This window comes from Streptomyces sp. OZ13, from assembly GCF_052068155.1.
GTDB lineage: Bacteria > Actinomycetota > Actinomycetes > Streptomycetales > Streptomycetaceae > Streptomyces.
Genome location: NZ_JBQHCZ010000002.1, coordinates 673,643 through 729,486 on the forward strand (window position 1 = coordinate 673,643; position 55,844 = coordinate 729,486).

Annotated in this window: 48 protein-coding genes and 1 pseudogene (1 of these 49 cut by a window edge); 26 read left to right on the forward strand and 23 right to left on the reverse strand. The window is 70.5% G+C overall.

Annotated features, from left to right (window positions below):
- On the forward strand, window positions 1–267 hold the 3' portion of the coding sequence (locus tag ACTMTU_RS06730) for a glycerol-3-phosphate dehydrogenase/oxidase (protein WP_441262526.1). It extends 1,359 nt beyond the left edge of the window; the window shows 267 of its 1,626 coding nt (coding positions 1,360–1,626); the start codon falls outside the window, past its left edge; its stop codon occupies window positions 265–267.
- A 276-nt stretch (window positions 268–543) separates the two neighbouring features.
- Here ACTMTU_RS06730 and ACTMTU_RS06735 read toward each other — a convergent pair whose 3' ends face one another.
- Window positions 544–957, reverse strand: coding sequence for an SRPBCC family protein (locus ACTMTU_RS06735; RefSeq protein ID WP_441262527.1), 414 nt, complete (start codon window positions 955–957; stop codon window positions 544–546).
- A 399-nt stretch (window positions 958–1,356) separates the two neighbouring features.
- On the opposite strand from ACTMTU_RS06735, the gene tgmA reads away from it, so the two are divergent.
- Window positions 1,357–1,548, forward strand: a complete 192-nt coding sequence (gene tgmA, locus ACTMTU_RS06740; RefSeq protein WP_441262528.1) for a putative ATP-grasp-modified RiPP — start codon at window positions 1,357–1,359, stop codon at window positions 1,546–1,548.
- A gap of 12 nt (window positions 1,549–1,560) precedes the next feature.
- Window positions 1,561–2,490 carry an ATP-grasp ribosomal peptide maturase gene (tgmB, locus tag ACTMTU_RS06745; protein ID WP_441262529.1) on the forward strand — a complete coding sequence of 310 codons (930 nt, stop codon included), beginning with the start codon at window positions 1,561–1,563 and terminating at the stop codon, window positions 2,488–2,490.
- 96 nt (window positions 2,491–2,586) lie between these two features.
- On the opposite strand, the gene ACTMTU_RS06750 is transcribed toward tgmB, so the two are convergent.
- Window positions 2,587–2,985 (reverse strand): DUF1992 domain-containing protein, encoded by a 399-nt coding sequence (locus tag ACTMTU_RS06750; RefSeq protein WP_441262530.1) that lies wholly within the window; start codon window positions 2,983–2,985, stop codon window positions 2,587–2,589.
- Between the two features lie 697 nt (window positions 2,986–3,682).
- Here ACTMTU_RS06750 and ACTMTU_RS06755 point away from each other — a divergent pair.
- Window positions 3,683–4,489, forward strand: coding sequence for a CAP domain-containing protein (locus tag ACTMTU_RS06755; protein WP_441262531.1), 807 nt, complete (start codon window positions 3,683–3,685; stop codon window positions 4,487–4,489).
- Between the two features lie 120 nt (window positions 4,490–4,609).
- Here the strand turns inward: ACTMTU_RS06755 and ACTMTU_RS06760 are convergent, their stop codons facing one another.
- Entirely contained in the window at window positions 4,610–5,440 is an 831-nt protein-coding gene (locus tag ACTMTU_RS06760) for a DUF427 domain-containing protein (RefSeq protein ID WP_441262532.1), read from the reverse strand.
- Between the two features lie 386 nt (window positions 5,441–5,826).
- Here ACTMTU_RS06760 and ACTMTU_RS06765 point away from each other — a divergent pair, with 386 nt between their 5' ends.
- Both ACTMTU_RS06765 and ACTMTU_RS06770 read left to right on the forward strand, forming a co-directional pair.
- Window positions 5,827–6,816, forward strand: coding sequence for an aldo/keto reductase (locus ACTMTU_RS06765; protein ID WP_441262533.1), 990 nt, complete (start codon window positions 5,827–5,829; stop codon window positions 6,814–6,816).
- 179 nt (window positions 6,817–6,995) lie between these two features.
- Window positions 6,996–8,426 carry an amino acid permease gene (locus ACTMTU_RS06770; protein ID WP_441262534.1) on the forward strand — a complete coding sequence of 477 codons (1,431 nt, stop codon included), beginning with the start codon at window positions 6,996–6,998 and terminating at the stop codon, window positions 8,424–8,426.
- 60 nt (window positions 8,427–8,486) lie between these two features.
- Here the strand turns inward: ACTMTU_RS06770 and ACTMTU_RS06775 are convergent, their stop codons facing one another.
- Window positions 8,487–8,933: an SRPBCC family protein gene (locus ACTMTU_RS06775; protein WP_441262535.1), complete on the reverse strand. Its 447-nt coding sequence runs from the start codon at window positions 8,931–8,933 to the stop codon at window positions 8,487–8,489.
- 48 nt (window positions 8,934–8,981) lie between these two features.
- Window positions 8,982–9,179: a hypothetical protein gene (locus ACTMTU_RS06780; protein WP_441262536.1), complete on the reverse strand. Its 198-nt coding sequence runs from the start codon at window positions 9,177–9,179 to the stop codon at window positions 8,982–8,984.
- Window positions 9,180–9,583: 404 nt separating this feature from the next.
- Here ACTMTU_RS06780 and ACTMTU_RS06785 point away from each other — a divergent pair, with 404 nt between their 5' ends.
- The 3 genes from ACTMTU_RS06785 to ACTMTU_RS06795 all read left to right on the forward strand — a co-directional run bounded on the left by ACTMTU_RS06785 (window position 9,584) and on the right by ACTMTU_RS06795 (window position 12,605).
- On the forward strand, window positions 9,584–11,269 hold the full coding sequence (locus ACTMTU_RS06785; RefSeq protein WP_441262537.1) for a ribonuclease J: 1,686 nt from the start codon (window positions 9,584–9,586) through the stop codon (window positions 11,267–11,269).
- 116 nt (window positions 11,270–11,385) lie between these two features.
- Window positions 11,386–12,114: a spermidine synthase gene (locus ACTMTU_RS06790; RefSeq protein ID WP_441262538.1), complete on the forward strand. Its 729-nt coding sequence runs from the start codon at window positions 11,386–11,388 to the stop codon at window positions 12,112–12,114.
- A 131-nt stretch (window positions 12,115–12,245) separates the two neighbouring features.
- On the forward strand, window positions 12,246–12,605 hold the full coding sequence (locus ACTMTU_RS06795; protein WP_441262539.1) for a DUF6422 family protein: 360 nt from the start codon (window positions 12,246–12,248) through the stop codon (window positions 12,603–12,605).
- A 141-nt stretch (window positions 12,606–12,746) separates the two neighbouring features.
- Here the strand turns inward: ACTMTU_RS06795 and ACTMTU_RS06800 are convergent, their stop codons facing one another.
- Window positions 12,747–14,246, reverse strand: coding sequence for an FAD-dependent monooxygenase (locus ACTMTU_RS06800; protein WP_441262540.1), 1,500 nt, complete (start codon window positions 14,244–14,246; stop codon window positions 12,747–12,749).
- A gap of 80 nt (window positions 14,247–14,326) precedes the next feature.
- On the opposite strand from ACTMTU_RS06800, the gene ACTMTU_RS06805 reads away from it, so the two are divergent.
- Entirely contained in the window at window positions 14,327–14,959 is a 633-nt protein-coding gene (locus tag ACTMTU_RS06805) for a TetR/AcrR family transcriptional regulator (protein ID WP_441262541.1), read from the forward strand.
- A 390-nt stretch (window positions 14,960–15,349) separates the two neighbouring features.
- Here the strand turns inward: ACTMTU_RS06805 and ACTMTU_RS06810 are convergent, their stop codons facing one another.
- Complete coding sequence (locus ACTMTU_RS06810) at window positions 15,350–16,348, reverse strand: ArsR/SmtB family transcription factor (RefSeq protein WP_441262542.1); 999 nt, start codon at window positions 16,346–16,348, stop codon at window positions 15,350–15,352.
- A gap of 67 nt (window positions 16,349–16,415) precedes the next feature.
- Between ACTMTU_RS06810 and ACTMTU_RS06815 the strand changes: the two genes are divergently transcribed.
- Window positions 16,416–17,324, forward strand: coding sequence for an aldo/keto reductase (locus ACTMTU_RS06815; RefSeq protein ID WP_441262543.1), 909 nt, complete (start codon window positions 16,416–16,418; stop codon window positions 17,322–17,324).
- 447 nt (window positions 17,325–17,771) lie between these two features.
- Here the strand turns inward: ACTMTU_RS06815 and ACTMTU_RS06820 are convergent, their stop codons facing one another.
- Together ACTMTU_RS06820 and ACTMTU_RS06825 are read right to left on the reverse strand one after the other, a co-directional pair.
- The gene (locus ACTMTU_RS06820) at window positions 17,772–18,212 is read right to left on the reverse strand and encodes a hypothetical protein (protein WP_441262544.1); all 441 of its coding nucleotides are present in this window, start codon (window positions 18,210–18,212) and stop codon (window positions 17,772–17,774) included.
- Window positions 18,213–18,341: 129 nt separating this feature from the next.
- A complete protein-coding gene (locus ACTMTU_RS06825) occupies window positions 18,342–18,974 on the reverse strand; it encodes an SMI1/KNR4 family protein (RefSeq protein WP_441262545.1) in 633 nt (210 codons plus the stop codon).
- A gap of 698 nt (window positions 18,975–19,672) precedes the next feature.
- Between ACTMTU_RS06825 and ACTMTU_RS06830 the strand changes: the two genes are divergently transcribed.
- A complete protein-coding gene (locus tag ACTMTU_RS06830) occupies window positions 19,673–20,332 on the forward strand; it encodes an alpha/beta hydrolase (protein WP_441262546.1) in 660 nt (219 codons plus the stop codon).
- A gap of 65 nt (window positions 20,333–20,397) precedes the next feature.
- On the opposite strand, the gene ACTMTU_RS06835 is transcribed toward ACTMTU_RS06830, so the two are convergent.
- Both ACTMTU_RS06835 and ACTMTU_RS06840 read right to left on the reverse strand, forming a co-directional pair.
- A complete protein-coding gene (locus ACTMTU_RS06835) occupies window positions 20,398–20,829 on the reverse strand; it encodes a DUF4386 domain-containing protein (RefSeq protein WP_441262547.1) in 432 nt (143 codons plus the stop codon).
- 4 nt (window positions 20,830–20,833) lie between these two features.
- The gene (locus tag ACTMTU_RS06840; protein WP_441262548.1) at window positions 20,834–21,085 is read right to left on the reverse strand and encodes a DUF4386 family protein; all 252 of its coding nucleotides are present in this window, start codon (window positions 21,083–21,085) and stop codon (window positions 20,834–20,836) included.
- Between the two features lie 132 nt (window positions 21,086–21,217).
- Between ACTMTU_RS06840 and ACTMTU_RS06845 the strand changes: the two genes are divergently transcribed.
- The 3 genes from ACTMTU_RS06845 to ACTMTU_RS06855 all read left to right on the forward strand — a co-directional run bounded on the left by ACTMTU_RS06845 (window position 21,218) and on the right by ACTMTU_RS06855 (window position 25,340).
- A complete protein-coding gene (locus ACTMTU_RS06845) occupies window positions 21,218–21,928 on the forward strand; it encodes a TetR/AcrR family transcriptional regulator (protein ID WP_441262549.1) in 711 nt (236 codons plus the stop codon).
- Window positions 21,929–22,408: 480 nt separating this feature from the next.
- Window positions 22,409–23,656: a choice-of-anchor Q domain-containing protein gene (locus ACTMTU_RS06850; RefSeq protein WP_441262550.1), complete on the forward strand. Its 1,248-nt coding sequence runs from the start codon at window positions 22,409–22,411 to the stop codon at window positions 23,654–23,656.
- 316 nt (window positions 23,657–23,972) lie between these two features.
- Window positions 23,973–25,340: a phenylacetate--CoA ligase family protein gene (locus ACTMTU_RS06855; protein WP_441262551.1), complete on the forward strand. Its 1,368-nt coding sequence runs from the start codon at window positions 23,973–23,975 to the stop codon at window positions 25,338–25,340.
- On the opposite strand, the gene ACTMTU_RS06860 is transcribed toward ACTMTU_RS06855, so the two are convergent.
- The 4 genes and pseudogenes from ACTMTU_RS06860 to ACTMTU_RS06875 all read right to left on the reverse strand — a co-directional run bounded on the left by ACTMTU_RS06860 (window position 25,324) and on the right by ACTMTU_RS06875 (window position 28,743).
- Window positions 25,324–25,980, reverse strand: coding sequence for a TetR/AcrR family transcriptional regulator (locus tag ACTMTU_RS06860; RefSeq protein WP_441262552.1), 657 nt, complete (start codon window positions 25,978–25,980; stop codon window positions 25,324–25,326). The genes ACTMTU_RS06855 and ACTMTU_RS06860 overlap by 17 nt on opposite strands.
- Before the next feature lie 220 nt (window positions 25,981–26,200).
- Window positions 26,201–26,347 (reverse strand): annotated as a pseudogene (locus ACTMTU_RS06865) (voltage-gated potassium channel); the annotation flags it as partial.
- A 24-nt stretch (window positions 26,348–26,371) separates the two neighbouring features.
- Window positions 26,372–27,325 (reverse strand): YihY/virulence factor BrkB family protein, encoded by a 954-nt coding sequence (locus tag ACTMTU_RS06870; protein ID WP_441262553.1) that lies wholly within the window; start codon window positions 27,323–27,325, stop codon window positions 26,372–26,374.
- Between the two features lie 206 nt (window positions 27,326–27,531).
- Complete coding sequence (locus ACTMTU_RS06875) at window positions 27,532–28,743, reverse strand: phospholipase D-like domain-containing protein (RefSeq protein ID WP_441262554.1); 1,212 nt, start codon at window positions 28,741–28,743, stop codon at window positions 27,532–27,534.
- Between the two features lie 303 nt (window positions 28,744–29,046).
- On the opposite strand from ACTMTU_RS06875, the gene ACTMTU_RS06880 reads away from it, so the two are divergent.
- From ACTMTU_RS06880 to ACTMTU_RS06890, 3 genes are all read left to right on the forward strand, one after another.
- On the forward strand, window positions 29,047–30,231 hold the full coding sequence (locus tag ACTMTU_RS06880) for a PP2C family protein-serine/threonine phosphatase (protein WP_441262555.1): 1,185 nt from the start codon (window positions 29,047–29,049) through the stop codon (window positions 30,229–30,231).
- Between the two features lie 200 nt (window positions 30,232–30,431).
- The gene (locus ACTMTU_RS06885) at window positions 30,432–30,602 is read left to right on the forward strand and encodes a hypothetical protein (protein WP_037775539.1); all 171 of its coding nucleotides are present in this window, start codon (window positions 30,432–30,434) and stop codon (window positions 30,600–30,602) included.
- A gap of 334 nt (window positions 30,603–30,936) precedes the next feature.
- Window positions 30,937–31,815 carry a SigB/SigF/SigG family RNA polymerase sigma factor gene (locus tag ACTMTU_RS06890; RefSeq protein ID WP_441262556.1) on the forward strand — a complete coding sequence of 293 codons (879 nt, stop codon included), beginning with the start codon at window positions 30,937–30,939 and terminating at the stop codon, window positions 31,813–31,815.
- Window positions 31,816–31,864: 49 nt separating this feature from the next.
- Here the strand turns inward: ACTMTU_RS06890 and ACTMTU_RS06895 are convergent, their stop codons facing one another.
- The gene (locus tag ACTMTU_RS06895; protein WP_441262557.1) at window positions 31,865–32,380 is read right to left on the reverse strand and encodes a MarR family transcriptional regulator; all 516 of its coding nucleotides are present in this window, start codon (window positions 32,378–32,380) and stop codon (window positions 31,865–31,867) included.
- 397 nt (window positions 32,381–32,777) lie between these two features.
- Between ACTMTU_RS06895 and ACTMTU_RS06900 the strand changes: the two genes are divergently transcribed.
- Window positions 32,778–33,152, forward strand: coding sequence for an ATP-binding protein (locus ACTMTU_RS06900; RefSeq protein ID WP_441262610.1), 375 nt, complete (start codon window positions 32,778–32,780; stop codon window positions 33,150–33,152).
- On the opposite strand, the gene ACTMTU_RS06905 is transcribed toward ACTMTU_RS06900, so the two are convergent.
- A complete protein-coding gene (locus tag ACTMTU_RS06905) occupies window positions 33,149–33,616 on the reverse strand; it encodes a MarR family transcriptional regulator (protein ID WP_441262558.1) in 468 nt (155 codons plus the stop codon). The two genes, ACTMTU_RS06900 and ACTMTU_RS06905, sit on opposite strands and share 4 nt — an antisense overlap.
- A 269-nt stretch (window positions 33,617–33,885) precedes the next feature.
- On the opposite strand from ACTMTU_RS06905, the gene ACTMTU_RS06910 reads away from it, so the two are divergent.
- Together ACTMTU_RS06910 and ACTMTU_RS06915 are read left to right on the forward strand one after the other, a co-directional pair.
- Window positions 33,886–37,380 (forward strand): HAMP domain-containing protein, encoded by a 3,495-nt coding sequence (locus ACTMTU_RS06910; protein ID WP_441262559.1) that lies wholly within the window; start codon window positions 33,886–33,888, stop codon window positions 37,378–37,380.
- Window positions 37,377–39,866, forward strand: coding sequence for a SpoIIE family protein phosphatase (locus ACTMTU_RS06915; protein ID WP_441262560.1), 2,490 nt, complete (start codon window positions 37,377–37,379; stop codon window positions 39,864–39,866). The genes ACTMTU_RS06910 and ACTMTU_RS06915 overlap by 4 nt, the downstream gene beginning before the upstream one ends.
- An 85-nt stretch (window positions 39,867–39,951) precedes the next feature.
- On the opposite strand, the gene ACTMTU_RS06920 is transcribed toward ACTMTU_RS06915, so the two are convergent.
- The 4 genes from ACTMTU_RS06920 to ACTMTU_RS06935 form a co-directional block, all read right to left on the reverse strand.
- Window positions 39,952–40,551, reverse strand: a complete 600-nt coding sequence (locus ACTMTU_RS06920; protein WP_441262561.1) for a DUF488 domain-containing protein — start codon at window positions 40,549–40,551, stop codon at window positions 39,952–39,954.
- 556 nt (window positions 40,552–41,107) lie between these two features.
- Window positions 41,108–42,250: a mechanosensitive ion channel family protein gene (locus tag ACTMTU_RS06925; RefSeq protein ID WP_441262562.1), complete on the reverse strand. Its 1,143-nt coding sequence runs from the start codon at window positions 42,248–42,250 to the stop codon at window positions 41,108–41,110.
- Window positions 42,251–42,768: 518 nt separating this feature from the next.
- A complete protein-coding gene (gene glpK, locus ACTMTU_RS06930; protein WP_441262563.1) occupies window positions 42,769–44,283 on the reverse strand; it encodes a glycerol kinase GlpK in 1,515 nt (504 codons plus the stop codon).
- Between the two features lie 41 nt (window positions 44,284–44,324).
- Window positions 44,325–45,092, reverse strand: a complete 768-nt coding sequence (locus tag ACTMTU_RS06935; protein WP_441262564.1) for an IclR family transcriptional regulator — start codon at window positions 45,090–45,092, stop codon at window positions 44,325–44,327.
- A 140-nt stretch (window positions 45,093–45,232) separates the two neighbouring features.
- On the opposite strand from ACTMTU_RS06935, the gene ACTMTU_RS06940 reads away from it, so the two are divergent.
- Window positions 45,233–45,661, forward strand: coding sequence for an ATP-binding protein (locus tag ACTMTU_RS06940; RefSeq protein ID WP_441262565.1), 429 nt, complete (start codon window positions 45,233–45,235; stop codon window positions 45,659–45,661).
- Window positions 45,662–46,601: 940 nt separating this feature from the next.
- On the opposite strand, the gene ACTMTU_RS06945 is transcribed toward ACTMTU_RS06940, so the two are convergent.
- Window positions 46,602–48,884 (reverse strand): acyl-CoA dehydrogenase family protein, encoded by a 2,283-nt coding sequence (locus ACTMTU_RS06945; RefSeq protein WP_441262566.1) that lies wholly within the window; start codon window positions 48,882–48,884, stop codon window positions 46,602–46,604.
- A 366-nt stretch (window positions 48,885–49,250) separates the two neighbouring features.
- Here ACTMTU_RS06945 and ACTMTU_RS06950 point away from each other — a divergent pair, with 366 nt between their 5' ends.
- The 4 genes from ACTMTU_RS06950 (at window position 49,251) to ACTMTU_RS06965 (ending at window position 55,554) form a co-directional block, all read left to right on the forward strand.
- The gene (locus tag ACTMTU_RS06950) at window positions 49,251–49,937 is read left to right on the forward strand and encodes a ScbR family autoregulator-binding transcription factor (protein ID WP_441262611.1); all 687 of its coding nucleotides are present in this window, start codon (window positions 49,251–49,253) and stop codon (window positions 49,935–49,937) included.
- A 1,776-nt stretch (window positions 49,938–51,713) separates the two neighbouring features.
- Entirely contained in the window at window positions 51,714–53,048 is a 1,335-nt protein-coding gene (locus ACTMTU_RS06955; protein WP_441262567.1) for a cytochrome P450 family protein, read from the forward strand.
- Between the two features lie 702 nt (window positions 53,049–53,750).
- Window positions 53,751–54,407 carry a ScbR family autoregulator-binding transcription factor gene (locus ACTMTU_RS06960; protein WP_441262568.1) on the forward strand — a complete coding sequence of 219 codons (657 nt, stop codon included), beginning with the start codon at window positions 53,751–53,753 and terminating at the stop codon, window positions 54,405–54,407.
- A 271-nt stretch (window positions 54,408–54,678) separates the two neighbouring features.
- Window positions 54,679–55,554 (forward strand): AfsR/SARP family transcriptional regulator, encoded by an 876-nt coding sequence (locus tag ACTMTU_RS06965; protein ID WP_441262569.1) that lies wholly within the window; start codon window positions 54,679–54,681, stop codon window positions 55,552–55,554.
- On the opposite strand, the gene ACTMTU_RS06970 is transcribed toward ACTMTU_RS06965, so the two are convergent.
- Complete coding sequence (locus ACTMTU_RS06970) at window positions 55,538–55,762, reverse strand: hypothetical protein (protein WP_441262570.1); 225 nt, start codon at window positions 55,760–55,762, stop codon at window positions 55,538–55,540. The genes ACTMTU_RS06965 and ACTMTU_RS06970 overlap by 17 nt on opposite strands.
- Window positions 55,763–55,844: the final 82 nt, after the last annotated feature.

Here is a 55,844-nt window from a genome sequence, read left to right on the forward strand (position 1 = left end):
CTGGAAGCGCCCCGGCGCCTGGTCCGCCGCTACGGAGTGGAGGCACCCGCCGTCCACGCCCTCGGCCTCGCGGACCCGGTCCTGGCCGCGCCCGTCGTCCCGGGCCACCCCGTCACCAGGGCCGAACTCGTCTGGGCGGTACGGCACGAGGGCGCCCTCGACGCATCGGACGTGCTGGACCGGCGGACCCGCATCGGTCTCGTCGACGAGGACCGCCGGGCGGCGCAGGACGCGGCCCGCGAGGCGCTGGAACGCTGCTCGCTCTGACCTGCCCCGGCCGGCGGTGGACCTCGGCCGGGGGGGGGCGGTTCCCGGCGGCGGCGGATCTCTGCCGGGCCCGGCACTTCAGGTGCCGACGCCGCACAAAGCACGGCATGGGAGTGCTGTCCGTCCTCGCGGACGCCGCCGTCACCCTGTCGCGCTGACGCGTCCGGCGGCGCGGGCAGGGCACGGTCACGGCGCGCCACGGGGACGGCTGCGCGCCTTCGGCCCGCGCGGCCACCGGTGGCTCGCCCGGCGGCATCCTCCGCTCCCAGCGGTGGTTCAGCCGGCGGCGCCTTCGATCCTGATCCGCACCTGCTCCTCGAGCCGCCTCAGGCTCTGGTCGAGGGCGTCGTTCACGGCCTTCTCACCGGGGTCGTGCGACTCGTCGAAGAACGACAGGTGGACGGTGACCTCGCTGGCGCCGGAGCCGATTCCGGCGACCTGGAGCCATCCGGCGTAGGCGCCCCCGTTCCGCGTGCCCCACTCGACCCGCATCTGGTCCTTCTCGGCCTTCAGGAGCGCGGGGGTGTCCTCGTCCGTGCGGTCCTCGTGCACGGTGACCGCGGGCAGTTCCTCGGCCCTGACGTGCAGGGCCTCGGGCAGCCAGCTGTCGAGCTGGTCCACGCGGGCCGCCTGGTCGTAGACATGCTCGGGGAGAGCGGGCATCGTGTGGGAACGCTCATATTCGCTCATCAGTTCACCAATCCTTGCCGATCCATGGAAAACGGAATCCTCGACGAACGCTTGCCCCGACGGCGCGACGTGAAGCTCCGACACCCGTCGGCCCACCCGTTCGCCGGGATGTCCTGAATCGAGGAGGTTTGGAGTGTCGCCTCGGTCACGTTGGGGCCATGGTGTGAAACCTGTGGGGCTGATGGTGCGTCTGTCTTGACGGCGCCGGGAGGCAGCGGAAGGCAGCGAAGGGGTGGCGGGGGTGCCGCCGCGGAGCTGTCGGCCGGTGGCCTCAGGTGGGGGAGCCGTAGAGGAACAGCATTCACATGGTCACGGTGCGTAATGAAACCATTACTTCTCAAACACGTACTGTCACATGAGGAGCCCGGGCAGGCGCGCACGGGCAGGGGAGGAAAAGACATGAAACCGTTCGCGTGGAACTATGCACGCCCTGCCGAGCCGGCCACGGGCATCACGCCCTATGCGTACGACGCCACCTTGCAGTTGAACGTGCTGCCCGACGGGAGGCCCGCCATCATGGACCGGGGTCTGCTCGCCGCTGCGGGGACGACGACCTCCAAGGCCGGCTCCGCGACCCACTTCGACGACTGACCGGCGTGCGACGTGACAGTGCTGGTGCTCACGTGCGAGGCGGATGTCACCGCTGACATGGTCGTGGCGGAACTGCACGAACAGGGCGTCCCGCTCGTCCGGTTCGACCCCGCCGACCTCCCTGGCACAGGGGCTCTCTCCGCGGAGTACGTGCGCGGGGAGTTCCGCGGCTATCTGTCGATCGGCGGCCGTGTGGCGAGCATGCAGGGCCTGCGGTCCGTCTGGATCCGCAGGCCCGGTGAACCGGCGGCACACGCCGCCGAACCGTCCGAATGGCTGAGCGTCGAGACCGCCCACGCCCTGTACGGAATGCTCGACTGCACGGGCGCGCGGTGGATGAACCATCCCAGCGCCGCGGCCAAGGCCCGGCGCAAACCCTGGCAGTTGCGTGTCGCGCACCAGAGCGGCTTCCCGGTGCCGGCCACGCTGCTCACCACCCATCCGTCGATGGCCCGTCAATTCGCCGAGCAGTACCGGAACGTGGTCGTGAAGTCGGTGTCCGGGAAGTCGCCCGGGGATCCGCCGATGGCGCTGCCCACCACGCTCGTGCCGCCGGACGCCGACTTCTCCGGGGTGGCCGCGGCGCCGACGCTGTTGCAGCGTTATGTCGCCAAGCGTGCCGATGTCCGGTTGACCAGTGTGGGGGACCAGCACTTCGCCGCGCGCAAGGCGGCGGAGCCGGGTCAGGTCGACGGCCGTTACGGGGACACGGGCCACGAGTGGGAACCGGTGGAAGTGCCGGCCCAGGTGGCCAGGGCCGTCGAGGCGTACAAGAAGCAGGCCGAACTCGCTTACGGTGCCTTCGACTTCGCGGAGGACTCGACGGGCACGTGGTGGTTCCTCGAGTGCAACCAGGGCGGGCAGTTCGGCTTCGTGGAGCTGGAGACAGGGCTGCCGATAGCGCGGGCGGTCGCGTCGTGGCTGGGGGCCGAGCCGGCCTGATGGGGCGGTGCCGCTGCGGTCCCGGCCGGGGCGGCGAGTCGAGGCTTCAGCGCTCCGCGGTCTCAGGGCGTGGCCGCGCTGTTCCGGTGCGGCTGCTCAGGTGCGGCCGCGCCGCCACTCGTCGACGACGGTTTCCACGTCGTAGGGCTTCAGCCCGAGGGGCGGGCCTGGTGGTGGTCGGCGGATCGCTGCCGCGATCTTCTGGTTGATGTCCTCCACGATGCGCCGCACCGTGGACTCCGACGGTGCCCGCGCGATTTTCTCCAGGGCCTCTTCCGCCTCTTTGCGCAGCGCGAGCGTCGGAGGCAGGAAACCGAGCCCCTCGCGGTGCATCTTCCCCTTGATCCACCACATCTCGTCGTACGCGTCACCGGTGGCGGGAAGAGGCCTGCCGAAACCGGGCAGATCACGGAACTCGCCGCGCTCCGCGGCTTCGCGGATCTGTTTGTCGACCCAGGACTCGAAGCTGACGCCTGGCGGTTTGCGCTCGGTCATGCGCTCCAGCGTACGTCGCCGTCCTGCCCCACCGGGTCGGTCTGCGGACACCCGAATGTGCCCTGTCCAGGACGCGGCTACGAGCCCGCCCGCCGGCCTTTGGCCGTGTTCGCCCCCGCCGGTATGGCCACTCACCGTCACGGGCGATCTTTGGGGCCGCGGAGGCGGCGGACCTGTTGTCGCCAGGGCCCGCAGCGCACTCGGAACCCCTGGCGGTGGGGGCGGCAGCGCGACGCCGCGCGGCGGGCCCGCCTTGTCGTGGTGGGCCGAACGCGAAGCGGAAGCAATGGTTCCGTGACATCCGCCACAGCGGGTTCCGGGCATCAGGAGGGGCGATAGTAGAAGGCGCGCTTGGTGACATAGGGTTATTTGTCCCTTTCGGTAGGGACATACCCCCGCGCGGCGTTCGATGGCCTTCGATCCTCCTGGCGCATGTGCCCGCCTTCCCGCTGTCGAAAGGGATTTGGCGGGGCGTCAAAAGGTCCGGGAGGTTCCGTGTGCGGGGCCAGCACGCCCTTGCGTCCATGGCAAGGGCGGACCGGGTCTACGACCCGCGGTAGTAGTTGCGCTCGTTGCCCTCCGTGCGCGGCCGTCCTAACAATGGCTGCCCCGCAAACGGCGCCGCCGCAGGTCGCACACAGACGGGCCCGGGCCAACAGATCTCGGTGGCGCTCCGCGATGACAATTGAGGTCACACATGAGCAAGCACCGCAGAACGACGCACTACCGGAAAATAACCATCGCCGCTGTCGCCGTGGCAGCCGTGGGCGTGCCCTCCGCCGCCATGGCCTGTATGGACACACAGGGCAGCCAGGACAGCCGGTCCCACGACAGATGGCAGAGTGCGCATCACGGCCAGCGGTGGGACGGGGACGAGTCGGGTCGCCGGTGGGACGGGGGCAAGTGGGACCGCAAGCCGGCCGGGCACGGGTCGCCGAGCCCCACCACGACGCCGACCACACGGAAGCCGGCCACGCCGAAACCGGTGGCGCCGAAGCCGACCGCGTCGAAGCCGGCGGCACCCAAGCCGGTGGCACCCAAGCCCTCCGTGACCAAGCCGGCAGCACCCGAGCCGACCGCGCCGTCGACGACCCCGTCGACCGCGCCGTCCACGGCGGCGCCTGCGTCCGGCGACGTGGCCCGCGTCGTGGCGCTCGTCAACAGTGAGCGCAGCAAGGCCGGATGTTCCCCGGTGACGTTGAACGCGAAGCTGAGCAAGGCCGCGCAGGATCACAGCGAGGACATGGCAGCCCACCGGAACATGTCCCACACGGGCTCCGACGGGTCCGACGCGGGCGCCCGGATCACGCGCGCCGGATACAGCTGGAGCACGTACGGCGAGAACGTCGCCTACGGTTACGCGACTCCGGAGAGCGTCATGGCGGCCTGGATGGCCAGCCCCGGTCACAAGCGCAACATCCTCGACTGCGGGTTCAAGGAGATCGGCGTCGGCCTCGCACAGCCCGACAGCTACTGGACGCAAAACTTCGCCACGGCCCGATAGGCGCCACCGCGAAAAGCCGGCGCGTCGGCGCGAGGCCCTGCCGTGCTCGAGCGGCGGGGCCTCGCCGCGCGTCCGCGCCGGCGAATACCGCGCTGCCCGGCACGGTGTCCCACGCCTGTGTCAGGACGCCCCGTGGGGCGGCGTGCTGAAGAACGAGACAGGGCGTTCCAGGCGCTCGCCGTCCAGGACGATGTCGACGGACTCGTTGTAGAAGGCCACCCGGTCCTTGATGATCGCCACGGCCGGCAGGGGATCGGGGTAGCTCCAGGCGATGTCGGGCCGTACGTCGCCGCTCCCCGCCCACGACCAGTAGTCCGTGGCCACCCCCTTGTACGGGCAGCGGGTCAGCGAACCGGTCGGGGTGAACAGGTCGAGGCGGACGTCCTCGCGCGGGAAGTAGTAGCGGACCGGCAGGTGCGTCTCGAACAGCAGGACGGGCGTATGCGTGTCCGCCACGACTGTGCCCTCGATCTCCACCTGGACGTGCCGGCTGCTGGGCAGGGCGTCCACCCGCTTATGGGGATCACGAGGGTGCACGAAGATCTCCTCGTCCTCTTCGTACCAGTGGTCGAGCACGTCCCGGCCGAACCATTCGAAACTGACGTGACCCGCCAGTTCCTCGCCGGGATAGGTCCAGGCCGCCGCCGGGACGGTCCCGTCGGCGAGCACGAGATCGTAGAAGAGCGTCGCGCCCGCATGACGCCGGGGGTTGGCCGGCCGTGCGGTCTCCCGTAGCAGATCCATGCGCACGTCGCCGGCCGGAAAGGCGTACAGCGGTACGGGACGGCCGGGCTCCCACACAAGAACCGGCCGGCGGCTGTCCACGATCGTGACGTCCCCCTTCGTGGCACGCACCCAGCGTTCACTCGGCTCCCAGATCACGCTGTCGATCGTCTCGGGCCGACGTCGTGCGACCGGCACGGACGGCGCGTCCCGGTGGGGTGTGGTCATCGCTCTCTCCCTCCTCGCTCCGGCGCGGCCCGCCGGGGGCGATCGGCAACCGGCGCCTCGGTCCCGCGCCGTCGTCCCTGTCCACGCTGCTCCGGATCACGGTCACCCGCAAACGTCCTCTCCGACTCGAGCCCGGCCGACCCGGCGCGCCTTCGGCGGCAGGGCGGAGGGCGGTTCTTGACTTGGAGTGCACACCAAGACCTAGCGTTGATGGCACGGCCGCACCGGGAAGGTGCAGGGACGCCCCGGGCCTCCCGTGCCTTCGCGCCGAGCGCCGGGCCAGGGCTCCGGACAGACGCCGACGCGCCGCACAAGCACGCGACGAGCCACGGACGCCGCGCCCACCGAACGGAAGACCAAGACCGCAACGAAAGGCTTCGACGAACATGAAGCAGCGCAAGCTTCGGGACCTTGAGGTGTCCGCCCTCGGTCTCGGCTGCATGGGGATGTCCGCTTTCTACGGTTCCACGGACGAGGACGAAGGCGTCAGGACCATCCAGCGCGCCCTCGAGATCGGTGTCACCTTCCTCGACACCGCGCAGATGTACGGACCGCTCACCAACGAGACGCTGGTGGGACGCGCGGTCAGGGGACATCGGGACGAGTACGTGATCGCGACGAAGTTCAACTACCGGATGGACGACGCCGTCCCGGGTGACATGAGCACGGTGGGGCGGCAGGACGGTTCCGCGGAACACGTACGCAGTTCGATCGACGGATCGCTCGAGCGGCTCGGGACGGACTACATCGACCTGTACTACCAGCACCGTGTCGACCCCCGCGTGCCGATCGAGGAGACCGTCGGCGCCCTGGCGGAGCTCGTCGCGGAGGGCAAGGTGCGCCACATCGGACTGAGTGAGGCGGGGGCGGAGACGATCCGCCGCGCCAACGCCGTCCACCCGATCACGGCCGTCCAGACCGAGTACTCGCTGTGGACCCGCGACCCGGAGGCCGAGGTGCTGCCCACGTGCCGTGAGCTCGGCATCGGGTTCGTCCCCTACTCACCGCTGGGGCGCGGTTTCCTCGCGGGCCGGTTCTCCTCTCCCGACGAGCTCGACGCGGGAGACTTCAGGCGCAGCGGCCCGCGCTTCACCGGCGACAACCTCAAGACGAACCTCACGCTCGCCGAGAAGGTCAAGGAGATCGCCGCGGAGAAGGGGGTCACAGCGGCACAGCTCGCGATCGCCTGGGTGCTGGCACAGGGCGACGACCTGGTCCCGATCCCGGGCACCAAGCGTCGTGCCTACCTCGAGCAGAACGCCGCCTCGCTGGACGTCGAGCTGACCGAGGGCGACCTCGCACGCATCGCCGCCGAGCTCCCCGAGCCGGCCGGCGAGCGCTACGACGAGGCCGGGATGGCGGCGGTGGACCTCTAGGGACCGATGCCCGGAAATGTCCACGCAGCACCGGCCGGGCGCCGGTCCGTGAAACCGGTGTCCGGCAGTCTCCCCGGAAACGTCACCTCAGCGACACCGCATGTCGTCTCCCGCCACCGGCCGGCCTGGGCCATCATGAGCCGCCATCGGACGACAGCAGTCTGCGAAGAGGTGAACCCATGGCAGGGCTCCGGACGGGCCAGGGCGTATTGCGCCGTAAGCCCATTGAACAGATCGAAGAAGGCGTTCCGAGCGAACAGCTCTCCAGAACGCTGGGCCTCGGACAGCTGACGGCCATCGGTGTCGGCGGCATCATCGGCGCCGGCATCTTCGCCTTGGCCGGCGCCGTCGCGAACGGCACCGCGGGGCCCGCGGTGCTCGTCTCGTTCCTGATCGCGGGCGTGGCGAGCGCGGCCGCGGCCTTCTCGTACGCCGAGTTCGCGGGCCTGATCCCGAAGGCGGGTTCGGCCTACACCTACGGCTATGCCGTGCTCGGCGAGCTGGCGGGCTGGTTCATCGGCTGGGACCTGCTGCTGGAGTACACGGCGATCGTGGCCGTCGTCGCCATCGGCATCTCGGGCTACTTCGGCTTCCTCCTGGGGGCGCTGGGGGTGGACCTGCCCGCGTGGATGCTGGGCGCGCCGGGCACGGGGGAGGGGCACCAGGTGGATCTGTTCGCCGTGGTCCTGTGCCTGTTCACCGCGTACCTGCTCACCCTCGGGATCAAGAACGCGGCCCGGTTCGAGACGGTCGTCGTGGTGTTGAAGGTCCTGGTCGTCCTGCTGGTGATCGTGGTCGGCTTCTTCCACATCGACACCGCCAACTACAACCCGTTCTTCCCGTACGGCGTCGGCGGGGCGTTCACGGGTGCGGCGACCGTCTTCTTCGCGGTGTTCGGGTACGACGCCATGTCGACGGCGGCAGAGGAGTCCAAGGACGCACAGCGCCACATGCCGAAGGCGATCATCTACTCGCTGGCGATCTCGATGGTGCTGTACGTGCTGGCCTGTCTGGTGCTGACGGGCATGCAGAACTACTCGGAGATCGACCCGGAGAGCGGCTTCTCCACGGCCTTCGAGTCGGTGGGCCTGCCCGGTCTCGCGAACCTCATCGCGGTGGGCGCGATCATCGGCATCCTCACCGTGATGTTCACGTTCATGCTGGGTGTGACACGGGTGTGGTTCTCGATGAGCCGCGACGGGCTGCTGCCGCACTGGTTCGCGAAGACGCATCCGACGCGGCACGTGCCGGTGCGGGTGACGTGGATCGTCGGGGTGGGCTCGGCGCTCATCGCCGGATTCCTGCCGATCGGCGAGGCAGCGGAGCTGACGAACATCGGCATTCTGCTGGCGTTCGTCGTGGTGTGCATCGCGGTGATCGTGCTGCGCTACCGGCAGCCGGACCTGCCGCGGAAGTTCCGCTGCCCCGGGATGCCGTTCGTCCCGGCGATCGGTGTCGCGTTCTCGCTCTGGCTGATCACGTTCCTCGCGTGGCAGACCTGGCTCCGGTTCGCGGTGTGGCTCGCGATCGGCCTGGTGATCTACTTCGGCTACTCGTACCGGAACTCGAACCTGGCGCGGGAGAGCGGGACAGGGCAGAAGCGGCCGTGACACGCGGGCGACCGGGTACGGGCGCTCCGTCCCTGGTGATCCCTCACTGGAGCAGGCGCTTCACACGCTTCTGCCGTGCTCGCGGACCGCGATCCTGGCGAGCTTCGTCAGCATCATGCCGTTGCGGATCGCGACGACGTAGTCCACGGGGAGTCCGTGCATCCGGGTGCCGGGGCCGCGGAGAGGATGCCAGTCGAGAATGACGAGGGTGTGCTCGCCCCAGGGGATCAGGTTCATGGCGATGCGGGCCGCGCCGAAGGGATCTGCCTTCGCCTCCAGTTCCAGTCGCCGGCGCGGTTCGCAGATGCGGACGACGCAGGTGTCGTCGAGGGTCAAGGAGCCGACCCCGACCCGGACTTGCAGACGGGCGCCCACTTCCGGCCAGTCCGGGTCCGCGGCAAGAACCTGCTGGGTTCCCGTCACCCACTCCCCGTAGCGATGTCCGTCGGAAAGCAGACTCCAGACCTCGGAGGGGGAGGTCAGGATCAGACGACGGTTCCGGGCCATGACGACACGCCCTTCTGGTGAATGGAGGAGTCACGGAGGTGCCGCCGCTCATGGCTCCCAGGAGTCCGCGTCGGCCACGGCGTTCATACAGCTGCGGCAGTAGTCCTCACGGTCGCCGGCACCGTCCGATGCCGGTGCCGCGATGAAGATCCGCGTGCACAGGGTGTTGCCGTTGCCGTCAAGGGCATGCCACAGGAGGCCACTGCCGGTCTCCGTCGCCACGTGCTCGGCGCACATGTTGTACATCGGCCACCTCCCGGTCGAACTTTCTTACGGTCCGACTCAAGAGAAACCCACACCGGTCGAGGTGGCCATTCAAACGATCCGAACCGGTGAACCGGGAGATCGATGAGCTCTGGGGCTCCTGGTGCGAGGCAACATCACCTCAGCGGCTGCTTCGGCGTCACCCTTACGGGGGATGTCGCCGTCCCGGCCCGCAGGTCCCACCGCTGGTCGGCGCCCCGTCAGGTCGGCGACCCGCCCCACGGACGCGGTCCCGGCCGCGGATGCCGGCGGCTTCGGCGCCGAGGGGCCCCGGCACGGGGCCGTTGACAGTCGACGAGAGCGTCCGCCGTCTGTTGCGGTGGACCGCGCCTCCCTGGGATCCACCCAGTGGATCAGTTCCCGCGGACTCTCGGTAACGTCAGGGTATGAGTCATCCCCATCCCGAATTGAAAGCCGCTCCTCCGCTGCCGGCAGGAGGACTGAGGGTCGTCGCGCTGGGCGGACTGGGCGAGATCGGCCGCAACATGACGGTGTTCGAGCACGCCGGCAAGCTGCTGATCGTCGACTGCGGCGTCCTGTTCCCCGAGGAGACACAGCCCGGGGTGGACGTGATCCTTCCGGACTTCACCTCCATCCGCGACCGTCTGGACGACATCGTGGGCATCGTCCTCACGCATGGGCACGAGGACCACATCGGGGGCGTGCCCTATCTGTTGCGCGAGCGGTCCGACATTCCCGTCGTCGGTTCGAAGCTGACCCTGGCCTTCCTGGAGGCCAAGCTGAAGGAACACGGCATCAGGCCGCGCACGGTGCGCGTCCGCGAGGGCGACAGGCGCGGGTTCGGTCCCTTCGACTGCGAGTTCGTCGCCGTCAACCACTCCATCCCGGACTCGCTCGCCGTGGCGATCCGCACCAGTGCCGGCATGGTGCTGCACACCGGTGATTTCAAGATGGACCAGTTCCCCCTGGACGACCGCATCACCGACCTGCGCGCCTTCGCCCGACTCGGTGAGGAGGGTGTGGACCTGTTCCTCACCGACTCCACGAACGCCGAGGTGCCCGGTTTCACCACGTCCGAACGCGAGTTGAACCCGGCGATCGAGCAGGTCCTGCGCACCGCACCGCGGCGCGTGATCGTCTCCAGCTTCGCCAGCCATGTGCACCGCATCCAGCAGGTGCTCGACGCCGCGCACCAGCACGGGCGCAAGGTCGCCTTCGTGGGCCGGTCGATGGTCCGCAACATGGGCATCGCCCGTGACCTGGGCTATCTGAAGGTCCCCTCCGGCCTCATCGTGGGGATGAAGGACCTCGAACAGCTTCCGGACCATCAGATCACCCTGGTGTGCACCGGATCGCAGGGCGAGCCGATGGCTGCGCTGTCCCGGATGGCCAACCGCGACCACGTGATCCGGATCGGCAAGGGCGACACCGTGCTGCTCGCCAGCTCTCTGATCCCCGGCAACGAGACCGCCATCTACCGGGTCATCAACGGGCTGACCAGGTGGGGAGCGAACGTCGTCCACAAGGGCAACGCCAAGGTGCATGTCTCCGGGCACGCCAGCGCCGGTGAACTCGTGTACTGCTACAACATCGTCAAGCCCCGCAACGTCATGCCCGTGCACGGCGAATGGAAGCATCTGCGGGCCAACGCCGACCTGGCGATCCGTACCGGCGTGGACCCGGACCGCGTGGTGATCGCCGAGGACGGTGTCGTCGTCGACCTGGTCGACGGGCGCGCCTCGATCACCGGCAAGGTGCCCGCGGGCAACGTCTACGTGGACGGTATGACGGTCGGCGGCGCCACGGAAGCATCGCTCAAGGACCGCCTCACCCTCGCGGAGGAGGGCGTAGTGACGGTGGTCGCGATCGTGGACGCCGACACCGGGGCGCTCGCGGAAGCACCGGACTTCCTGGCCCGCGGGTTCGTCCACGACGACACCACATTCGAGCCCGTCGTCCCGGTGATCGAGAAGACCCTCGCCAAGGCGGCGGAGGAAGGTGTCGGCGACGCCCACCAGCTCGAACAGCTCATCGCCCGCGCGGTCGCCAATTGGGCCTTCCGCACCTACCGCCGCAAGCCCCTCATCATCCCAGTGATCATCGACGCCTGACCGGCGCCGAGCGCGGGTTACGGGCGGCGAACCGCCCGCAACCTGGCCGGTTCCCTGCTGCGGGGCCGACATGAACCGCCCGGCCCGGCCGCCGGCAACGAAGAAGGGGAGCAGGGATGAGCGCGCGTTTCGCCGAGCTCGACTGGAAGCCGACGCCGATGGGCGACATCTCTCTGCGGCGCAGGCGGGACCCGCGGTCGGGTGAGGACGTGTACGAGGTGAAGCTCGGCGACGAATACCTCATGTCCAGCCTGTTCACAGCGGGCGAGATCGCGCTGGCCCGCCTCGGCCTGGCGGCTCTTCCCGAGACCGGACTGGACGTGGCCGTCGGCGGTCTCGGCCTGGGATACACCGCACGGGCCGCCCTCGACGACGCCCGGGTGCGCTCGCTGATCGTGGTGGACGCGCTCGCCGAAGTGATCGGCTGGCACGAGCGCGGCCTCGTACCACTGGGGCGCGGCCTGGTGGAGGATCCTCGCTGCCGGCTGGTCCACGGTGACTTCTTCGTCGGCGTCGTCGGAGGAGGTGGCTTCGACCCGGAAGACCCGGACCGCCGTTTCCACGCCGTCCTGCTCGACATCGACCATTCGCCGCGTCAGGTCCTGCACCCCCGCCACGAGGCGCTCTACGGGCCCGACGGAATGCGCGCCGTGGCCGGCCGTCTGCTGCCCGGCGGCGCCTTCGCTCTGTGGTCCAACGATCCGCCCGACGAGCGCTTCCGCGCCGTGCTGGCGGACACGTTCGCCGAGTCCGAAGCCCATGTCGTCCCGTTCGACAATCCGCTGCAGCACGGCACTGCCGCCAACACGGTCTACGTCGCACGGAAGGGACCTGCCGGGCCGTAGACGGCGAGAGCAGGCGACCCGAGGTCCCGTCGAGGCGGGCGCTCGGCGCCGCGGTGCGACGACTCACCCAGTGGAACGACCTCCCGGGCCCATCGTGGGCCCGGTCCGGTCCATGCGTGGCGCGGCTGCGTATGCGCGTTCGTCGCGCCGAGCTGAAGCTGGTGGGTGGGCGACGGCGTGACGTACTCGAGCGCTGGCATGTGCGAGCGCTCAGAGAGGCGGCGCGGCTGATCAGTCAGGCGCGAGGTACGGCTGCCGACATGCTCGCCCGGTCCGGAATCGACCCGGCTCCCGTGTCACATGGGTCCTTGGAATTCTGCATCGGGGTGGAGTCGCCCGGCCCTCCGATCCGAACCTGCGGATGCCCGGGATTCCGTGGCGACTCCGACTTCTGCTTCAGCCAGTACCAGGACTTCACGGGGCCGGACCTCGGCGCAGGAGCGATCATCCGCATCTGCGGGCACCCGCGGGAGGCCCACGAGGCGATCTGACGACGCCCGATCGACGTCCCGCATCGCGACGCCGGTCCGCGGGCCCCCCGTTGACGTTCCGGACAGTGATCCCCTGATCGAGGGACGAAGGACTCCCCGGCTGCAGCGGGCGCCGCGGCGGACCACGTGCCGTCCACCGGCTCAGTGCACCCTCGCGAGGCCACCGGCGATCGCGGCGAGCAGGGTGTCGCCGGGGGTGGCGGAGTCCGCGGCCCAGCGGATGTAGCCGTCGGGACGGACGAGCAGGGCAGCAGCGCCCAGGTCATCGGCGCATGTGGCACGTACGAGGTCGATCCGTGGCGGGAGCCGGAGGTCGTCCGGGACGGTTCCGGCCAGGTCGAGCAGGACGGCGTGCCCCGGGCCGAACAGCGCCGACAGCCGGGTGGGTCCGGTTTCGGTCACCAGGTCGGCGTCCGGCACGCGTTGGCCGATGAGCGGATGCTCCCCGGACATCTCGTAGCGCAGCGAGAGGCCCGACACCAGCCCTGCCAGACGGCGGTTCGCGTCGGGCAGCCTCAGCAGGTCGATGAAGATGTCACGCAGGGCGGCCACGTCCTCGCTCGGGTTCGGATCTGCCAGGACCCGCTGGGCCGACGTGTGATGCAGGACCTGAGCCCCGACCGGATGCCGTTCGGCGTGGTAGCTGTCCAGCAAGCCGCTCGGCGCCCTGTCCTGGACGACCGCGGCCAGCTTCCAGCCGAGGTTGAACGCGTCCTGTATGCCGAGATTGAGCCCCTGGCCGCCCAGCGGCGGGTGGATGTGCGCGGCGTCGCCCCCGAACAGGACACGGCCCGTGCGGTACCGCTCCACCTGTCGAGTGGCGTCGGTGAACCGGGAGGCGTTCTCCACGGCGCCGACGGTGGTCTCAGGGCCGTACACGGCCTGCAGCGCGGTGGTGATCTCCTCGGGGGTGACGGGGACGTCGCGGGTGGTGTCCGTCCGATCCGCGCGCCCGAAGGTGATCCTGTACCGGTCGTCGCCGAGAGGGACCAGCATGGCCCAGTAACCACGCGCATGACGGGTCAGGCTGCTCATGTGCCCCATCTGCTGCGGCACCAGCGACGAAACGGCGGACAGGCGGATGTCTGCCAGGACCGCCTGATGCGTGCCGGGCCTGCCGGGAAACGGCAGGCCGAGCAGTTTCCGCACCGTACTGTGGCCACCGTCGCACGCCGCCAGGTAGCGAGCCCGCACCCGCAGCCCGCCCGCCGTCACGACCACGCCGTCGTCGTCCGAGTCGACCCCTGAGACGGCGGTGCCGCGCAGAACCCGCGCGCCGGCGGCGATCGCGCGCTCTTCGAGCACTTCCTCGATCTCCCACTGAGGGATCGCGATCGGGAAGGGGTGCCTGGTCCGCCAGGGTGCGCAGTCCAGCGGCACGGGCAGGGCCGCGAAGTGCCCGCTCGCCGGCTCACCGGGCACGGCCCGCGGCAGCAACGGGGCCAGCAGCCCGCGCGACTCCAGCAGCTCGGCGGTACGGGGCTGGATCCCACCGCCCTTCACTTGCTCGACGCGCTGATGCAGCTTCTCCAGCACCAGGGTCTCGACCCCGGCGAGAGCCAGTTCGTACGCGAGCATCAGCCCGGTCGGGCCGGCGCCCGCGACGACGACTTCGGTCTCGATCTCGGTCAACACCTTCACTCCGTCCCATTCTCTAACCCTGGGGTAAATGTATACCAGGTGCAGAAATGCGTTCGGTGACTCTCTGTTACGATGTCGTCGTGGACGGCAAGCCAGGGCTACGGGAACGAAAGAAGCAGCGGACCCACGCGGCGATCTCCGACGCGGCGATCACGCTTTTCCTCGAACACGGCTTCAATCAGGTCTCCGTGGCACAAGTGGCCGAAGCGGCCGAGGTGTCCAAGCGCACCCTCTTCGCCTACTTCCCCACGAAGGAAGACCTCGTGGTGCATCGCCTCGCCGACCACGAGACCGAGATCGCCCGCGTCGTGCGGGCCCGCCCGCCCGGAACCGCGCCGCTCACCGCGGTGCGCGAGCACTTCCTCGACGGGCTGCGGGAGCGGGACCCCATCACCGGGCTCAACGACCACCCCCAGGTGCGGAGGGTCCACCGGATGATCCTCGACGCGCCCTCGCTGGTGGCCCGGATGGAACGGTTCAAGACCGGCGCCGAACGCGCACTCACCCAGGCGCTGCGGGAAACCGCCGACATTCCGGAACTCACGGCACGGTTGGCCGCCGTCCAGATCGTCGCGGTCCACTGGGCGCTGGCACAGGACAACGCCGAACGCCTGGCGCACGGGGAGCCGGCCGACGAGCGCTACGCGGGTGCGGTGACCGACGCGGAACACGCCTTCGCGCTCCTGGAGAACGGATTGCGGCTCCTGACCTGACCGGCTGCTGCGAATCCTCCAGCCGCCCGGCGTCGGCATCGCCACGTGCCGCAGACGGAGGAACCACCACCGCCGGTGCACACTGCGAACCGGAGGCAGTCGAAGATCCGGCCCGGCAGAACAACCGCGTCGCCTCACCGTCGGTCGAGCATCGCCTTCCCACGCCGGCCATCTGTAGGCTTTTGCGACCTGTCCTGGGACGCACACGTCGCGGCGACCGGTGATCAGCTCCCTGCAGGCGCATTCACCATCCGCTACCCGCAGCTGGATCCTGCCTGGGCCTTCGACTTCGACGACTCGGAGGAGATGGCTCGCCGTCTGCCGCGTCTGGCTGCCCTCTACCTGGACCAAGTGGTCGGCCCCGTAAAACCTTCGGGGGTTGACGTGAGGTCAGGCGGAGGCGGCTTGGAGAAGGGCTTCGGCTGCGGCGGTGCGGGCGTATAGAACGGAGCGGCCGGCGCGGTGGGCGCTGACCAGGCCCGCGTTGCGTAGCGCGGTGAGGTATTGGGACACCCCTGCGGGGGAGAGTCCGGTGCGGTGGGCCAGCTGTGTGGTGGAGGCCGGCATCTCCAACTGGGTCAGCAGCAGGGTCCGCGAGCGGCCCAGTACGGCGGAGAGGGTGTCGGCCCGGGTTACGGAGTGCGGCTTCCATAGTGTGCCGATACCGCGCGCCGGATAGGCGAGTTGCGGTGGATCCGGCAGCGTCGTTCGGGTGCGCAGTCCCGGTCCGGTGAAGACCGAGGGGATCAGCAGTAGTCCTGTTCCTGCTGTCGTGCGGGTCAGCGGCTGCTTTCGGCGGGCCATCCGTAGCGCGTTGCCGTCCCAGCTCACGGACGTGTGCAGGTCGTTGAGGAGGTGGCCGGCGCCGTGCTCGGCGGCCAGGCGGGCCCGGTAGAGGATGTCTGCGTCCAGGACTGCCCGGATTCGTGCCCAGTAGGGGGCGAGCACCAGCTCCCAGTACGTTTCGATCTCTTCTGCGACCTTGGCCAGGAGGCCCTGTGGGTCGTTGTGCAGGGCTTGCAGCCGGGGGCCGAGGTTCCCCTGGTGGCGGGCCAGGTGGTCGAGGTCCTGGCGCACCCGGTCGGCGGGCGAGGCCCGGATCGCGTCCCGCTCTGCCGCCGCGGTGGGGGCCGGTCCGGCGGGGGCCGGGTTGAGGAAGTCGGGGACGTAGCCGCCGGTGGGTGGGATCAGCTCGCAGAGCCAGCCCCGGTCCAGCCCGGCGGCCACCATACGCGGGCGTACCTGGTCGGCCCAGGGTCGGTGGACCGCATGCGTAGTGCCGGATCTCAGCAGTCGGAAGCTGGGTGCGACCTCCCACATCGGTGAGACGGCGAACCGCACCTGCGCCAGATCGCTCGTCGAGAACGCCAGCTCTGCCAGGACAACCACTCCTCAATAGATTCAGGCATATATGAATCAATGGCGGGCCAGCGTATCGTGCGGAGATCATCCCGCCATGACCACACAGACGATCACCGCAGCGGCATCGGGCACCTGGAAGCTCGGCGACCTGACCGTCAACCGGATCGGTTTCGGCGCGATGCGCCTGACGCAGCACGGCGAGGCGTTCGCGGCCAATGCCGTCCCACGCGACCGCGACCAGGCGATCAGCGTGCTCCGTCGCGCGCTTGAGCTGGGTGTGAACCACATCGACACCGCCGCGTTCTACTTCTCCCCACTGCGCTCCGCCAACGAGCTGATCAACCAGGCGCTGGCCCCCTACCCGGACGACCTCGTCATCACCACCAAGGTCGGGCCGGGCCGCGACCCCGCGGGCCAGTGGCTGCCGCACGCCACCCCCGAGCAGCTGCGCGGCCAGGTCGAGGAGAACCTGCGCCAGCTCGGCCGCGACCATCTCGACGTGGTGAACCTGCGCATCGTCGGCACCGACTCCATCGCCGAACGCTTCGGCGCTCTCGCCGAGCTGCGTGAGGCCGGACTCATCCGTCACCTGGGCCTGTCCAACGTCCGTCCCCACCACCTCGCCGAGGCTCAGAGCATTGCGCCGGTGGTCTGCGTCCAGAACATGTACGGCATCGGCGCATCACACGAGGAGAAGGAGTTCCTGGGCATCTGCGGTGAACAACGCATCGCGTTCGTGCCGTTCTACTCGATCGCCGGCACCGGACGCGATGGGGGCGCGGCCACCGACCACAGCCCGGAGGTGCACGCCATCGCCCACGCCCACGGCGTGAGCACGGCCCAGATCCGGCTGGCGTGGACACTCCACCAGGGCTCCCACGTCCTGGCCATCCCCGGCACCGGCGACCTCGCCCACCTCGCCCAGAACGTCGCCGTCGGCTCCTTGCGCCTGTCGGAGGAAGAACTCACCGCCCTGGACCCCCTCCACCACGAGACGGCATGAGCAAGACCCCCATCGCGCTGTGATCCACTTCTGCTGATCGGTGGCCCCGTCACGCCCGAGAACATTTGACAAGCTCTGCTGCAAGCACATGGGCCCGCGCGGCTTCGCCTGCCTGGAGACGTGCCGAGCCTTGTTCCCGTTCTGCAGGCCCTGCGCAGTGCGCGGGAACTCTCCCTGGGTGAGGCGCGGGCGCAGGCCGCGGAACTCGCCGGGACCGGTCTCATCGGCACGCTTGTCGAGATGGAGGTCCTGGCGATTCACCTTCGGAGACGAGCCATCGCGGTGAGCGTCGAAGCAGCTGCGTAAACCCGTTTGGACAGCACCCCCTGCGGCTTGACATTGGCTCTGAGAAGCGGATTCCGGGTGTCCGGGCCAGGGGCGACGCCGTGTCCACGAGGTCAGCGGTGGTACATCCCGTACAGGGTGTCCTCATGAAGGCCCCGGGGATCACTCGTCAGGGTCGATGCCGCTGGCACGGGCGATGCCGTCCAGCTCGCTGTTGATCGCTTGCTGCTCGGTGGTCCACTGGTGTATCTGCTGGCGGATTTCTGCGAGTGCCGCAGGATCGTTGGCGACTTCCGGGGTGACGACCGCGTAGCCGGGACTGCCGTCCGGGCCGGGCATGTCGATGACATGGTGGTCCATCCGCCCGGTGGTCGCGATCGCCATCACGGCCAGGAACTCGCGCTGGACCTCGCCTGCGAAGTTCTCGCGGTCGCCGGCCTCCAGGACGCCTTCGTGTCCTTCGGAGATCAGACGGCTCATCTCGTTCACCGCCTGATGCAGCGTCTCGAAGTCCTCCGGAGCCATCCGGGCCTTGACCGACTCCATGTAGAGCTCGACCTTCGCCATCCGCTCCTGCGGCGTCTCGTCTGCATCGTCGTTCATCACCACACCCTGGTGCCCACAGACCCGTCCGTCCAGTCCAGCCCCGCGTCCCTCGATGAGCCGGCGACCCGATCCGGGGGTGCGAGCGGCCCGGCCGGGGCTCGGCCGGGGCTCCGCGACGGCAGGCGGTCAGGGTAGTCCGATGGGGGCTGCCCTCAGTGGATGACCGTCGAGCTCCTTACAATCGTCCTCGTCCCACCACATCCCACCTTGCATGGTGAGGTAGGGGCGCAGCCCGCGGACGTCTCCGCCTTGGTGCAGTGCTTGCGCGACCGCGTGGAGGAGGCCTGCCAGATCAGGCCACGCATCGGAGAAGTCGCCGCCACCGCTGTGTCCTGCCCAGCCGAGGCGTCCCGCGTCAGGACCGGGACGCTGGTCGATCACCTGCGCCGCGCCATCGGCGCTCTCGGCCCAGGGGATCCAGAGCGGGTGCCACCAAGGCTCGTCCTCCCAGGGGCGAGGAGTCAGGCCGTCGTTCTCCATCGCGACGTCCATGCAGGTCTGCCAATGCTCCACAATGCCGCTCACTGAGAGCGGAGACTGCTCCGGCAGGACGGTCGCCCAGCTGCTCACGCCGTTGTGGCACTGCAGAGACTCAGCGAGATCACCGGGCAGCGGGGTGCCGAGGATCCGCTCCGCCTGCCGAATCTCGCGCAGTGTCGCCGGCGGGTCGAGGAGCGCGAAATCAGAGGCAACGTGCGTCGCCAGCCAGGCGTCGATCCGGCGCCAGGACTCCGACGGGTGCGGGATCGGCTGTGCCATGGCGCCATCCTGCACCACGCGTCCGGCGCCAGGGCGCTTGCGGGGCACGAGCGGCGGCACGTGGATCTCCGCCGCCACGGGATTCCAGGCCTGCTGCCCGCAGCATCAGCGGGCAGTTCGGCACCCGGCTCACGTCGGTGCCGATGGTGTCGCGCAGCCCCTGCCACAGGGCCCGCACAGTGGATGTGAAGGAGCTCTCCGGTGCGGCGCGAGTGGTCAGATCCACGGCGTCGCTGACGACCAGGACGCCGCCTGGCGTGAGCATCGATGCCGGCCGGGTGATCATTCTCCCCGGATCCGACAGGAGGCGCTCTGTGCCATGGCCCCATCGTCGTGCGGAGCACGGCCGCACACATCACGAGGCGGCTCGGCCGCATGCCGCCCGGTCGGCTTTCGCACGTGCCCAGTCGGCGGCGGCAGGTGGCGCCCGTCGGGGGTGTCCCTCCCCGTCGTCGGCCCGGTACGGCTCGCCGGGTTGACGCGGCGCACCGGCCTCACACCCGGATTCGGCGCGGCGTCCTGCCCCGGCCATGGCAGCGGCGATCGTCGCCTCGCCACATCATTCGGTTGTGGTCGGCTCGCGCGCGTTGCCGGTTCACGGTGTTGTGGACGCGAATGCGTCCCGACGTTCGTCGCATGGCGGACATCGGGCGCTCAGCCGTGAAGGGACAAAGGATGAACAGAGGACGGTCGCTGACGTGGTGAGCGGCCTCGACATCGTCCACCCCGGATGGACGGAGCTCGCCGGCAGGCTGCAGGACCTGTGGCAGAGCCGAGTCCCCGGGCCGCCTTCACCCCCGCCCGCGCCACCGGTCCCGAATCCGTACACCGGAGAGGAACAGGGCGCTGCGGTGCTCTGTTCCGACAGTCCCAATCCGCGTGACCCCGGCGTCTACCACGCCCTGGAGGAGGCCGCCGCCGTCCGCGCGGGCGACGCCGGACGCTTCTGGACCTGGGCCGCCGAGCCGTGTGCCAACTGGCCGGCCGTTGCGGCCAACCGCTACAGCGGCCAGTGGAACAAGCCGACGGCGCACCCTCTCCTCGTGGTGGGCACCATGTACGATCCCGCCACTCCCTACCGGGGCGCGCAGGCGATGGCCAGGGAGCTGGCCAACGCCCGCCTGCTCACCCATGACGGGTACGGGCACACCGCACTGCTCAACCCCAGCAGTTGCGTCAACGAGCACGCGGGCCGCTATTTCGTCGACGGCACGCTCCCTCCGGCCGGAACCGTGTGTCGACCGGACACGCCGCCCTTTGCCGCAGCGAAGCCGAGCGGCGGCGTTGCCACCGGCGGCGGGGCGATGGCGGCTTCGGCTGATGGCCCGGCCGGCCGCGGCGCCGAGTCCGTCGGTTAGCCGTCCTGCGAGAGAAGTGGCGAGGTGGGTGGAGTCAGAGCCTCCACCCACCTCGTGACGCCCCGTCACCCAGCGGCGGGGTGCGGAGTGACGCGGCTCCTGCCCTCGCTGTGCCTGTCGAGGTGGGCAGCCGGTTCGAACCCCTTGGCGATGAGCCGGACGGCAAGACTCACTTCCCATGCGAAAACGGGGATCGCGGCGACGGACCCCGCCACGGAGATCTGCTCGTACAGCCCGAACATCACTGCGGTCGCCGACGTGCAGATCAATGCGCCTCCTACGAGCCCCAATACGGCGATGAAGCGCGGGACGAGCCTGGCGCGGTACATCAACCAGGCCAGGATCAGCGAGTTCGCTCCCAGAATGACGTTGGGTCCCAAGAGGAACGTCCAGTCGTGGACTGCCACCAGGGCCTTGCCGGCTGTGACGAGCGAGGCGGTGTCGCTGACCGCTGATGATGCCGACGATGATGACGGCGGCTTCGAGGAGGCGGGCACACACTTAGCCCAGCGCCGCCCCCTCGTTCTGCTTCTTGAGGACCGGAAACAGCGTGACTCCCGTGCCGACGACAGCCGCCGCGAGGACGATCTCGGACAGTGCGCCGAGGAGCACCCGCGTGTCGGCGCCAGGACCGACGATGTAGTCCGCGTCCTGCAGGACGGGGCCGTACAGCGCGAGCCCGGCGATCGCGGCGACCTCCGTGAGAAGGAACAACGCACCTGCGACGACTGCGGTCTTTCTGGCTGGTACCACCAGGACCCACCCCCAAAGAAAGGTGTACGGCGTACACCGAAGGCTCACGATAGGTGTACGCCGTACACTCGTCAAGCGGTGTGCGGATACGGTGGCGGATACGGCGGATTGTTGAGGGGGCGGGTCGCGAACATGGCTCAGCAGGCGAAGGCGGTGCGTCGCACCCCTCTGTCCAGGGACCGGGTGCTGCGGGCGGCTGTCGCGCTCGCCGATGACATCGGGATCGAAGCCCTGAGTATGCGCAAGCTCGCGCAGGAGTTGGGCGTCGTGCCCATGGCCCTCTACAAGCACGTCGCGAACAAGGAACAGCTCCTGGACGGCATGGTCGATGTCGTCATGAGCGAGATCGACCCGCCGGCTACGGGGGCCGACTGGAAGGGCGCGGTGCGCCAGAGGATCCTTTCGGCGCGACGTGCTTTCCTCGGACACCCATGGGCGGCGCAGGTGATTCAGTCGCGAAGCAGCCCGACGCCGGTCGTGCTCGCGTACATGGATTCTGTGATCGGCATGTTCCGGACCGGTGGCTTCTCACTCGATCTGACACACCATGTGATGCACGCTCTGGGCAGCCGGATGATGGGCATCACGCAGGAGCTGTTCGACGCTTCGCCCGGGCCCGATCCGCAATCGAGGTCGGCCGTGCCCCGCGAGGGCGCGGGCGAGTTCCCGTACGTGATGGAGCTGGCCGGCGCGGTGGCTCACGACGAGGGATCCGTGGTGGGTCAGGGGTGTGACGACCAGTTCGAGTTCGAGTTCGCGCTGGATCTTCTCCTGGACGGGTTCGAGCGGCTGCGGGAACAGGGCTGGTCTTCTGTGGGCAGCTCGCGGGGCAAGGGCCAATGACTCGGGGTGGGTTGGTGGTGGTGTACGGGGCCACAAAGGGACCGCCGGGGGAGATGCGGCCGTAGGGGGATGTCGTCGGCAGCCGGACGGTGACGACTCGGTCGGAGTCGACGGACCGTTCGCCGGTCAGGGTGCGCGCAGTCGGATGTGACGACGGGTGATCGGCCGGCACGGGCGGGTTCGGCCGGCGGCAGCACCAGGCGATCCGACGTGATGAGGCGATCTGCCGGTCTCTCGCCAGTCCGGTTTTGTGTCCGGCGGGCGTGTAGACATGAGGACGCCTGAATGGAACGCTCGCTACAGAGCGGGGCGTTCGCGTCCGGCGTTCCCTGGCCTCGGCCGCCTCGCCGCTCCGGTGCAATCCCGCCGGCCCTTGCGCCGGCCGCTTTCCTGGCACGAGCCGCAATTCCCGGCACCAGCGAGAAGTCCCCGCACAGCGCCCTCGCACGTCCAGATTCCTTGCCGAGAGGAGTTCACCGGATGAGGAACCCAAGCGCTCCGGCGGCACTGGCAGCCGTCGTCCTCGCCATGGCGGCGAACCTCGTCGCTCCCGCCTCCAGCACCGCCGCGCCCCCGGCCGACGGGCCGGCGGCGTTCACCGTGGACACCACGTCCGATGCGGTCGACGCCGACCCGTCGGACGGCCGGTGCCGCGCCGCGTCGGGCGCGTGCACCCTGCGTGCCGCGGTGATGGCCGCCAACGCCCGGCCGGGCAGCACCATCACGCTGCCTCCCGGCCGCTACCGGCTCACCATCCCGCCCGACCCCCGGCTGATCATCGGCGACCATCCCGACCCGACCACGGGCGACCTCAACGTCAATGCGCCCACCACGATCCAGGGCTCCGGCGCACGGAGCACCGTCATCGACGCAAACCGACTGGACCGTGTCTTCCGCATGCGGGCCGACACCCGGCTGTCCGATCTGACTCTCACCGGGGGATCGGCCAAGCAGCGGGAACTGCCCTTCACCGATACGGGCGGCGGCGCCGTCGCCAACGAACAGCACATGACACTGCGTCGAGTCGCCGTGATCGGGAACTCCGCCGGCTACGGCGGCGGCATCTTCAACATCCCCGACTCCCACCTGGACCTGATCGACAGCACCGTCAGCGGGAACAGCGCGGGAGAGGCAGGCGGCATCAGGTTCGACGACAGCGGCACCGTGACCAACTCGACGATCGCCGACAACCGGGTGACGGACCCCGGTGACCGCCCCGGCAGCCTCGGCGGTTACGGCGGCGGCATCGACATCCGCGGCCTGGGACCGGTGGAGATACTCAACTCGACCATCACCGGCAACCGTTCCAGCGCCGGCGGTGGTGGGATCAACATCGCCCCCGCCTACCTCGACAGCCTGCCCCGGCCGATCCCAGACATCATCGATCTGCCCCTGGGACGTCTGATCCTGCGCAACTCCCTCGTCGCGAACAACACCGTCAACGGCACGGCAGCCGACTGCGAGAAGGCCTTCGCGACCATCGCGTCGCGAGGTCACAACATCGACAGCGACGGCAGTTGCCGGCTCACCGCCGAGGGTGATCTGCCAAGCCGTACCCCGCTGCTGGGACCGCTCGCCGACAACGGCGGCCCCACGGACACTGCCGCGCTGCTGCCGGGCAGTCCCGCCCTGAACGCGGCCGCCGACTGCCCGGCCACCGACCAGCGCGGTGTCGCCCGCCCCCAAGGCGGCGCCTGCGACATCGGTGCCTATGAGCACACGCCATGACCATGGCCACCAGCACCAGCACCAGCACCGGCACCAGGAGCGATTCGACGGGATCCACCGGCCTGTGCCACACCCGGGTCCCCGCCGTCACTGCCGCCGCGCCCCTGCTGCCGTCACTCACCGGACACGACCCCCTGGTCGTGCACACGTCCGACGGCTGGGCGCGCGGCGCGGTCGGCCGCGACGGCGGACGGGCCCCGGCAGGGACCGCATCCAGGTCCCGGCGCCGGACCCTGTCACCCTCAACACGGTTTTTCGTGACGGATCATCACTGCGCCTTCCGGCGGCAGTCCTCCGCCTGCCGAGGAGCCCTGCGATGAGATCCACGTTCACCTTGGTCCGGGACGGGCGCCGCGCTGTCCGGCGGGGCCCGGCCGCCCTGGCGGACCGACAGCGGGAGCGCCTGGCCGCCATGGTCGACTTCGCCCGTGCCCGCTCCCCGTACTACCGCGAGCTGTACCGGACGCTGCCGGAACGCGTGGAACACCCGGCCCTGCTGCCGGTGACACGCAAGGAGGACTTGATGGCGCGCTTCGACGAATGGGTCACCGACCCGGAGGTGACCCTCGAGGGCGTACGGGATTTCATCGCCGACCCCGCCCGTGTCGGCGAGCCCTTCCTCGGTAAGTACCTGGTCTCCACCACCTCCGGAACCACCGGGCACCGCGGTGTCTTCCTGCTCGACGACCAGGCGGCGGCGGTGGTCAGAGCCCTGTCGCTACGGGCCGCCCGGCGCACCCTCACCTCTTCCCGGACCGCGCGGATGCTGGTCCACCGGATGCGGACGGCGCACGTCGTCGCCACCAACGGCCATCTGGCCGCAAACGCCGTCATCGCCCGCTCGCGTGCGTCCGGCCGCCTGTACGCTCGGGGGAGCCGGGTCCTGTCGGTGCACAGCCCGCTGCCCGACCTGGTGGACGAGCTCAATCGGTACCGCCCGGTGCTCCTCGGCGGCTATGCCGGCGTGATCGCGCTGCTCGCCGGCGAGCAACTGGCCGGCCGCCTGCGCATCGCCCCGGCCGTCGTGTCCTTGGTGGCCGAGGGCCTCAGCGACCGTGAACTTCGGCGCGTCGGCTCCGCCTTCGGGGCGCATGTCGTCAACACCTACGCCTGCAACGAGAGCCTCGCCCTGGGATACGGCTGCCCGCTCGGATGGCTGCACACCCACAGCGACTGGTTGATCCTGGAGCCTGTCGACGCCGACCACCGTCCAGTGCCGCCGGGCCAGGAGTCCTTCACCGTGCTGCTGACCAGTCTGGGCCGGTGGGCGCAGCCGATCCTGCGCTACGACCTGGGCGACAGTGTCATGTGGCGTCCGGACCCGTGTCCGTGCGGAGACCCGCTGCCCGCGATGAGGGTCCGCGGTCGCGCCGCCGACCTGCTGTCCTTCCCGCGCCGGGACGGCGGAACCGCCCGCATCGTGCCCATGGCCTTCGAGACTCTCCTGGAGGGCCTTCCGGACATCGACCGGTTCCAGATCGTGCAGACGACGCCCACGACCCTGCGGGTGCGTATCCGGCCGGCCGCAGGAGCGGATCAGGACCGATTGTGGAACGCGGTGCGGACGGGGCTGGCCGCCCTGCTCACCGACCACGGGACGGACCGGGTGAGGATCGAGCGCGCCCATGAACCGCCTGAGCAATCGGCTGGGGGCAAGTACCGGGTGGTCATTCCCTGCCCGTGACGCCCCGCGATGGGTCCTCGGGCGGCGCGCCGTGCGGTGGGACGCCGTGGTGCGCCGCCAGTGCCAGCAGCGCAACGCGCAGCGGACCGGTCTCCAGCGCGGCGGCCGGTTCGAACCAGCGTGCAACGGCGGTTCCGCTCGCCACCCTGAGTGTGAAGCGCGCCAGACTGTCCGCCACTTCTGGACGGTCACTCAGGCCGAAGACGGCGCTCACAGAGTCCGTGGTCCAGGACAGCAGCGCGTCGCGGTAGTGGTGCACCTCGGCCACGGCCGCCGCACTGGCATCCTGCTGCACCATGCCCAGTCCGAGGAGCAGCCTCAGCCCGTGCGGATGTCGCTGGAACGCGTCCTTGACCTCGTCGAGGAAGGTGTCGAGACGCTGCGCGACGTCGGTGCCCGGCACCTCCACGGGGGGCAGGGCCGCCAGCAGAGCGGTCCTGGCGCGCTGCAGCACCGCGACGTAGATCCCCTCCTTGCTGCCGAAGTGCCAGTAGAGGGAGCTGACCGGCAGGCCGCAGGCGGCGGAGATCATCGAGATCGACGTGGCGGCGTAGCCGTGCTGCGACATCAGGTCGCCGGCCGTGTCGAGAATCGCGTCACGGGACCGCGTGCCGCGGTGCTGGGCCGGTGCCTGCGTCATACTGCCGACTCTAGAGGAGCACCGGTCTCAGGCGCCTCGGGAAGGAGAAGTCCGGGGCGGGGCCGGTCGTCCCCGGGACCTCCGTGAAGAAGGCGTAGGGGATGAGCCCTTGCGCTGTTCGTGGTGTCTTGGGCGCGGCTCGATGTCGGCCGGCGCAGGTCGGCTTTCGGTCACCGGCCCGGGGAACATGACGGTCGAACAGGAACAGGAGGGTCGGGCGCCACAGGGCGCGTGGGTACGTCGTCAGATTCGCGCTGGCAGCGCCGCGTTCGGCGGCGACCACGGCCCATGAGCCCACCAGCATGGTGATTCCCAATACGGCTGTCGCGCCGCCCGCAGCCTTCACGTGCAGCGTGCGGCCTTCCAAGGCGGAGCCGAGCCGCCTGCCGCATCATGAGGGTTCGTCGTGGACGGGCTGCGCGTCGCCGGCGCGCGCCGCCTCGAGCTGCGCGGCGAACGCGAGGCCGAGGAACAGGGCGACACCGGTGATGTTCGCCCACAGGAGCAGCGCCATGAACGCCGTGAGCGGCCCGTACACGGCGCCGAACGAGCCGCTGCGCTCGACGTAGAGGGCGAGCAGCCACGTCGCGGCGATCCACAGGGCCAGGTGGACGGCGGAGCCGAACGCGAGCCAGGTGTAGCCGGGTTGGACCCGGCGGGGCGACCAGCGGAAGATCACCGCCGATGCCACCCACGCCGTGGTGATCCCGAGCGGAATCTGCAGCCAGTGCCACCACCCCGGCAGGGTGCCGCCGCCGAACGCGTCCACCGCGGCCTGGGCGATCGTGTCACCGGCGACCAGCACGAGGAAGCCGAACGCCATGGGCGCACCTGCCGCGACCGAAAGGAACAGGCTCCTGCCGTACTTGGCGGTGAAGGGCCGGTCCCGCTCCACGCCGTAGATACGGTTCGCGCCACGTTCCACCTGCGCCATCGCCGACACCAGGCTGACGACGGCGAACCCGAGCCCCAGCCACATCGCCACCGCGCCCCCGGTGTCCGCTCCGGCGCTTCGCCGCCCCTCGGCCAGGGCGTCCTCGATCAGCCGGGAGCTCGCGCCTGGCGCGATCCGGGTGAGCACGAGTTCGACGGTGCGGCCGACGCTCTCGGTATGGAGGGTCGCCGCCAGGCCGACCAGGGCGATCGTGAACGGCACCACCGCGAGGGCCATTTGGAAGGCCACCGCGCGAGAGTGGCTGAAGCCGTCGGCGTACCTGAAGCGGACGAAGGCGTCGACGAGCAGATCGCGCCCGCCGTACTGTCTCAGCGCCGCCCACGCCTCGTCCCCGGAGAGTTCATCGCCGGCCATGTCCCGTGTCTGCGGGACACGCTTCGCACTGCCCATTCGTCTCCGCTCTCGGCTCCGCGGCTGCTTCCCGGCCAGGTCCGGGCCCCTTGGGTCACACTTCCCGGCAAGCGCCCGATTATCAGGCACCCGATCCGGCCCCGGTTGCAGCGGTCCGCTCTCCGGGACCTGTTTCGGCGGATCCCCTGCCCGGCACCCGGTTCCAGGGAGCCGGCAAGCGCGGGAAAGCGTGCCGGCACGACGAGTCACAGAAAGCGGCGTATCGGGGTGACCGCCGCTTCCCGGAGGCGCTGGACGGGGGAGCGGCGCTTCCAGCGACCATCGACGATACGGTCGCTGACGGCCAGGTCCTCGTCGAAGTCGGCGTCGAGACGCGCGGTGAAGGTCTCGTCGAGGACGGCGAGCATCACTTCCTCGTCGTGGTCGAGCGAGCGGCGGTTGAAGTTGGTGGAACCGACGAGGGAAGCCACGCCGTCCACAGTGATGATCTTGGCGTGCATCATCGTCGGCCGGTAGTGCCATATCGTGACGCCGCAGCCGAGGAGTTGCTCGTAGTGCTGCTGCCCGGCCAGTTGGCACACCCGCTTGTCGGTGTACGGGCCCGGCAGCAGGATTTCGACCTCGACGCCTCGTGCTCTCGCGGCGCAGATCATGTCGATGAAGAAGGAGTCGGGGGCGAAGTAGGCGGTGGCCAGGCGGACGCGCTCCTCCGCGGACTCCAGGGCCACCCGGATCAGGGTCTGCATGTCCTGCCAGCCGATACTCGCGGAGCCGCGGACCACCTGCACGGTCGCGCTTCCGCTCGGCGTGTGCTCGACGAACCGGTCACGGTCGTCGAAGAGCCGGTCGTGGCACTCGGCCCAGTTCTGGGCGAACGAAGCGGCGATGCCGTCGACGGCGGGGCCACGGACCTCGACGTGGGTGTCGCGCCACTCGTGCTCGTTGCGGGCGTCGCCGCACCATTCCTCGGCGATGCCGACCCCGCCGGTGAAGGCGGTCTCCTCGTCGACGACGAGGACCTTGCGGTGGCAGCGGTGGTTCTGCTTGAAGGGCGACAGCCACAACGGTCTTCGGAACCACGCCACTTCCACCCCGGCGCGGTCCATCTCGTCCAGCAGGTCCCGCTCTATGAGCCGGCTGCCGAAGCCGTCGAGCAGCAGGCGGACGCGTACCCCGGCCCGGGCACGCCCGGCGAGAGCGGCGGCGAAGTCGCGGGCGATCTCTCCGCGCCAGTAGACGAAGGTCATCATGTCGACGGTGTGCCGGGCCTCACGGATCGCCGACAGCATGGCCGGGAAGATCTCGTCCCCGTTGCGCAGGACCGTCAGTTCGTTCCCCTCCGTGGCCGCGATCCCGATCAGCCGCTCCAGGCGGCGGCGGATGCGCTGCTTGCGCTCCTGCGTCGAGGAACCGGGCGCTTCACGCCGGCGGTCCGGCTGATCAAGGGTGGTCGACATAGCTCACCTGGTCCGTACGGGCCATGAATGAGGGTCGTGGTCCGTCCACGGCCCTGGGGACGTGACGACTGTACAGACGGAGAGTGGAAGGCCGCAGTGGTGCTCACGTCAACCGCGACCGGCGGCTGCCGGACGGACAGGGTCGGCCGGGCGCCGGAGGACCCCGGGGCTGCGCGGTCCGCGGCGTAGCCTGGGACGTGGGCATGAGGCCGGGCCCCCAGGGCAAAATCCCCGGCGGCCGCAGCCGCGGTTGTACACCGCCGGCTTCCTGGGGTCGCCGGCCCGAACGAGATGCGGGACGACGTGGAGAAATTCGCTGCTGTCGAGAAGGCGCTGCGCACGGCCGCGCCCCACGAACTCGTCGACATCGTGACAGCGGCGCTCGCCGACCACTACGGCGCCCGCCGGACGGAGCTGCGGCTCGCCGACTACGCCATGCGCAGCCTCCAGGCCGTGGAACCCGTGCCTCTCGTCACAGAGCCGGTGCCCGTCAACGGCAGTCCGCAGGGGCGCGCGTTCGGCGCCCAGGAGCCCGTCGTCACGGAGGATCCGGACCACCGGGCGGTCGAGGTGCACCTGCCGGTCACGGTCCGCGGTGGGCGGATGGGCGTGCTGTCCGTCAGCCTGCCGGAGGAGGCGTACACGGCGGCGGTCCTGCCCGAGATCCAGCACATCTGCGACGTCCTGGGCCACGAGATCCTGGTCGCGGAGCGCGACACCGACCTCTACGACCTCGCCCGGCGGGCCGCGCGGCTCACGCTGGCCGCGGAGATGCAGTGGCGGTTGCTGCCCGGCCGCTCCTGCGCCCGCCCCGAGTTCTCGCTCGGCGCACATCTGGAACCGGCCTACGCGATCTTCGGCGACAACTACGACTGGTCCGCCTCCGCCGAACACCTCACGCTCACCGTCACCAACGGAATGGGGGAGGGCATCGAGGCCGCCCTGCTGACCAACCTCGCCGTCAACGCGCTGCGCAACGCCAGACGCGCCGGTCTGGACCTCCAGGGCCAAGCCATGCTGGCCGACCAGGCCGTCCACGCCCAGTACCACGGCCGCGCCCACGTCGCCGTCCTGCTGCTCCGCTTCGACATCGCCACCGGTGAGGTGGAGGCGATCGACGCGGGCTCTCCCCGGCTGTGGCGGCTGCGCGACAAAACCGTCGATTCGATCCCCTTCGAGCAGCAGCTGCCGCTGGGCATGTTCGAGGACACCGTGTACACGCCGCAGCACTTCACGGTGCGCCCGGGCGACCGGTTCCTCATCGGCAGCGACGGGGTGTACGACGCCGCCTCTCCCTCCGGCGTGCGTTACGGCGAGCGGGCGTTGGCACGGTCGCTGACCGGCACGAGGCTCCTGCCGCCCACGCAGGTCCCCGGCGCGGTGCTGCACGAACTCGCCGGGCATCACGGGGAGGTCCCCCTCGAGGACGACGCGCTGGTCGTCTGCCTCGACTGGCACGGACGGCCCGACGCGGAGCACCGGGACTGAGCACCGGCTGCCGGCACCGGCGTACCGCGCCTGGTTCCGTCCGTTTCCGCAAGGACGATCCGCCGACCGGGCCGGTGGACGAAGACACGGCGCCTCACCGCGGGCGAACTCTTTTACCCGGAGTCTTCCTGAAGAAACAACTGCATCAAATGAATGTCAATTCGGGTGAGGGGCACAAGGAATTCCGGAGGTGATGAGAAATGGTTCCCCTGCTTCTCGTCCTGCTGCTTGCCCTGGTCCTTTTCGGAGCCGGTTTCGCGCTCAAGGCGCTGTGGTGGATCGCGGTGATCGTGCTCGTGGTGTGGTTGCTGGGATTCGTGATCCGGCCTGCGGCCTCAGGCGGCCGACGGAGCCGCTGGTACCGCTGGTAGGAATCCGTCCCCTGGTGCGAGCGGCTGAGCGGCCGATGTCCACGTGATCCGCGTATGAAAGGAATTCCCATGGAACCGAACCCTTGGGCCCAGTTCGACGACCCGGCGCGCCGGGAGGGGCCCGGAAGCCCGTACGGCGGCTTCATGGGGTGACTTGCTCGCGGAGGCGGGGCGGACCGGAACGGTGTGTTCCGGTCCGCCCCGCCCGTCGTTCCGGGCCGTTCGGATCCGTAGGTCTGCGCCGTCCCGCAGAGAGCAGAAGATTCTTGCTTTAGGGAAACTGTTGTCGGGTAGGGAAGATCGCGACGGCGTACGGACGACCAGAGGAGACGTCATGGCCACCGCGGCACCGATCAAGGAGCAGCTGACGGAGCGGGGCGAGAAGGAGAGCCCCCTCGACGGCCCCGGCGGGACCGTTCTGCCGCGCGTCGACGAAGCCTCCGAGATGGCACCTGCCGACGCCCGCAGGCTCTCCGCACTGTTCTTCGACAGGCTCCAGCACCTCGAGGAAGGCACGCCGGAGTACCAGTACGCGCGCAACACGCTGGTCGAGATGAACATCTCCCTGGTCCGGTACGTCGCGCGGCGGTTCCGCAGCCGCGCGGAGCCCGACGAGGACATCGTCCAGGTGGGCACCATCGGACTGATCAAGGCCATCGACCGGTTCGACCTCAGCCGTGAGGTCGAGTTCGCGACCTTCGCCGTCCCGTACATCCTCGGGGAGATCAAGCGCTTCTTCCGGGACACCAGCTGGGCCGTCCACGTCCCGCGCCGGCTTCAGGAGCTCCGGCTGGAACTGGTGCAGGCGGTGAACGAGCTCTCCGGGAGGCTGCACCGGACCCCGACGGCAGCGGAGCTGTCGGAACACCTGGGACTGCCCGTCGAGGAGGTCACCGAGGGGCTCGTCGCGATGAACGGCTATGTGGCGAGCTCCTTCGACGTACCGAACACCGAAGGCGGTCCTGACGCCGAGGCCCCCTTCGCGGAGCGCTTCGGCGACCTCGACCCGGCGCTGGGCCTCGTCGAGGACCTCCAGGCGCTCAAGCCGCTGATCGAAGAGCTCGACGACCGGGACCGTCTGATCCTCCGGCTCCGATTCGGCGACGAACTCAAGCAGGCGGAAATCGGCGAGCGGCTCGGGATCTCGCAGATGCAGGTCTCGCGTCTGCTCGCCCGCACACTCATCAGGCTGCGGCAGAAGATGCTCACCTGAGGCCCCTCGGTCCACTGATCGCTCCTGCGCCCGTGCGGCGACGCCGGGGTCAGGCGGAGCGCGCGTCCCCGGTCGGCGGTTTGCGCCAGGGCGCCGGACCCGCGTCGTCCACCGCGTCCTGGAAGCTCGTCAGCCCGTTCAGCAGAGCGCTTCGGTCCGAGGGCGTCATCGTGGCGATCGCTTCCTCCAGCGCCTCCTGACGCCTGGCCCTCAAGTCGCGCAGATACGCCCGGCCCCGGCCGGTCAGCTGCAGTTCCAGCTCCCGCCGGCTGTGAGGGCTCGGGAGCCGCTGCACGAGCCCGAGGGCCTCCAGCCGGTCGCACAGCCGGCTCACGGACGGCGGGGCGGCGTCAAGCAGCTCACCCAGCGTGCGGAGGTTCATCCCCTCCTCGTGGTCGAGGCTGTAGAGCACACGCAGCTGGGAGGCCGACACGGGGGCCGGGGGCACCAAGTCCCTGCCGCGCTCCCAGAGCACCTCCAGAAGCTCGATGAGTTCGCGCGCCCCCCCTGCGGCCCCGGCGGCGGTCTGCCGCCGGGGCCGCGAGGGTGTCCGGTTCGCGTCCATGTCTGGTGACACTCCGTCTCAGAAGTCCTCGGTTCGTGGCGTCGCTCCTGTGCCGCACGCCCTGAGCGGAGCGCCGTCCCCGTCCGCCGGGCTCTGTGAGCGGCATTAGGGAAGGCCGCTCCGCCCGACAACCATATCTTTCGAGCGTCGCTCCCCTTGATCCCCACGTGTAAAGCTCCCCGACCGGGGCCTTGGAACACCTGATTCGTATCCGGGACATGCACGACGATATTTCCGGCCTGCGGGCGGAAAGGTCCGTGGCTTCGCGTTTTCCGGCCCTGGTGTCGTGCACGGGAACAAGGGAACGCGAGTTGAGGACCGTGCTGTGCGAAAAGGAGGGCGAGGCGAGCCGCAGGATGTGCAGCGACACCTCATTGGAAAAGGAGGACCGCAGGTGATGATCATTACCTCGGCGGAAGCGGACATCGGCGATGCCCGTCGCGCCGCCTCGGAATTCGTCGGGCGGGCGGGCCCGGACACGGCCGTCGATGACGTGGTGCTGGTGGTTTCCGAACTGGTCACGAATGCTGTCAAACACACGATCGGCTGGTGGCGGCTGCGTGTCAGCGTGCACAGGCGGCGACTGGTCGTGGACGTGGAGGACGCCAGCTGGGCCCCGCCCGTGCCGCGGAAGCCCGACGAAGGCGCGGTGGGCGGCCGGGGCTGGCAGATCGTTGAGCAACTGGCCGACAGCATCGAGGTCCTTCCCAATTCGGGGGGCAAGACCGTTCGCGCCGTCTGGTCGTGCAGCCGGCCGGGATCCTCGGCCTAACGCCCCTCGCCGGGTTCCCTGAGAAGCCTCCCCAGGCCGCGCAGGCCCTGCAGCAGGTCCGCCCGCCGCGTACCGGACATCGCGTCGAGCGCCTCCGTCAGCTCCAGCTCCCGCTTCTTCCGCAACTCCCGCAGATACGCCCGCCCGCGCGCGCTCAGGCGCAGCTCCAGCTCCCGGCGGCTCGCCGGGCTCGGCGTACGCTCCACGAATCCCAGGCTCTGGAGCCGGTCGCACAGGCGGCTCACCGAAGGCGGGGCGGCTCCCAGCATGTCACCCAGGGTCCGCAGATTGATGCCCTCCTTGCGTTCGAGGGCATATAGCACCCGCAACTGCGAGGCGGACACAGGTGTCGACGCCGTGTCCCGGCCGCGCTCCCAGATGACCTCCAGCACTTCGATCACGTCACATGCCGCCCGTGAGGCTTCGCGGGTACGCGGCGGGGGTGACGCGGGGCTGGAATCCATGCTGCTGTCTCCAGGGGCGGGCTCGGCGGGGTCACACGGGCAGCGGACCCGGTGACGGTGGCGGCGCTGTGCCCATGGCGGAAGCCTATCCTCCGTCCCGGTCGCGCTTTGGTGTACGCCTCGAGCCGGGGTAGTCTGCGGCGTAATTTGCCGTACGACAACCGTCGTACCGAGCGATGAGACGTCGTGGAGGGCGGCCCACCGGTCGAGGGCCGCGGGGAGGGCGCCGCTGCGGCGAGGCGCCCGGCGAGGGGTAGCGAGGAATGGGCATGGCTGAGACTTCTGCCGACAGCTCGAACACGGTGCCGCGCTCACGTGCGCGCGGCGCGGGCAAGGTCGGCGAGTCGGACCTGCGGCAGCTCCTGGCCGGTCTCACGGCCGTGCGTGACGGCGACTTCGGCACCCGGCTGCCCGACGGGGCGAACGGACTCCTCGGCGAGATCGCGACCGTGTTCAACGGCATGGTGGACCAACTGTCGCTGTTCACCTCTGAGGTGACAAGGGTCGCCCGCGAGGTCGGCACCGAGGGCACCCTGGGCGGTCAGGCCGAGATCCCCGGAGTCTCCGGCACCTGGGCGGACCTGACCGACTCCGTCAACGCCATGGCGGGCAACCTCACCGCCCAGGTCCGCAACATCGCACAGGTCACCACGGCCGTGGCGCGGGGCGACCTGTCGCAGAAGATCACGGTCACCGCGCGGGGCGAGATCCTGGAGCTGAAAGAGACCATCAACACGATGGTCGACCAGTTGTCGTCGTTCGCCGACGAGGTGACCCGGGTGGCCCGGGAGGTCGGCACCGAGGGCAATCTCGGCGGCCAGGCCGATGTCAAGGGCGTCTCCGGGACGTGGCGCGATCTGACCGACTCCGTGAACTCGATGGCCGGCAACCTCACCGGGCAGGTGCGGTCCATCGCGCAGGTGGCGACGGCCGTCGCGCAGGGCGACCTGTCGCAGAAGATCACGGTCACCGCGCGGGGCGAGATCCTGGAGCTTAAAGAGACCATCAACACGATGGTCGACCAGTTGTCGTCGTTCGCCGACGAGGTGACCCGGGTGGCCCGCGAGGTCGGCACCGAAGGCCGGCTCGGCGGCCAGGCCCGCGTGCCGAATGTCGCCGGAACCTGGAAGCGCCTCACCGAGAACGTCAACGAGCTGGCCGGCAACCTCACCCGTCAGGTGCGGGCGATCGGGGAGGTCGCCAGCGCCGTCGCGGAGGGTGACCTGACACGGTCCATCACCGTCGACGCCTCCGGCGAGGTGGCCGAACTCAAGGACAACATCAACGCGATGGTCGGCTCGCTGCGCGCGACGACCCGGGCCAACCAGGAACAGGACTGGCTGAAGTCAAGCCTCGCCCTGATCTCCGGACTGATGCAGGGACACCGTGACCTGGCCAAGGTCGCCGAGCTCGTCATGGACGAGCTCACTCCGCTCGTCTCGGCCCAGTACGGTGCGTTCTACCTCGCCGAGGAGACCCCGGACGGCACCGGACTCCGGCGCGTCGGCTCCTACGGGCGTCCCGCAGGCAGCGCCGGCCACGACCGCTTCCAACTGGGTGAGTCCCTCGTCGGCCAGGCCGCCCGCAGCCGGCGGACCATCGAGGTCGACGGCGTCCCCGCCGACTACGTGAGCATCTCCTCAGGGCTCGGCCGGGCAACCCCCGGAAGCCTGATCGTCCTGCCGATCGTCGTCGACGACCAGATCCTCGGCGTCATCGAACTGGCCTCCTTCACCCCCTTCACGCGCATCCACCGGGACTTCCTCGAACAGCTCATGGAGACGGTCGGCGGAAACGTCAACACCATCGTCGCCAACGCCAGGACCGACGAACTCCTCGACGAGTCGCAGCGCCTCGCAAGCGAACTCCAGGCCCGTTCGGAGGAGTTGCAGGTCCAGCAGGACGAACTCCAGCGCTCCAACGCCGAACTGGAGGAGAAGGCCGCCCTGCTGGCCGCCCAGAACAGGGACATCGAAGGCAAGAACCTCGAGATCGAGCAGGCGCGGCAGGAACTGGAGGATCGCGCCCACCAGCTGTCGCTCGCCTCCAAGTACAAGTCCGAATTCCTGGCCAACATGAGCCACGAACTGAGGACCCCGCTCAACAGTCTGCTCATCCTCGCCCAGTTGCTGGCCCAGAACCCGACCCGCAACCTCACCGCAAAGCAGGTCGAGTACGCGGGCATCATCCACTCGGCGGGCTCCGACCTGCTCCAGCTGATCAACGACATCCTCGACCTGTCGAAGGTCGAGGCGGGCAAGATGGACATCAACCCGGAACGGGTCGCCCTCGCCCAGCTGCTGGACTACGTCGACGCCACCTTCCGCCCGCTGACCACGCAGAAGAGCCTCGACTTCACCATCCACACCGCACCCGGCGTACCGGTCGACCTGCTCACCGACGACTCCCGGCTGCGGCAGGTCCTGCGGAACCTGATCTCCAACGCGGTCAAGTTCACCGAACGCGGCAGCGTGAGGGTGCGCATCGAGCCCGCCGCCGACGGCGAGCTCCCCGCCTCCGTCCACCGCGGCGGTGCCGTGGTCGCCTTCCGCGTCGAGGACACCGGCATCGGCATCCCGGAGCAGCAGCTCGAAGCGATCTTCGGCGCCTTCCAGCAGGCGGACGGCACGACCAGCCGCAAGTACGGCGGCACCGGGCTGGGGCTGTCCATCAGCCGCGAGATCGCGCACCTGCTCGGCGGTGCGCTCACCGCACGGAGCACACCCGGCCGCGGCTCCACCTTCACCCTGTACCTGCCCGTGGCCCGCGCCGACTTCCACGACACCCCGGACGGCGGGCACGAGGGACCTGTCGCCGGTGCCGCCCCCCACGACGGCGAGCCGTCGGACGCCCACCGTCAGGCCGTCGACGCCGAGGCGCGAGGACCGCGCCGGCTGCTCGTGATCGAGGAGCGTCCGCGCGGGCTGCTGTCCCTCGTCGCCGAGAGCGCGGTGGCCGAGCTGACCGGCCACGAGCTGGGCGACCGCGACGACATCGAACTGGTCGCGGCGGTCGGCCCGCAGGAGGCGGCAGAGGCACTCGCCACCGCACCGTTCCACTGCGTGGTCCTCGAGCTCGACATGGCGAACAGCGAGGCCCTGCACTTCCTGGACGCCATGGACGGCGACGCCGCGCTGCGGACCGTCCCTGTACTGGCACACAACAACCGCCGCCTCGACGCGGCCGACGAGCGGACTCTCGAGTCGCGTGCTCGCACCCGGCCGCTGGAGCTCCTCTCCAGCCTGGACGAACTGCGGGAACGGATCGCGCTGCACCTGTCCGCCGACCAGCCCGGCGACGTCGTTCCCCTGCGCCGCGGCGAGGAGACCCGCCCCCTCACGCCCCGGAGCGTGGACGACTTTCTCCCCGGCCGCACCGTCCTCGTCGTCGACGACGACGCCCGCAACCTCTTCGCCCTCAGCGGCATCCTGGAACTCCACGGCATCCAGGTCCTGCACGCCGAGAACGGCCGGAAGGGGATCGACGCCCTCGCCGAGCACCCGGACATCGACCTCATCCTGATGGACGTGATGATGCCCGAGCTCGACGGGTACGCCGCGACCGCCGAGATCAGGCGGATGCCCGCCCACGCCGACCTTCCCATCATCACGGTCACGGCGAAGGCCATGCCCGGCGACCGGGAGAAGAGCCTCGCCGCGGGCGCCAGTGACTACGTCACCAAGCCGGTCGACGCCGACGACCTCATCGCCTGTGTCCGCCGCTGGCTGAACCCGAAGTCGGGCGATGGTCTGGTGGTGTCATGACCCCCTCCGAGGACGCGCTCGGTCGGCACGGGGGCCTCGGACCGGCCCCCTGCGGCCATCAGGACGATGCGCCCACCGCCCCGATCGGCGGCTGCGTCGACGCCGGCGCCCGGCGAGTGATCACCACATCGGAAAGAGGGGCGCAGCAGACCACCCCCGTCGGCCGTCTGGCGGCCACCGTCGAAAGGCTTCGGGCACAGGTGCGCGCCGCGCACGCCGCCGCCGACGGCAGGGCGCTGGTCGAACTCGCCAAGGGCATCCTGATCGAGCGGCTGCGTTGCGGTCCCGCACAGGCCGCGCGCCAGCTGGCCGAACTCGCCGACCAGGCTCACCTGTCCCAGCTGGAACTGGCGGCGGACATCATCAACCAGGCCGCCCGCGACCAGGTCACGGAAGTGACGGGCGAGTTCGTCCGGCAGGTGAACCGCGGACCCGGTACCGGCGAGGACACGGGCTCGTCCGTCTCCGTACGGCTGCGCACCGCAGAGAGCGCCGCGCTGGCCGCCGGCGACACCCAGGCCGTCGCCAGGTCCCTGCTCGAGCACGCACTCGCCCCGCTGGGCGCGACGGCCGTGGCCATCTGGACCGCGGGTTCCGACTCCTCCCTCACCCTGCGCGGCCACGCCGGATTCAGCGCCGACGAGGCTGGACGCTGGCGATATGTGCCGCCCGGTGTCGCGACCGTCGCCCGCCAGGCGCTCATCGAGCGGCGTGCCGTGCGGTTCTCGTCCCTGACCGAGGCCCAGGTGCCCTCCATCGGGCAGAAGCAGGCACCCGGCGGCGGCCGCGTCGCCCTGCCCGCCGGTACCGGCGGCCGGATCCTCGGGGTGCTCGAGATCTGCTGGCCCCAGCAGCCGGCCCCGTGGTCACCGGCGGTCGCCCGCCAGATGGAGGCCCTGGCCGAGCTGTGCGCCCACACCCTCGACAGTCTCCCCGCCACCGGCACGGAATTCCCGGCAGTACCGGAGCCCGCCGACGTGGCCGAGCTCGTCGATCTGGCGGACGGTCTCTACGACCCCGCGCTGGTGCTGACCCCGCACATCGACGCGGAGGGCCAGCTCACCGACTTCCGTGTCCGTCACGCCAACAGCAGCTTCGTGGACCCCGCGGGACGCCCCCGCAGCGCCGTCAGCGGGGCCCTCCTGCTGGAGGCGTACCCCATGGCGGCCGGTGACAGCGAACTCTTCGAGAAGATCGAACGCGTCTACGCCACCGGTGAGCCCTTCCGCGCACAGCGCATGACGCTCACCGCGCTCGTGGACCAGGTCCCCCTCGCGTCCGTCGCCGACCTCAGCATCAGCCGGCACGGCGCCAGCGTCCTGCTCATCTGGCGCATCGAGGACGAGACCGCGCGGCTGGCCAGCCTGCTCCAGCACGCCCAGCGCCTCGGACGCATCGGCGGCTTCGAGGAGAACCTCGTCACGGGCGACATCACCTGGAACGGGCAGCTCTTCGACCTGTACGGGCGGGCCGTCACAGAGGACCCGGTGTCGCTGCACGACCTCGCCGAGCACGCACACCCCGACGACACTGTCGCCATCGGCCGGTTCCTGCGGACCGTGCTCCACCACCGCAGACCCACCTCGACGGCCTTCCGCCTCCAGCGTCCCGACGGCGTGACCCGCCACATCCGGGTCATCGCAGAACCGGTCCTCGACGCCGATGACCGTCTGCTCGCCCTGCGGGGGGCCTACCAGGACATCTCCTCCCAGCACTGGACCGAGGTGGCGCTCGCCGCCACCCGCGACCAACTCGCCCACACCGAGCAGGAGTCGGCCGAGCGCAATCGCCTGGCGCTGCAGCTCCAGCACGCCATCATGCCGCCGACCCGCAACCCCCTCGACGCCCCCGGGCTCCAGGTTGCCGTCCGGTACCGTCCGGCGGAGGCCGAGTCGCTGGTGGGCGGCGACTGGTACGACGCCGTCGCCCTGCCGTCCGGGCGGATACTGCTCTGCGTCGGCGACATAGCGGGCCACGGCATCAAGGCCGCGACCGGGATGGTCATCCTGCGCAACGCGCTGCGCGGCCTCGCCGTAACCGGCGCGGGGCCCGGACAGCTGATGTCCTGGCTGAACATCGTGGCCCACCATCTCACCGAACAGGTCACCGCCACCGCCGTGTGCGGACTGTACGACCCGGGGACCCGCGTACTGCGCTGGGCCAGGGCCGGTCATCTCCCGCCCGTGCTGGTGCGCGGACAGCAGGCCGACACCCTGCCGCTGCTCGGCGGACTGCTCCTCGGCGTCATGCCGGACGCCCCGTACCAGGAAGGTGAGGTCCAGCTCGAGCCGGACGACACGCTGCTGATGTACACCGACGGCCTGGTCGAACGCCGGGACACCGCCGTCCAGGCCTCGCTCTCCCAGCTGCTCACGGCCGCCCGGACCCCGGTCGCCACTCTGGACCGCCGACTGGACCTGCTGCTCACGCACAGCAAGTCGGACACCGACGACGACACCTGCCTCATCGGCATCCAGGTGTCCTGATCGCGTACCGGCGCGGCCGTGCCCGCCGGTGCGCACCCGGGGGCACGGGTGAACCTGTCCGGCCAGAGAACGGGCATGAGGGCTGTCATGGCGGCGTACCGGCGTCGTCATACGTACCGGCGCCGTCGTACACGAGGAGGCCGTCGTCGCGCAGACGCGCACCCGGGGTGGGGCTGTGCGGGGTGAGGCGTCCGTCGTGCATGAGGTGGTGGACGTGCACGCCGCGGGCCATGACGGCGAAGTCGGCGATCAGACGCCGGTGGCAGCGCCACCACACCGCTTCGCTGCACATCACCGCGGTGCGCTCCCGCTGCGCCTGGTCCAGGAGGGCGTCCACGGCCGTGACGAACTCCGGGCTGCGTGTGTGAGCCGCGTAGCCGCGGAAGGAGGCGTTGCGCCAGACCGTGTCGGGCGAGTCCGGGGATGGTTTGCGGAAGCCACCCAGTCGCGGCTCCCACCGGTAGGCGATGCCCTCTTCGGGCATCCACCGGCCCAGCCGCTGCCGTGACACGTCCGGATCCCGGCGGCTGCCGGGAGCGGTCCGGACGTCCACGACGGCGGTGACGCCTGCTCCCCGGAGCAGCCGCGCCAGCGTTCCCCGGTCCGCGGTGCTGTGGCCGAAGGTGATCAGTTCGGGCCGGGGCGTCGGAGCACCCTCCGCCGGGTCGGTGCGGTCATGGTCCATACATCGAGTTCAACAGTTCCTGGACCGTCCGGCACGGCCCGGCAGGCCGCGCCTGCTCATACGCCGGGTGATCCGTGATCCGGCTACGTGGCAACGGGAATCCTCGCTGGACTCGTCGAGGAGACCAGCCGGTTCGAACCCCTTGGTGCGGAGCCTGACGGCAAGCCGAACGAGAAGGCTTCTGACCGCTGCAGGTAGAAGATGGCCATGACGCAACCGGGCACACTGACAACCGTCAGGGCGGACCACACATCAGCGCCGACACCTGACGCAGCCGTACCGGCTCGCCGCGTGTGCGGTCCAGCTCGCGGACCGCCGCACGGCAGCTTCGAAGTGATGGTTCACATCAGGGAGCACCGCGGCCGCAGTGACCCCGGGCCGAGCATCGAAACGCCGTCGCGCCTGCGGGGAGGCAAGGCCCGCTGCCACGGCCCGCGCGTACGCGGCGCGTTCGGCTGCGGTGTCGCAGCTGAGTAACCGGCCTGCCGCCGGTGTCGGAGGTGTTGCGATCTGCGCGGAGCGGCTCCTTTGGTGCAGATGAGGGTGCGGTTGCCCGCTAGGGTGCTTGGCCCGCCAATGGGACAGCGTCTTCGTCTCCCGGCCCGGCGGCCGGCCGGAGAGGCTGGACGGCGATCTCGGTGGCCGCGTCCCGCTGATGCGGAATGGTGACCGAGCCGTGTTGGAGCGCGACCGTCCGCGCGGGCGCCGGAATGCGGATGCCTTCCGCCAGGTACCGCTTGTGCAGACGCTTGATGAACTCGTGCTTGATCCGGTATTGGTCGCTGAACTCACCGACCCCCAGGATGACGGTCATGCCGATGCGTGAGTCGCCGAAGGTATGGAAACGCACGGCGGGCTCGTGGTCGGGGACGGCACCGGTGATCTCGGTCATCACCTCCACGACGACCTCGTTGGTCACCCGCTCGACGTGGTCCAGGTCGCTGTCGTAGCCGACGCCCACCTGTACGAGCAGGGTCATCTGCTGCTCGGGGCGGTTGTAGTTGGTCATGTTCGAGCCGGCGAGCCGGCCGTTGGGGATGATGACCAGATTGTTGGAGAGCTCACGGATCGTCGTCTGGCGCCAGTTGATGTCGACGACGTATCCCTCTTCGCCGCTGCTGAGCTTGATGTAGTCGCCTTGCTGGACCGTCTTCGAGGCGAGGATGTGGATGCCCGCGAAGAGGTTGGCGAGAGTGTCCTGGAGGGCCAAGGCGACCGCGAGACCGCCCACGCCCAGGGCGGTGAGGAGTGGGGCTATCGAGATGCCGAGGGTCTGCAGCACCACCAGGCAGCCGATGGCGAGGACAACGACGCGCGTGATGTTGACGAAGATGGTGGCCGATCCGGCGACGCCAGGGCGGGACTGCGTGACCGTACGCAACAGGCCGGTGATCACTCGGGCCGCCGTGATCGTCGTGACGAGGATGAGCAGCACGGTCAGGGACTGGTTGACGTGCCGCTGGACCGTCGTGGTCAGCGGCAGCACCGCGGCCGCAGCCGCCGCGCCCCCAGCTATCGCCGCCCACGGCACCAGCGCGCGCATCGCATGGACGATGACGTCGTCCCCGCTCCAGCGCGTCCTCGTCGCGTGCTTGCCCAACCACAACAGCAGCATGCGGAGAAGGAGCGCAACCAACAGGCCTGCGGCCAAGGCGACCCCGGCCACGATCACGTCGCCGAAGGTGAGGTCCCGGTTCATCGCTCGCCTCCCGAAGGACGCGGCAATCTGCCCACCGGCCGGATTTGATTGTTCGTCACTTGTACCTGCTCGAATCCAGGATGCATTGATCCCGCCGGACGTGCGTACGACATCGGGCGTGGACAGCTCATCCTGCCGCATACGCCTGGCCGCTCGTCACCGGGTCGGTGCAGACCGGCCGCTCTGCCGCAGGATGGCCGGCGGCGACGCTACGGAAGTCCCGCTGGGTCGCCGTCGAACGCAGGCCGCCGTCGCACGGTGCGGAGAATTCCCAGTAGCGCGGCTACCGCCCGAACTCGGCAGCCGCTCAACAGGTCTCTGCATCGGACTCCACCAATGCCGGCCGCAGGGAGCCGTCAGGATGGGTTACCCAGCTGATCCGACGGTCGAGGCGACCTGTCGGTCTCTCGCCCGTCCGATTTTGTGTCCGGCCCGCGTGTAGACACGATGCGGTCTGAATGCTCTTCAGGTCGATCTCACCAGGACGGCGGGTCTTTCGAAGGCCGGCCCCTGGGGTGTCATGACCGCCTCGGCGGCTGGACCCACCCCAGGGACCGCTCCACGGCTCGTTGCCAGCAGTCGTATTCGCGCTCCCGCCGTTCCGCATCCATGTCAGGCAGCCACTGGGCGGCCCGGTGCCAGTTGCGGCGCAGGACTTCCATGTCCGACCAGTAGCCGACCGCGAGGCCGGCGGCGTAGGCAGCGCCGAGCGACACGGTCTCGGCCACCAGGGGCCGTACCACGGGAACGTCGAGCACGTCGGCGAGGAACTGCATGAGCAGGTTGTCGGAGGTCATGCCCCCGTCCACCTTGAGCTGCTGCAGGGCGAGCGCGGAATCGGCGTTCATGGCGTCGACGACCTCCCGTGTCTGCCAGCCGGTGGCTTCCAGGACGGCTCGGGCCAAGTGGCCCTTCGTGATGTACGAGGTGAGGCCGACGATGACGCCGCGGGCGTCACTTCTCCAATGGGGTGCGAACAGACCGGAGAACGCGGGGACGATGTAGCAGCCGCCGTTGTCCTCGACGGTGCGTGCCAGGGTCTCGATCTCAGGTGCACTGTTGATCAGACCCAGTCGGTCGCGGAACCACTGGACCAGCGAGCCGGTGACGGCGATCGGCCCCTCCAGGGCGTAGACCGCGGGCTGCTTCGCGATCTTGTATGCGACGGTGGTGAGGAGCCCGTGCCGGGATCGGACGACGTCGGAGCCGGTGTTCATGAGCAGGAAACTGCCGGTCCCGTAGGTGCACTTCGCCTCGCCGGGCGAGAAACAGGTCTGCCCGAACAAGGCCGCCTGTTGATCGCCGAGGGCGGCCGTGATCGGGATCCCCGGGAGCACGGAGCGGGCCTCGCCGTAGCACTCGGCGGAAGGACGGATCTCCGGCAGCATCTGGTGCGGGACTCCGAAGAACTCCATGAGCTCGCTGTCCCAGGTCAGCGTGCGCATGTCGATGAGCATGGTGCGGCTGGCGTTGGTGGCGTCGGTGATGTGCAGGCCGCCGTCCCTTCCACCGGTGAGGTTCCAGATCAGCCAGCTCTCCATCGTGCCGAACAGCACCTCGCCGTCCCGGGCGCGCTGCTCCAGCCCGTCGATGTGATCGAACAACCAGCGGATCCGGGGCGCGGAGAAGTAGGTCGAGGGAGGCAGGCAGCAGCGTTCCAGGAAGAACTCGTCCCCGTGCCGGTTTCTCAGCTCGTCGACAAGCGGAGCGGTGCGGGTGTCCTGCCAGACGATCGCCTTCCCCAGTGGCACACCTGTCCGCCGGTCCCAGAGCACGGTCGTCTCCCGCTGGTTGGCGATCCCGATGGCGGCGATCTGCCCGGCGTCCACGCCGGCGTGGGACAGTGCCTCCGGCACCACGCGCTGCAGGTTGCGCCAGATCTCCACGGCGTCGTGCTCGACCCATCCGGGCTGAGGAAAATACTGGCGGTGCTCTCGCTGGGCGACCGACACCAGCCCCCCGCGGTGGTCGAACAGGATGCATCGAGTGGAGGTGGTGCCCTGGTCGATGGACATCACATACCGTGCAACCATGATCGGGCCTGCCTTCCGATGTGTCGCGGAGCAGCGGATGTCTACCAGCGCGCCGCGCCCAGTTCTCTGGAGATCGCCCGTGCGGCCTCCCTGAGCAAGGTGATCAGGGCCGGTTGGGGCCGGCCTCCTGAGTCGCAGATCCGCTCGACCGGGCCGGATACGCCGAGCGCGCCCACCACGAGGCCGCCGTGCCCTCGGATCGGCGTGGCGACTCCGGCGTCACCCATGCTCATTTCCTGCACCTCGGAGCCCCAGCCGAGCTCTCGAATCTCGCCGAGCGCCCGGCTGAGATCCTCGGGGAGCACCAGAGTGTGCCGGGTGTAGGCCTCCAGTCCGGCCTTCAGCAGAGGCTCGACGGGCGTGGCCCCGAAGGCCAGCAGGACCTTGCCGAGGGAGGAGGCGTGAAGCGGCAGCAGTGCGCCCACGTCCAGGGTCTGGAGGGTGTCGTCGGGCCGGAAGACGTGGTGGACGATGAGCACCTGCCCCTCCAGGGGTGTGCCCAGGCGGACGGCCTCCCCGCTGCGGGCGGCCAGGGCGTCGGCCCAGTTGAGGGAGCGCGACCGCAACTCGTTGACGTCGAGGTAGCTGGTACCGAGATGGAGCAGCGCCGCTCCGAGCTGGTACTTTCCGGTGGCAGCGTCCTGCTCCACGAAGTCCACATGCTGCAGGGTGCGCAGAATGCCATGAGCGGTGCCCTTGGCCAGTCCGAGCGATGACGCCACCTCGCCCAGTCCCAGCCTGCGGGGACCGGTGGCGAGCAGACGCAGAATCGCCGCCGCCCGTTCTATGGACTGGACCGGGCCGACCATAGGACGATCGTAGTCCGGTCTTCGCCCGAGAACCTCCGTTCGGCAATGCCGACCGTCGTTCATTGACCGACCGTCTCCACCTCCCTAGCGTTTCATCACCCCGGCCACCGGCCGGCAGTGCTTCCGGAGGAGGACGGGCCATGACAGTGGCGCAGCTCGGCGCAGAGCTTCCCGACGACGTCACGTGCGTCTTTCCCCTGCCGCACGTCCCCGAGGCAGTCACGGTGATGCGTCGGCGCCTGCGCGCGGTCCTCGTCGACTGGCACCTGTCGGCGGACGTTGCTGAGGACGTGGTCCTGCTGGCCTCGGAACTGCTCACCAATGCGATCGCCCACGCCCTGCCTCCGGCGACGCTTCGTGTGTCGCGGGTCCTGGTGGACGCTGTCCAAGCCGTACGTGTCGAGGTGACCGATGCGGGACCTGCGGCTCAGGCCGACGGGCCGGCTTCCGGGCTCGACCCGGACGAGCACGGCCGAGGCATCGGAATCGTCATGGCGCTGTCGGCCAGGCATGGTGTGCGGGAGCGTGCCGACGGAAGCACCTGGTGGGCAGACGTGGCCGTGAGATGAGATGACGAAGGCACGACAGGCTCCGCAGAGGCGCGGGGCGCCGTCGCTCGCGCTCGGCCGGAGGCAGACCGCCGTCCGGTCGTCGGTCGGGTGCCGGTCATGTGTTCCCCGGTGTGGGGCCGCCGCCAGCCGGAGACCATTGCATAGTTATGTGCCTTATGTCATAGTTTTGTCATGGATTGGCCTCTGTTCGAGGAACATGACCTGACGACCACTGGAGCCCACCCCCACGCTCCTGCCCCCTTGGTGAACACTGCCCTGGCTCGCGACTGCGACGAGTGCCGCGGCTGGGGAAGCCTGGTGAAGAACGGCCGCTACGAGCTCTGTCATGTGTGTCAGCGCGTGAATGCATAACGGCAGGCTTCCAGTCCGGTGGCACGTGCCGCGCCCGCACGAGTAAGCCAGATAGGGCGCCAGCTCCGCTCGTCAGGCTCCGACGGACAAACAGCCCGGTATCGGCGGTCCGTTCGCGCGACGCCGCCTTGTACGCCGTAGCCACCGGGCCGCCGTCAGTTCGGCAACGCGGTTCGTCGCCGGCCCGGCGGTGCTGCCCCCAGGACGCCCTCGCCGAGATGGCCGCTGCCCAAGAGATCCGACGCGCCGCGCCTCGCAGGCCCCGTGCGCCAAGACCGCACCCAGGCACGCAGCTGACCAGTCGTCACCGCAGACACAGCGCCGGCCCACAGGATCCCCGCCCGCCAGTAGATGCGCACACGCACCTGCTGGCCGGGCGACGTCGGGGGTGAGTTGGAGAAGGAGGCACCTGGCCCTGTCTCGGACGGTTCGGTGGAGTCGGTCGGGGGCCGGGGACGCGGCGGTCAGGACATCGCGGTCCAGCGGGTGTCCCACCGGGCGCCGGTAACGGGTTCAGCGGTGACCCGGCCCGCGCTTCGGCGGGAACTGACGCTGGGGGCTGTGTTTGTCTGTGTTGTGGTTGGTGTTAGTGGGTGGGGGGTGGGGTGGGGGTGTGTTGGTGGGGGTGGTTGAGGGCGTGGGTGAGGGTGGTGAGGTGGGGGTGGAGGGTGTGGTGGAGGTGGTTGATGGTGGTGTGGATTTGGTTGTGGTGGTGGGGGGTGAGGTGGTGGTGGGTGATGAGGTCGGCGGTGTGGGGGGTGAGTTGGTTGAGGAGGTAGAGGTTGGTGAGGTTTTTGAGGTGGGTGTGGGTGGTGGGGTGGGTGGTGTGGTTGAGGGTGGTGAGGAGGGCGTTGGTGGTGTGGAGGGTGGTGTGGAGGTGGGTCATGGTGAGGGCGGGTTGGGTGGCGTTGTTCCAGCGGGTGTGGGGGGTGTGGGGGGTGGTGGGGGTGTGGAGGGCTTGTTTGGTGCGGGTGTGCCAGATGTGTTGGGCGTGTTGGAGGAGGTTTTTGAGGTGGGGGAGGTTGGTGAGGGGGTTGGGGGGTGTGGGGGTGGTGGGGGGTGGGGGTGGGGGGTTGAGGAGGAGGTGGGTGGCGGCTTTGAGGGTGATGAGGAGGTTGTCGCCTTCGGCGGTGATGGTGCCTTCGAGGTGTTGGGTGTAGTGGGCGAGGGGGTTGTGGGGGTGGAGGGCCCAGGCGCCGCAGCGTTCGCGGCAGGTGGTGGTGATGGTGCGGGCGTGGTGGGTGGTGAAGGCTTTGGTGAGGGCGGTGAGGTGGTGGGTTTGTTCTTTGGTGGGGGGTGGGTCGGTGGGGTAGCGGGGGTGGGTGGGGTCGGGGGGTGGGGGGGTGCCGTTGTGGTGGTGGTGGGTGTGGTGGTTGAGGGTGTGGCGGTGGAGGAGGGTGAGGGCGTAGGTGGTGGCGAGGTGGTCGATGAGGGGGGCGTGGTGGGCGCGGTGGGTGGTGAGGGGGGTGGGGGTGTTGTGGTGGGTGGTGTGGCGGTGGTTGGCGTAGTGGACGGCGATGGTGAGGGCGGCGCGGGCGGTGCCGGTGGCGGCGGCGCTCATGCAGAGTTTGCCGAGGGTGACGCGGTCGATGGTGTGGAGGAAGCGTTTTTGGGGGTTGCCGTGGGTGGTGTGGTGGGTGCCGTCGGGGTCGAGGCGGTTGTGGGGGGCTTGGAGGAGGGCGGTGGGGGGGAGTCGGACGTGGGTGAAGGTGGTGATGGCGTGGTCGACGGGGTGGGGGAGGTGGCGGGGTGGCAGGGGGGTGATGTGGATGCCGGGGTGGGGGCCGTTTTCGTCGTGGAGGGGGGTGAGGAAGAGGTGGATGCCGCGGTCGGTGCCGTCGTGGGTGATGAGGCGGGCGGCGACGAGGGCGGTTTTGGGGCCTCCGGTGGTGGTGGTGTTGGGCATGAATTTGGCGGCGCCGGGGGTGGGGGTGTGGAGGGTGAACTCGCCGGTGTCGGGGTGGTGGTGGGCGGTGGTTTTGAGGTGGGCGGCGTCGTTGCCGTGGGCGAGTTCGGTGACGAGGAAGGTGCCGGTGCGTTGCAGGGTGGTGTAGGGGGTGAGGTCGCGGTGTTCGGGGTGGTCGTGGTCGAGGAGGGTGCCGAGGAAGAGGTTGTAGTGGATGCCGGCGAGGGTGCCCAGGGCGCTGTCGGCGATGCCGGTCCATTCGTGGAGGGCGGCGAGGCGGCGGGGGTCGCGGGCGAGGGCGAGGGGGTCGCCGGCGGCGGTGGCGTTGAGCAGGTGCAGGCGCTGGTAGGAGCGGGCGGTGCGCTGGGTGGGGGTGAGGTCGTCCTCGTCGGTGAGGAAGGCGTCGTGGGTGATCAGGGTGCGCCAGGGGGTGTGGATGGTGTCCTGTTCGTCGCCGTCGAAGAGCAGGTGGCGCAGTTCGCGGGTGATGGCGTCGGTGGTGGCCTGGTCGGTGTCGTCGCCGCCGGTGGGCCGGTGGGCCGGGCGGCGGGTGGCGGCGGGCGGTGGCGGGGGGAAGCGGGTGGTGGGGGCGGGAGCGGTGACGGGTGAGGTCGCGCCGGGTCTGCCCCCCGCCCCCAGCCCCGTCCCTATCCCCGCCCCTGTTCCTGCCCCGGCCCCTGACCCTGTTCCGGTCGCCGTCCCTGTTCCGCCGCCCGCACCCGTGGTGATCGTGCCCGCGGCCGTTGCGGTGGGCGTGGTGCGGGGGGCCGTGCCCGTGATGATGCCTGCCCCCGCACTCGCACCTGTGCCCGCACTCGCACCTGTGGCCGTGGCCGTACCGGCGCCGGCCCCCGTGGCCGGGCCGGTGCCGGTGGCCGCACCCGGGGTGGTGGGGGTGGGGGGTGGGGTGGTGTTCTGCCCGGTGGCGGGGGTGGGTGGGGTGGGCTGGGTCAGCAGGGTCATGGCCTCTCCCGCGGGATAGGGGTCGTCCGGTGGTATGGGAAGCGCAGGGCCCCAAAGATACGTACCCACCGGTTTTGTTTTCAAGGCGTTGTGAGGGTTTCGTGGTGACGTGCGTCACAACTGAGGGCGGCGGGGACGGCATATGCCGGGTTCCGTTGCTGGTCGGACGCGATCATTCCGCTTGAAAGGGACCTTTGGGCCCCTCAAGCAAAACCGGCATGGTGGTTTGGTTACCTGTTGTTTACGGGCCGGTGTGCGGTGACGGGTCCGGGGTGTGCTCACGGGCTGTCCGCAGGCCGCTGGGCTGCTAAGATACGAACCCGCCGGTTTCTTTTCGTTGGTGCGGGGATGTCGGAGGTGGTGGTGATGGCGCGGCAGGAGCGGGCCGTGAGGACGCGGCGGGCGATTTTGGTGGCGGCGGCCGAGGTGTTCGACGAGGTCGGTTACGAGGCGGCGACCATTTCCGAGATCCTGAAGCGGTCGGGTCTGACGAAGGGGGCGCTGTATTTTCATTTCGCCTCCAAGGAGGAGCTGGCGCAGGGGGTGCTGGCGGAGCAGGTGCATGCGCTGCCGGATCTGCCGGAGGGTGAGCTGATGCTGCAGACGGCGGTGGACCGGGCGTTGCTGCTGGCGCATCTGCTGCGCCGGGACACCGGGGACCCGATCGTGCGGGGCAGTGTGCGGCTGACGGTGGAGCAGGGTGCGCTGCGTGACGGGCTGGACCGGCGGGTGCCGATGCAGGCGTGGATGGAGCAGACGCAGGTGCTGTTCGAGCAGGCGCAGGCGGCGGGGGAGATCCTGCCGCACGTGGATCTGGTGGGGGCGTCCAAGACGTTCGTGGGCGCGTTCACCGGGGTGCAGGTGCTGTCGAACATCATGACCGGCCGGCAGGACATGACCGAGCGGGTCGCGGATCTGTACCGGTTCCTGATGACGGCGATCGCCGTGCCCGGGGTGCTGGTACGCCTGGACTTCTCTCCCGGCCGCGGGCTGCACGCCTACGAGGAGGCCCTCCGCCGCCGCGACGCCGCGCCGGAGCCCGCCGCCCACTGACCCCCCCTTTTTTCTGCCCCCCTTCCCGGCCGTGCGCCACCGGCACCACCCACGGGCCGCTCCCCGGGCCCGCCCACGGGCCGCTCCCCGGGCCCGCCCACGGGCCGTGCCCGGGCCACCGGTCCCGGCCGGGCGTGCGGGGCATTCCCCAACCACCCGCCTCCGCCCCGTAGTTCGCCGCCCCGCAGCCGCGCCGCTGCCCCCGCCCTCCCGTCGCCGCCGCGCTGTTTGGCAGCTGCCGCAGTCGTGCCCGCCGTCGGGTCCACGGGCGATCGCGGTCCGTGCCGCGCTCGGACCTCCGGCGCCGGCCGGGCGTGCGGGACACTCTCCGACCGCCCGCTCCCGGCCCGTAGTTCACCGTCGCGTTGCCGCACCGGCAGTGGCACTGGAGGTAGAGCTGGTCGCCGGGAGCCGTCCCCTTCCTTGCCGCGGGAGAAGTGGTTGAAGCCGGTCTCGTAGAGCCAGGCCGCGGAGGTGAAGGCCGCAGTCGTGCCCGCCGTCGCGTCCACAGGAGACCACGGTCCGTGCCGCGCTCGGACCACCGGCTCCGACCGGGCGTGCGGGCACTCTCCAATCGCCCGCTCCCGGCCCGTAGTTCACCGTCGTGTCCGCCCGCAGCCGTGCGCGGTGCGGCCGTGCTGGGGCGGCTGCGCCCGGCCCTGGCCGGGCGAGTGCGGGCCTCCTCCAACCACCGAGGGGCGGGCCCTCCAGCCACCTCCCCGGTCCGTAGTCCGCCGTCGGGCTGTCGTCCCGGCCTTGGGTGCCCTCGGCCCGCCGCCGGCTCCGCGCCTTGGCCACCCCTCGGCGGGGCGTGCGGGCACTCTCCAACCGCCCACCTCCGCCCTCCGGTTCATCGTCGTGTCCGCTCCGCGGTTCGCCGTCGCGCTGCGTACCCGCCGCGGTCGTGCCTGCCGCCCCGCTCCGCAGTTCTCCGCCGCCCCGCTGTGGCCGCTGTGCCCGGCCCTGGGCGGGGGAGTGCGGGTCTCCTCCAACCACCGGAGGCGGGCTCCCTCCAGCCGCCCCCGGTCTCGCGGTTCGCCGGCGGGCCGTTGTCCCGGCCTTGGGCGGCGGCAGTCTGCCCCGGGCTCCGCGCTTGGGCCACCGCCTCCCAGCGGTTGCACCCTCCAACCGCTCACTCCGCCCTACGGTTCTCGCCCCCGCACGTTCGCCTCCGTGCAGTCGCTGTTGCGCCCGCCCGGCAGTCGCGCCCGGCGCGGTTGTGCCGGCCGAGGCCGGGCTCGGCCGTTGCCTGCCCTGGCCGGCGTCCGATGCATCCTCCGATCGCCGGGCGTGCCGGCACCCACCAATCACCCCAAGTGCGCAGTCCTGCGGCCGCGCCCGCCGCGCCCGCCTCCAGGGCCGCGCCTGCCGCAGTCGCGCTCGAGCGGCTGCCCGGTCCTGGCGGCCGGCGGGCGGGCCGCTGTCCGAACCCGGCCGGGCACGCAGCCCCGTCCCGTACGTTCGCCGTCGCGGCGCTGTTGCCGTCCTCGCCCGGCCGCGGCCTGCCACGGGCCCCCGCGGCCGGGCCACCGGTCGCTGCGCGCCCGGCCCCCCCGGCCGGCCCGCGCCCACCGTGGCCCGCGTTGCGTGCCCGGTCGCCGGGCGGCGGTGCGGGGCTGGTTGTGTCCGGCCGGTCCTGGTTCGTGTGGTCGGTGTCTGGTGGCTTCGGGGCCCGGGGGCGGGTGCGGGGGTGCGGGGGTGTGGGGGTGGGCAGGGTGGCGGTGCGCGCCGTGGGCGCGGCCCGAAGAAGCCTGGACGGAAAAAGGGGAGTCGGACATGGACGCGGGTGTGGAGACGGGTGTGGAGACGAGTGCGGGGGCGGGTGCGGACGGGACGGGGTGTCCGTATGCGCTGGATGTGACGGGGCGTGACCTTGCGGGGGAGGCGGCGTTGCTGCGGGAGCGGGGGCCGGCGGCGCGGGTGGTGCTGCCGGGCGGGGTCCGGGCGTGGGCGGTGACCGGACACGAGCCGCTCAAGCGGCTGCTGACGGACAGACGGGTCTCCAAGGACGCCGGCCGGCACTGGCCGGCGTTCGTCGAGGGGCGGATCACGCCGCAGTGGCCGCTGTATCACTGGGTGTCCGCGCCCACGATGCTGTTCGCCTACGGGGAGGAACACACCCGGCTGCGGCGGCTGGTGGCGGGGGCGTTCACCGCGCGCCGCAGCCGTGAACTGGCGCCGCGGATCGAGCGGATCACGGCCGCCCTGCTGGACGCGTTGACCCCCGCCGCCGGCCCCGACGCCGGCGCGGGCGCGGGCGATGTTGCGGGGGAGGGGGTGGTGGATCTGCGGACGGCGTTCGCGAAGCTGCTGCCGATGCGGGTGATCTGTGAACTGTTCGGCGTCGAGGGACCCGACCGGCAGGCCCTGTGCGCGGCGATCGACACCACCTTGGGCACCTCGGTCCCGGCCGACGAGATGGCCAGGGCCCAGGACAGGGTGACCGAGCTGCTGGCCCGTCTGGTCGCCGCCCGGCGCGCCGAGCCCGGCCCGGACCTGACCTCCGCCCTGATCGCCGCCCGCGACGGCGGTGAACGGCTGAGCGAACAAGAACTCATCTCGACCCTGAACCTGATGATCGGCGCCGGGCAGGAGACCACCAGCAACCTGATCAGCAACGCGGTCGCCGCCCTGCTCTCCCAGCCCGGCCAGCTGGAACACCTGCGCACCGGCCGCGCCGACTGGTCCGACGTGATCGCCGAGACCCTGCGCACCCACAACCCCGCCGCCTACATCCCCCTGCGGTTCGCCGTCGAGGACATCGACCTGGACGGCGTCCTGATCCGCAAGGGCGACGTGATCATCGTGTCCTTCGCCGCCGCGGGCATCGACCCCGACCGGCACGGCAAGGACGCCGACACCTTCGACCTGCTGCGCCCGCACGGCGAGAGCGTCGCCTTCGGCCACGGCGTCCACTACTGCCTGGGCGCCCCGCTCGCCCGGCTGGAGGCCACCATCGCCCTGTCCGCGCTCTTCACCCGCTTCCCCCGCATACGCCTGGCCCGCCCCGTCACCGAACTGCAACCCCTGGAATCGTTCATCATCAGCGGCTACCGCACCCTGCCCGTCCACCTCGGACCCCCCCACCCCACCCACCCCCTGACCCGCTGACCCGACCCTCCGCCCAGCCCCGGCCCCGGCCCCGCACACCCGGTGCCGCGCCCCCCGGGCCGGCCCCGCCCGCCGGTGACCGGCCGGCCCCCGCGCACCACCGCGCCCGGACCGGCCGGTCACCGTGCACGCTGCTCCTGACCGCCGGCCCGGCGAGCCCCGACCGGGCGTCCCCGGCCTGTCGGTCGCCGCCCGCCGGGGGCCGGGCGGCCGGCCCGGCCCTCTCGACCTCGCCGCCGGTGATCGCCGTCACCTCGATCGGTCCCGGGCCGCGTCCCCGGCCCGCCGCCCGCCGCCCGCCGCGGGCCGTGGGCCGTGGGCCGCAGCCCCGGGGGCGGGTGACACCCCTGCGGGGCGGCGAGGGGTGTCCGGGGCCGTTCCGCGTACCCGACGGACGTTCCGGGCCGGCCCCGCGGCCGGGGGCGAGTGCCGCGGCGAAGGCCGGGGGGCCGGGGTTGCGGAGGCGCAGGCGCGGCCGTGGCCCGGGTCTGCTGCGGGCCGGGTGGGGGTGAGGTAGCGGAATCCGCTCCCCCTCTTACAAACCGCGTAAGCGGTTTGTTAATCTTGGGTGTCGTCCCGCGGCCGGTGGGGGAGCGGGGCATGGCGTGTGCCGCCCGGTGCCCGGGTCGTCCGCCGTGCGGGGTGGGCGCAGGGGCGGGGCGTGTGTGCGGTCCGCCGTCCGTCGGTGAGGGGATCGCTGCGATGGTCAAGCAGGAACGTGCGGTCCGCACGCGGCAGGCGCTGGTGCGTGCCGCGGCGGAGGTGTTCGCGCGGGAGGGGTTCGCGCCCGCCTCGCTGGCCGTGATCAGTGCCCGGGCCGGGGTCAGCAACGGGGCGCTGCACTTCCACTTCGAGAACAAGAACGCGCTGGCGCGGGCGGTGGAGCAGGAGGCGGCCGAACGGCTGGGGCAGATCACCTCGCCGCGTCCGGCGCTGCCGGGCGGGGCGCTGCAGGCGCTGGTGGACGCCACCCACGCGCTGATGGGCGCGCTGGCCGACGACGTGGTGGTGCGGGCCGGGTTCGACCTGAGCGCGGACGTCTCCCGGGCCGGCGGCCCGGACCTGCGCGGGGTGTGGCGGGGCTGGGTCGAGCGGATGCTGCGCGACGCCGAGCGGGAGGGCCACCTGGCCGAGGGCCTGTCCTCGCACGGCGCCGCCCCCGCCGTCGTCGCGGCCACCGTCGGCTTCGAGGTGCTCGGCGCCGCCGACCGCGAATGGCTGTCCGCGCCCAGGATCACCGGCTTCTGGGAACTCATGCTGCCCCGCCTCGCCCCCGGCCGGCCCATCGCCCCCGGCCGGCCCGTCGCCCCCGGCCGGCCCGTCGTCCCCGCCGGCCCGCACGACACCACCCCCCAATAGCAGACCATCCGCCCTGTTCCCCCCGTGTTCAGCCGGGCGTCACCCGCCCCCGGCCGCCCGTACTGCCCCACTTTCCCCCGTCTCCCGCCCGACAGTTCGGGCCGGTGCGGCACCCCGACCGCCGCAGAAACAGCGCGAACGGTCTCGTATTGACAAACCGGCCGCCCTGTTTTGTACTCGTGGTGTCCGGCTGCTCCCCGGCGGGCCGATGTGTGCCGCGGCCGGTGGGCCGCGGTGAAGGCGTGCGCGATTTCGACACAGGGGAGACGGCGTGGACATCGAAGTGCTGGGCGGGCTGGCCGTCAGGGAGAACGGGGTCCCGGTGACCCCGACGGCCCCCAAACCCCGCCAGGTGCTGGCCCTGCTGGCGCTGCACGCCGACCGGGTGGTGCCGGTGGCCTCGCTCACCGAGGAACTGTGGGGACAGCGGCCGCCGCGCAGCGCGCGCACCACGCTGCAGACCTACGTCCTGCAGCTGCGCGAGCTGATCTCGGCCGCACTGGTCCACGACACCGGGCCCCGCACCCCGCCCCGCACCCTCCACGGCACGCCGCCGGACCCGGGGGGCGGGCGGCGCAGCGCCAAGGACGTGCTGGTGACCTCACCGGGCGGCTACCTGCTGAACACCTCGGGCGGCACCAGCGACGTGCGCGAGTTCGAACTGCTGGCCGGGCAGGGATACCGGGCGATGGACGCCGGGGACTTCGCCGGCGCCGCCCGCCGGCTGCGGGAGGCACTGGCCCTGTGGACCGGTTCCGCACTGGCCGGGGTGCGGACCGGGGCACTGCTGGAGATGCACGCGCGGCGGCTGGAGGAGACCCGGCTGTGCGCACTGGACCAGCGCATCGAGGCCGACCTGCGCCTGGGCCGCCACCGCGAGCTGCTGGGCGAACTGACCGTCCTGGTCAGCCGCTACCGAACCCACGAGAACCTGCACGGACAGTTCATGCTCGCCCTGCACCGCTCGGGCCGCCGCAGCGAGGCACTGGAGGTCTACCAGCGCCTGCGCGGCGCCCTCGTCCGCGAACTGGGCCTGGAACCCTCCGCCGCCCTGCGCCGCCTGCAGCGCTCGATCCTGACGGCCCACCCCGAACCACAGCTCGAGCCCGCCCCCCGCACCGGCGAGCGGCTCACCCCGACCGGCTGACGAAAACCCGGGCACAGCCCGACAGGGCCGGCCGGCCGAGCACCGGGCCCGGCACCGCCCCCCAGGGCCGGCAGGCCGAGCACCGGGCCGGCACCGAGCCGGCCGGGACGGCGCGGAGCACCGCGCTGTACTCGCCGGGTACGGCGCGGGGCGCCGCGCTGTGCCCGGCGAGCAGGGCATGGAGTGCGGCACGCAGTACGGCGAGCACGGCATGGAGTGTGCGGCGCGCAGTACGGCTGGGCCGGCACCGCGCCCGGCCGGGGCGGTGTAGGGCAGGGTCCGAGCGCCGA

What these genes read in the sequence shown, in the direction of transcription:
- ACTMTU_RS06855 (WP_441262551.1), top strand. Translation starts at nt 23,973, where the DNA reads ATGAGATCCACGTTCACCTTGGTCCGGGACGGGCGCCGCGCTGTCCGG.
- ACTMTU_RS06940 (WP_441262565.1), top strand. Translation starts at nt 45,233, where the DNA reads ATGACAGTGGCGCAGCTCGGCGCAGAGCTTCCCGACGACGTCACGTGC.
- glpK (WP_441262563.1), bottom strand. Translation starts at nt 44,283, where the DNA reads ATGGTTGCACGGTATGTGATGTCCATCGACCAGGGCACCACCTCCACT.
- ACTMTU_RS06815 (WP_441262543.1), top strand. Translation starts at nt 16,416, where the DNA reads ATGACCACACAGACGATCACCGCAGCGGCATCGGGCACCTGGAAGCTC.
- ACTMTU_RS06915 (WP_441262560.1), top strand. Translation starts at nt 37,377, where the DNA reads ATGACCCCCTCCGAGGACGCGCTCGGTCGGCACGGGGGCCTCGGACCG.
- ACTMTU_RS06770 (WP_441262534.1), top strand. Translation starts at nt 6,996, where the DNA reads ATGGCAGGGCTCCGGACGGGCCAGGGCGTATTGCGCCGTAAGCCCATT.
- ACTMTU_RS06895 (WP_441262557.1), bottom strand. Translation starts at nt 32,380, where the DNA reads ATGGACGCGAACCGGACACCCTCGCGGCCCCGGCGGCAGACCGCCGCC.
- ACTMTU_RS06790 (WP_441262538.1), top strand. Translation starts at nt 11,386, where the DNA reads ATGAGCGCGCGTTTCGCCGAGCTCGACTGGAAGCCGACGCCGATGGGC.
- ACTMTU_RS06775 (WP_441262535.1), bottom strand. Translation starts at nt 8,933, where the DNA reads ATGGCCCGGAACCGTCGTCTGATCCTGACCTCCCCCTCCGAGGTCTGG.
- ACTMTU_RS06750 (WP_441262530.1), bottom strand. Translation starts at nt 2,985, where the DNA reads ATGACCGAGCGCAAACCGCCAGGCGTCAGCTTCGAGTCCTGGGTCGAC.
- ACTMTU_RS06900 (WP_441262610.1), top strand. Translation starts at nt 32,778, where the DNA reads ATGATCATTACCTCGGCGGAAGCGGACATCGGCGATGCCCGTCGCGCC.
- ACTMTU_RS06785 (WP_441262537.1), top strand. Translation starts at nt 9,584, where the DNA reads ATGAGTCATCCCCATCCCGAATTGAAAGCCGCTCCTCCGCTGCCGGCA.
- ACTMTU_RS06820 (WP_441262544.1), bottom strand. Translation starts at nt 18,212, where the DNA reads ATGAACGACGATGCAGACGAGACGCCGCAGGAGCGGATGGCGAAGGTC.
- ACTMTU_RS06890 (WP_441262556.1), top strand. Translation starts at nt 30,937, where the DNA reads ATGGCCACCGCGGCACCGATCAAGGAGCAGCTGACGGAGCGGGGCGAG.
- ACTMTU_RS06780 (WP_441262536.1), bottom strand. Translation starts at nt 9,179, where the DNA reads ATGTACAACATGTGCGCCGAGCACGTGGCGACGGAGACCGGCAGTGGC.
- ACTMTU_RS06960 (WP_441262568.1), top strand. Translation starts at nt 53,751, where the DNA reads ATGGTCAAGCAGGAACGTGCGGTCCGCACGCGGCAGGCGCTGGTGCGT.
- ACTMTU_RS06755 (WP_441262531.1), top strand. Translation starts at nt 3,683, where the DNA reads ATGAGCAAGCACCGCAGAACGACGCACTACCGGAAAATAACCATCGCC.
- ACTMTU_RS06905 (WP_441262558.1), bottom strand. Translation starts at nt 33,616, where the DNA reads ATGGATTCCAGCCCCGCGTCACCCCCGCCGCGTACCCGCGAAGCCTCA.
- ACTMTU_RS06760 (WP_441262532.1), bottom strand. Translation starts at nt 5,440, where the DNA reads ATGACCACACCCCACCGGGACGCGCCGTCCGTGCCGGTCGCACGACGT.
- ACTMTU_RS06845 (WP_441262549.1), top strand. Translation starts at nt 21,218, where the DNA reads ATGGCTCAGCAGGCGAAGGCGGTGCGTCGCACCCCTCTGTCCAGGGAC.
- tgmA (WP_441262528.1), top strand. Translation starts at nt 1,357, where the DNA reads ATGAAACCGTTCGCGTGGAACTATGCACGCCCTGCCGAGCCGGCCACG.
- ACTMTU_RS06935 (WP_441262564.1), bottom strand. Translation starts at nt 45,092, where the DNA reads ATGGTCGGCCCGGTCCAGTCCATAGAACGGGCGGCGGCGATTCTGCGT.
- ACTMTU_RS06825 (WP_441262545.1), bottom strand. Translation starts at nt 18,974, where the DNA reads ATGGCACAGCCGATCCCGCACCCGTCGGAGTCCTGGCGCCGGATCGAC.
- ACTMTU_RS06850 (WP_441262550.1), top strand. Translation starts at nt 22,409, where the DNA reads ATGAGGAACCCAAGCGCTCCGGCGGCACTGGCAGCCGTCGTCCTCGCC.
- ACTMTU_RS06925 (WP_441262562.1), bottom strand. Translation starts at nt 42,250, where the DNA reads ATGAACCGGGACCTCACCTTCGGCGACGTGATCGTGGCCGGGGTCGCC.
- ACTMTU_RS06950 (WP_441262611.1), top strand. Translation starts at nt 49,251, where the DNA reads ATGGCGCGGCAGGAGCGGGCCGTGAGGACGCGGCGGGCGATTTTGGTG.
- ACTMTU_RS06875 (WP_441262554.1), bottom strand. Translation starts at nt 28,743, where the DNA reads ATGTCGACCACCCTTGATCAGCCGGACCGCCGGCGTGAAGCGCCCGGT.
- ACTMTU_RS06910 (WP_441262559.1), top strand. Translation starts at nt 33,886, where the DNA reads ATGGCTGAGACTTCTGCCGACAGCTCGAACACGGTGCCGCGCTCACGT.
- ACTMTU_RS06885 (WP_037775539.1), top strand. Translation starts at nt 30,432, where the DNA reads ATGGTTCCCCTGCTTCTCGTCCTGCTGCTTGCCCTGGTCCTTTTCGGA.
- ACTMTU_RS06735 (WP_441262527.1), bottom strand. Translation starts at nt 957, where the DNA reads ATGAGCGAATATGAGCGTTCCCACACGATGCCCGCTCTCCCCGAGCAT.
- ACTMTU_RS06955 (WP_441262567.1), top strand. Translation starts at nt 51,714, where the DNA reads ATGGACGCGGGTGTGGAGACGGGTGTGGAGACGAGTGCGGGGGCGGGT.
- ACTMTU_RS06765 (WP_441262533.1), top strand. Translation starts at nt 5,827, where the DNA reads ATGAAGCAGCGCAAGCTTCGGGACCTTGAGGTGTCCGCCCTCGGTCTC.
- ACTMTU_RS06945 (WP_441262566.1), bottom strand. Translation starts at nt 48,884, where the DNA reads ATGACCCTGCTGACCCAGCCCACCCCACCCACCCCCGCCACCGGGCAG.
- ACTMTU_RS06920 (WP_441262561.1), bottom strand. Translation starts at nt 40,551, where the DNA reads ATGGACCATGACCGCACCGACCCGGCGGAGGGTGCTCCGACGCCCCGG.
- ACTMTU_RS06795 (WP_441262539.1), top strand. Translation starts at nt 12,246, where the DNA reads ATGCGCGTTCGTCGCGCCGAGCTGAAGCTGGTGGGTGGGCGACGGCGT.
- ACTMTU_RS06860 (WP_441262552.1), bottom strand. Translation starts at nt 25,980, where the DNA reads ATGACGCAGGCACCGGCCCAGCACCGCGGCACGCGGTCCCGTGACGCG.
- ACTMTU_RS06870 (WP_441262553.1), bottom strand. Translation starts at nt 27,325, where the DNA reads ATGGGCAGTGCGAAGCGTGTCCCGCAGACACGGGACATGGCCGGCGAT.